The organism is Acinetobacter sp. yr461, assembly GCF_900110445.1.
GTDB classification, from domain to species: domain Bacteria; phylum Pseudomonadota; class Gammaproteobacteria; order Pseudomonadales; family Moraxellaceae; genus Acinetobacter; species Acinetobacter calcoaceticus.
In genome coordinates, this window is record NZ_FODU01000009.1 from 1 (window position 1) to 57671 (window position 57671).

Below are 57671 nucleotides of genomic sequence, written 5' to 3' on the forward strand. Positions count from 1 at the left end.
AGTGCAGCGGTAGTTCAGTTGGTTAGAATACCGGCCTGTCACGCCGGGGGTCGCGGGTTCGAGCCCCGTCCGCTGCGCCATTCTCTTGATTCCCTTGTCTAGAGAATGTAGAGTATAAAGATACATTCGTTATCTTTTCTCATTAAGGGCGCTTAGCTCAGTTGGTAGAGCGTCTGCCTTACAAGCAGAATGTCGGCGGTTCGATCCCGTCAGCGCCCACCATTATTTCATTCCGAAAGTTAAATTTTTCAAATATTTAAGTTGCTTATTTATTTGTAATTCTTAATCTATATTTGAATTCTTTATATAAGTCACTCTAAATTTAGTTGTTCTATTTTAAAGCTCAATGTTTATATCTCCAATTGACTGAAAATCATTAGTTAAGTTATTTCTTATTTGGATAAATGACTTTTGTGTTATTTAATTTGGGGCTATAGGTTTAAAACCTAACTGTGTTTAAAAGTGATTGCCTGAGTTATAGACTAAAAAATTATTTCACATAAAATTTTCTTAAAAAATTTATTTTATATTTTTATTGAATAGACTTCTCTTATATTAAATTTGCCATGTAATGACTCAAATAGAGCTTTATATATTTCATAAGTTTACTAGGTCTATTTCTAACGAATAACAATACTTTCTTGCGTAAAAAAACTGCTATTTTTTAATAGCAGTTTTGAAATAAGTCATTCTTAATATTCGTTAAAAAACCATCCACTTGCAAAAGCGAAATATTCTCGTAACCAAGAATTGTAGCGAGTAGCTAAAGGTGTTTCAGCAGCCACTGTATAAACTTGCGTATAACCTTGTTTTTTAGCAATAGCTGCTGCTCGTGGAGTGTGAAAATCGCTTGTGACAATAGCTATCGGTTGGTCGAGGGTAATGTGGTGCTGTGCTAATAGTGGTTTACTATTCATTAGATTAAGTTCAGTACTTGTACTTTTATCTTCAAGTATCATTCGTTCTTTTGCTAAATGATAATGTTGCTCTAGATAACGCGACATCACTAATGCTTCGCTTTCCTTTTCTGAAAAATCAAGACCTCCCGTTACAACAACTTTTGCTTGGAGCTGTTTTAGAGCAATAGGGGCAGCCGTATCTAAACGTTTTGCAAGAATTTTGGATGGTTGACCATTTTCAACGCCACTACCTAATACAATGATTGCATTTACTGGAGGCAGATTTTGACTTGTCTCTTTATTCTCTTTAATAAAATCAAAGAAATAGCCTAAGCTAATTAGCCATATCCAGAGGCATAACCATCCAAAACGCCAAAGTGTGTGTAAGCGATAGTGATAGAAGAAGAAACGCTCTAAATGATAATAAAATAAAGAATAGAGGTAGAAGAAAGCGCCCAAAATTAAAGGGATAATTGTGCCGACATTAATTTTATTGAGACAAATTAGAACCAATCCATCTAGAAATAAAATCGAACCAATGATTGCTAGGAAAATACGGATCCACTTACTGACTTGCATTGTGTTTACAGTTGCAATTTAAATTGCAGACAGTGTATGCAAAATCATTCTGAATGCAATAAAAAACCGAGTAAAGCATCTGTGCCATTACTCGGTTTTCTGATTTATAGGCCTTTAATAAACATCGCGGCGATAACGGCCTTGTTGTCTTAATTCATCTACCTGTTCATCACCTAGAATTTCAACCAGTGCTTGGTCGACTCCGCTTGCCATACCATCAATACTACCGCAAACATAGAGAACAGCGCCGCGCTCTATCCAGCTTACTAATTCTGCTGCATTCTGACGGATTACATCTTGAACATAAACGCGTTGTTCTTGATCTCGGGAAAATGCTAGATCTAGGCGTTTTAACATTCCTGTTGTTTGCCATGCTTCAATAGTTGATGCATAGAAGAAATCACATGCTCTTTGACGTTCACCAAAGATTAACCAGTTTTCAGTGTAGTCATGACGAGTACGTGTATGTAACAGGCTCATTAAACCTGCAATACCGGTTCCGTTACCAATACAAATAATAGGGCGGTTGTCATCAATAAGATGGAATGATTCATTGGTACGAATACGTAAAGCAACGTCATCATTGACTTGAGTATGTTGAGTCAGCCATCCAGAACCTAAACCTAAATTACCAGACTCATCATGCTGTTGACGAACAACTAAACGAAGCACTTGCTGAGAAGGAATACTCGCAATTGAATATTCGCGTGTTGGTAGAGTAGGGAGCTGTTCTAATAAATGATCTAGATTAGCAAATGGTTCAATTTCACCAGTTAAGTCTTTATTCCAAAGCGCTTTCTCAATTGAAATCTCTAATGAGTCAACTTTTGCATTTTTAAGAATATGATGCTTCTGCAAGAATGCGTGAATACGTTCAGGGCTATTACTAGGCTGAATTTCAGCAATATCACCAGCTTGCCATATTGCTTCATGCTTTGCGTTAAGCTCAATATTATAAGCAGGTTGCCCTAAGCTATTTGGATTGAGTAAGTCACGTTGTTGTAATGTCCATGTATCAAAAACTTTTTCTAAATTTACAGCATGCAAATCTAATTTAGTTGCTTTCGCAAGTGATTGATTCCAGTTTTGAATATCCGATAGGTTTACATTATCAACTTCAATTGTATTAAAGAGGGCATGAGCACCATTAGTTTTAAGCCAAGCATCTACTGCATGACCAAAACTACAATACGTATCAGGATATTCTTTAGAACCTAGCGCCAAAACAGCATAGTTCAAGTGCTTAAGATCCAGATTCACTTTTAAAAGCTTTTTAGCAAAGCTTGTCGCGAGGTCGGGAGCATCACCAGTACCATATGTACTGATTACAAATAAAACCTGCTCATGCTGCTCTAAATCAGATTGTGTTAGCTGCTGTACAGGTTTAACCAGAACTGGTTGATGAGCTTCTTGTAAACTTGTTGCTGTACTCCAAGCAAGTTGTTCTGCTACACCTGTTTGAGTTGCGTAGGTAATAAGCCAAGGCTTTGCATTTGGATCAATATATTGCCCTGCTAAAGACTGACGAGCCGCCTGTGTTAACTTTTTCTGTTTGCGGCGTTTAAGATAAAGCATCAACCCTGTAACAAAGAATAAAGGCATTGCCAATGAAGCAAGCATCGCAACGAATTGATAAATTGGTCCAAAGAAGCTACCACGGTGCACGGGTAACATACTGCTCATGATTTTTTGATTAAGCTTTTTATCTTCGTAAAGCTCCATCTTTTCGATAGTGCTAGTTTGATAATTATAGATGGCTTGGTTACGTGCACGTTCGTGTTGCGGGGTAGCATCGACAAAGCTTAACTCAATTTTTCCATCATCTTTTTTCGGTAAGTTCAATGTTAGCGTCGAATAATCACGTCCGACCTGACTATTGAATCCACTCCATGTTTGATTAAGTACTGTAATGAGCTGAGTATTATCTAACTGAGGCTCTGATTTTTTATCAGTATTATGCTCAGATCGTTTATTTTGTTGCATTCCTCGATTTTGAGGGGCAGGGCCATGACCTTGTGGCTTGGGTTGTTCAACGCCCATCACTTTGAACATGCCACTACGCCACCAGTCATAAGACCAATATAGACCTGTACATGCGAATAGTAGGTAAAAAACAATGACCCATGTGCCGACAACAGCATGTAGATCCCAAATAAAATTTCGGCCTTTCAATTTTGGTTTAACCGCGAGCCATTGACGGGCAGAATGTTTTTTAGGCCAGCGTAAATATAATCCACTCAGTACAAAGTAAATTAACATTAAGGCACAGGCACCAGTAATTTGCTTGCCAACTTCGCCTGCGGTTAAATTACGATGAATTTGTTGTATTAATAACAACAGTTTTCGGCCTTTAACATCGGGCAGAACCTGAGCGTTATAAGGATTCACCATCATATTATAGCCACGGCGTTCACCTTCTTTTTCAATATTGACAGTAGAAGAGGCGGTTGGATCCTTGGCAATCGTAATGCTATTAATTTTAATTTCAGGCTGAGTCGTATTGAAATATTGATATAGCTGAGCAGGGGTTAATTTTGGAGTGCTTTCAGCTTGAACAACATAACTATCAGAATTTACCCATTTTAAAATTTGTTGGTCATAAGAATAAATTGCACCTGTTACACCCATAATGGATAAGATTAGGCCAGCAGTAATACCCAGAAACCAATGAATTTGAAATAAAATTTTTTTAAACATGGTCGAAAATGTAAATATGATGGAGATCTTGTAACGAAGTATAGCCGAAGATTGAGTAGATAATATGGATTTTGGAGATAATATTAATTTTCATTATCATTTGTTTTTACTGTAATAAAAAACCTCCATAAGGAGGCTTTCTATAAAATCAAAACTTACAGAGTTTTCGGTTCACCTACAGCTTCTTTTAAATGCGTGCGAATCGTATTGAACGAGAAGTTTTTAGAATCCATGCGCTTAGGTAAAATATAAGCACCTTGTTGTTCTTGGCCTTTTGGATCTTTTACTTTGAAATTTACCAAGATGAAATCAGGTCCATTGTACCATTCGTAGATATTTTTCCATCCAATTGTACCAACGCCTTCTTGTTGGCCCATTTTTTGGCGCATCACAATACCATGAGGCTGCACGCCTAAACGAATACCTTTGATTTCCTGTACCGGAAATTCATTCATTTTGCGTTTAACGTACCATTCTAATCCGTATTTACGACCTAGGTAGTAAAGTACTACAGCGACAATAGCAACCCAGCAAAAAACAGTAGAGTAGTTCTTAATAAAAATAAGACCTAATATAGCTAGGGCTAAAACTACACCCATAATTGCCCAAATTTTTGTGCTGATTTTATTGGTGCTGCGCCAGATAAGAAGCTGAGCATTACGTTGTTCAGCTTCTGACACGTCATATGGAACAGGCTGAAGCGTATAAGCGTATAAAGTTTTCGCGGTCATAGTGCAAATAACAAATTGTAAACTGTTTTAAGTTTAGCACTAATTGGCATAAGTCAGGAAAGGATATTATGCCAATTTAATACTAAATTCCGAGGCAAATTTATAATGATGCAAGCTCACTGGCATCATTATCAAGATCATGACTTAGACGTTGTTTTAACATACTAAATCGGTTCAACACACCAAGCATGAGTGAGAGCTGTTGTAAAATAATGAGTGATTTTTGGTCATTTTCATCATTTTGGCTTAGACGCTGACGTATCGTTTGGAGCATATTTTGTGCTGTAAGATCAGGCATCTCATCTCTTAATAGAGCTCCTTGAATATCATCTAGCGCTTGGTCTAATAATTTAAGAACAGCTTGATCCTGAAGGCTTTCTCGATGTGCCCCAAGTGCCGCGATATAACTTAAAAAAGTATGGTTTAAACACAAAAATTCAAAAATATCGGATTTACGAGTTGGGTCAAAATCGGGTTCAGTCGCTAAAGTGGAAATAAGTGAAGCAACTTCAGCATCTGTATTGTGTGCAGCTCGACGTACAATTCGGTAATTGAGCGCATGATTGTGGCCTTCATGATATTGTTTGACGACTTCAGCTAAATAATTACATTGAGCTTGTAATGAACGTCTGATGTTGCGAGGCAAGCGTCGGAACTTCCAGTCGGGCCAAATAAATGTCACGCCAAACCAAGCTAGAGCACAACCAATTAAGGTATCTAAAAATCTTGGAATGGCTGCTGCCATTGCTGAACCGTCCAGATTAAAGTTAATTAGTGCCAAAATTGTAATAAAGGCAGTTGCTTGCGCATATTGTTTACTGCGTAACTCAAAAAACAGTACTCCACTTAATATCAACATAAATAGTTGCCCTTCAGTTGAAGGAATTAAGAAGATAATCGCAAGACCTACAATAATCCCAACTAACGTTCCAACAATTCGTAGACGTAAGCGGCGCTTGGTAGCGTTAAAATTAGGTTGGCTTACAAATAGAGCTGTAAGCATAATCCAATAACCATATTCAATATTGGTCATTTGGATGAGTACATATCCAATAAATAAAACAATCGATACACGAATCGCGTGGCGGAACAACACAGATTCGGGAGTTAAATTTTGTTTTATCCGGATGACAATATCATTCCAGCCTTGTAAATCATCATCTTTAAGCTGGTTTTCGGCTTGTTTTACTTTATCAGATTGAATGTGTTGTTCTGTTTCCAGATTGAGTAACTGGGAATCGATAGATTTTAAGTTTTGGTATAAAGCGAAAAGCGCATTTACCCATAAAAGGTCATAATGCTGATCACGACGTAACTTTTCTAATGAGAGGCGTAGGTTTTCAAAGCTTTGTTTAAACCTTTTATTATGGTTATAAGGTTTGCGTTGCAAAATACATTCATTTAACTCTTGGCAAGCTTTGCCTTGGATCGCCAAAATTCGCTGGAATCTAAATAAAATATCACTGTGCTGAAAAATTTTGGCTAACTTTTGATAATCGATATGAGCGGAGTCAGCACGTTCATGAATGTCTTGAGCGACAAAATAATAATGTAAGCTTCGGCGTGTATCTTTTTGCCCACGGTCGCCTTTTAAACGAGTTAATAAAGCTGTTTTTAAGTCGTTAAAAATCGTAATTAACTTACCGTTTTCTAATGACAGTTCGATCATACTTTGCTGATAGCTGGCAGGAGTCATATCTACATCAAACAAATTTGATTTTGCAAAGAGAAAATCGCCTAGGGATGCATAAGACGCGGCCAGTTTGTCTTGTAGTTGTCGAACTGGGAATAGTAAAAAACTAATAGTTGCAATTAAGCCATACCATGCAGCACCTGCAACTAAAAGGGCAGGTTGGATGTACCAGTGGTCAAAGAGGTGAACGCCCAACATGGTATATACTGAAACAACCAAACATCCATAAGAAATGGTTGCATAACGGCGCCCTAATGAACCCAGTAAAATCCAGCCAATACACGAAGCAATCAATCCCAAAGCAAAAGCCATTGGGTAGGGGAAAAGTAATTGTACGGAAGCTGCGGTAATGAAGAAACCAATATAAGTATAAATCAGGTTCATGATTCGTACTGAAAAGCGATCATCAATATCGCTTAAACCAGCTGCAACCACACCTAAAGTAAGTGGAATTGTTGCTAATTGATAGCCCAGAAAATAAGGCACGAAAGCAGTTCCTGAAAAGGCTATCAGCATTCGCACGTTATACATAAATGTTGTGTTATAAGTCGCTCTTTTTAGGCGTTTAAACCAAGATTTCAAAGGAAGTCCTTGCTGATCAACCTGAGGATAAAGGATTTGTGTATTTCTACACCAATGTTGCACAAATCATACGATAGACAGTGTAAGCTTGTCTGTATGCAAATGATTGAAAAATGAAATATCGTTATGTCTGAACAAACAGCCCAGCGTCAATACTCTATTGGCTGGATTATGTTGCTCGCTTTACTTACGGCTTTAGGGCCATTATCCATCGATATGTACTTACCTGCTTTGCCACAGATGGCGCATGATTTTGGGGTAAGTACACAAATGGTGGCCAATACACTACCAGCTTACTTTTTTGGTTTAGCTGTTGGGCAATTGGTTTATGGTCCTCTAAGCGACCGGATTGGTAGAAAAAAACCACTTTATTTTGGTCTCGCACTTTATGCAGTCGCAAGCTTATTTTGTGTATTGGCTACAAATGAATGGGGCTTGATTGCTGCTCGTATTTTGCAAGCTTTAGGTGGCTGTGTCGGCGTGGTTATGGCTCGTGCAGCAATACGCGATAGATTAGACGTTCAAGGCTCGGCACAAGCTTTTTCAAGCATGATGATTGTAATGGGGTTAGCACCTATTTTGGCGCCGATGATTGGAGCCTGGATTTTAATTTGGTTTCCGTGGCAAGCGATTTTTATTGCGCTTTCAATCGTGGGAGTCATATGTTGGTTGTGCGTACATTTCTTCTTTAAAGAGACCTTGGCAATCGATAAAAGACTCAAGTTGTCACCATATCAGGTAGTTACCCTCTATGGGGCTATTTTCAAAGATGCGAGTTTCCGCTTACCTATGTTTGCAGGCTGTTTAACAGGGGCGGCGCTATTTTGTTATATCAGCTCAGCACCAGCAGTTTTTATGGATCAATACGGACTGAATCAGCAAGAGTTTGCTTATGCCTTTGGACTAAATGCTTTTGGCATTATGTTGATGTCATCTTTAAATAAGCATTTAACATCACGTGTTGAGATCACTAAACGGTTAAAGGCAGGTTCACTTGTACAAGTGACTGGAGCCATTATTGTATTTATTGCGGGTTTAATTCCTGCTGCGCCTTTATGGCTTGTTATGTTAGGGCTATTTTTAGCTATTTCAGGCATTGGTTTAACAGGACCAAATGCAATGGCACTTGCAATGTCCAAACAAGGTGCCCGTGCAGGAACAGCCAGTGCAATTATGGGAAGTATGCAATTCGCTTGTGGCCTCTTGGGTGGCGTGCTGCTTAACTTCCTCATTTGGTCTGCATCGCTCAACATGGGCGTGATGATGGTGTTATTTACGCTGAGTGGGTTCGTTGTCGTTTTAAAAGCGGCGCAACAAGTAGAAACCAAGCCATTCTCATAGTTTTAAAAGAATGGCGACTTAGATTTTATTCGTCTAGAAAAACTGTGAAATTTTCGACAGGTTCTCTAGGTGTAATGAAGGTATTTACAATGTGATTAGGATCAGCATGACCTAACGCAATTGCACAAACTAGCTCTTCATCATCTGATGCACCCACCATATCTAAAACAATAGGGTGAAAATGGTTCCAAGCTGCTTGTGGGCATGTATCTAAACCACGTGCCTTGGCAGCAACCATCACGTTTTGGATCATCATTGCGATATCCATTTTAGACCCGATTCCCATGGTTTTATTTACTGTAAAGAAAAGGCCGGCTGGTGCATCAAACAGTTTAAAGTTACGTAACTGTTGTTCAGCCATTTTTTCTTTTTCGCCCTTTTTAATTTCGAGTAGACCATAGAGCCCCCAACCATTTTCGCGGCGGCGGTCAATAAAAGGGGATATCCATTTTTCAGGGTAATAGGCAAAAGTTTCTTTATATTGTTCTGCAAGTTCCGGGTTTTTTGAAACTTCGATTTGTGCTGCACAAACACGTTCAACCATTTCATTACGCTTGTTGCCTGTTACTACATAGACTTTCCACGGTTGAGTATTTGTTCCAGAAGGTGCTCGACTTGCGACTTGTAATATATCTTTAATAACTCCTGACTCAATTGGAGTATGTAAAAAAGCGCGGACAGAATGTCGAGAAGTGATAGCTTCATCAACGAGACGAACTTGTTCCAGATTCATGAGATACTCCTATATCATTTTCTTAAATATTTCATACTTTATTGAAGCTTAATTTCATGTTTTGAAAGTACTTCATTTATAAGCACAAAATATTAGAAAAGAGATATTCTTACAGGTATGATAATTTAATTAGTTTAGACATATTGTCTGATTAATCATAATTCGAATATGCCACTTTAGATTTAAATAGACAAAATAGTGTGATTTTGTCGGTTATAAAAATAAAAGCATAACAGTGAGTGGGTGAAAAATATTCAATTGAAAAAAAGGTATAATATGTTTAAAAACAGTACAAAACGGATAGTTTTATATAAAATATGACCATTTTTTATATAAAATTTTAATGAAAAATATACACAAAACTTTAAATTTCTGCATAATACCGACTTTTTTACGCAGGTATGATTTCTCCATACTCACGTTAGGAAATAGTGGCTGCAAACAAAATCCCTTTACAAAAAGGATTTAGTTGCAGAAATGGAGAAATACACGAGGTATAGGAGCTTTACATGAGTCTACCACTCATCAACAAGCAGTTCATGAAACAAGGATTGGCGATTACCATTGCAACCATGAAAATGAACGTAACTCACGCAGCTACTGAGCCACAAAAAATACAACAGCTTAGTACAGATCTAAACGCACTCTTCTTTGATCATGGAGAAAAGGGCGCAGATAGTCGCGTTATGGCGATCGCTTGTTACAGTCTTTGAAATTTATATCCAGTTTAGACATTTGCTCAAAAGTATATGTAAATATGCTTATTGGCTTAAATCCAGATTTTGTATAATTCGCTTAATTGATGGGAATCATTAGACGAGTTTATTTAGCGGTGGTCATTTGTTAGTTTCCAAGTTTATAGCTGAGTCGATGCATACTGTTTTTCCAAAAGCGGAAATTTTCAGTAGTGCAATGATATTATTTTGTCTGAAGGTCGCTTTCTCTCATGCAACCTTCAAAGGCTTAGTGTTGGGCATGATGTTGCTTAAACTTGTGACGATAATTGCTATTCAATTGACATTAAAAGTTTTTTCTTGAATTTACTGAAAAGTCCCGGTTTCTAGGGGCTTTTTTGTTTATTGCAGTATTTTGGCATGTGCTTTTAGCACATTAGCAAGGAACGTAAGCGGACCGAGTATGAATGAACAACTCAATGCCACACTGATGTCGTGGGTAAAATTTTTTAATGACCCTTTATGGGACTTTTTGGTTATTTTCTTGCTGGCTGTAGGTGTTTTTTATACGGTCTTAACAGGAGCAGTGCAAATTCGCATGTTCTTGCAAAGTATCCGAGTGATGAAAAGCAGTCGTACAGAAGGCGAAGATGAGCATGGTCTTACACCTTTTCAGGCGTTTGTAACAGGCCTTGCGAGCCGTGTTGGGGTAGGTAATATTGCTGGTGTAGCAATTGCCATCGCAATTGGTGGTCCTGGTGCAGTGTTCTGGATGTGGGTAACAGCTGTTCTTGGTATGAGCTCTGCTTTTATTGAGTCTACGCTTGCTCAACTATTTAAAGTTAGAGATAGTAAGACTAAACAGTTCCGCGGTGGACCAGCCTACTATATTACTCAAGGTTTACGTAGTAAAACCTTTGGTGTGGTCTTCGCACTTGCATTGATCTTTACCTACGGTTTCGTATTCAACTCAGTTCAAATCAATGCGATTGCTAATGCATCTTCACATGCTTGGGGTTGGGACAAAGCTAATATTATTGCTCATTTAGGTGGCGTTGATCTAGAAATTTCATGGGTTGGCCTTGCTCTTGTAGTTTTAGTGGCATTGGCAATTTTTGGTGGTATTAAGCGTATCGCTAAATTTGCAGAGATGTTTGTACCTTTAAAAGCAGGTCTTTATCTATCTGTTGCTCTATATATTGCAATCAGTAACTACGCAATTTTGCCTGATATTTTAAAGCTGATTGTAACTGAAGCTTTCAATTTTAATTCTGCAGCAGGTGGTTTCTTTGGTGCGGCAGTGTCAATGGCAATGATGCAAGGGATTAAGCGTGGTTTATTCTCTAACGAAGCTGGTATGGGTTCTGCACCAAACGCAGCGGCTGCATCTGATGTAAAACATCCTGTAAACCAAGGTTTGGTACAAATGCTCGGTGTATTTGTAGATACTTTTATTGTATGTACAAGTACTGCAATCATTATTTTGGTTTCTGGCGTTTACCAAGATGCAGGTTTTGTCGGTGTTGAATTAACACAGCGTGCCTTAGAAACTCAAGTTGGACATTGGGGCTCGGACTTCCTTGCAGTTCTATTATTCTTATTCTGTTATTCAGCTGTACTAGGTAACTATGCCTATGCAGAAGGTAATGTACAGTTTATTAATAACAATCCGAAAGTCATGTTCATCTTCCGTATTTTTGTATTGGTGATGGTGTACTTCGGTGCAATTGGTAGTGTTCCGCTCGTTTGGTCTATGGCTGACTTGTTTATGGGTATCATGGCAACCATTAACTTGATTGCAATCGTACTATTAACACCGATGGCGCGCACATTGTTGAAAGATTATCGTGAACAATTGAAAAAAGGCATTAAAGAGCCTGAGTTTAAAATTGATAAGTATCCGGAATTGAAGAAAAAAGTTGATTCAGATATCTGGTAAGTTAAAAAAGGCCTCTTATAAATAAGGGGCCTTTTTCACAGGGGGATAGATAAAATACTTGAGTCTAAATTTTAAACATGACAAATTAAATAAATTCGATACAGCTTTTCACAAGACTAGCAACTAAAATTGCAATCCGAACTTAAACCTCATAGTGCGAAGATAGGCCATGAAACAGCTTAAATTGTGGGTTCTCGGACTCTCTATGGTGTTGGCAGGATGCCAGACCACTACACACTTATCTGCTGCTCTAAAACCGCAAACAGCGGAGGCTTATGCTCGTTCTGTCGATCAGCCATTTGCACGAATTAAAAAACAGCAAAAACGTCCAGTTGTTGCGCTCGTATTGGGTAGCGGTGGAGCACGAGGTTACGCTCATATAGGCGTCATTGAGGTTTTGGAACAACATGGTATTCGACCAGATTTTATTGTAGGTACCAGTGCTGGTAGTATTGTTGGAGCACTTTATGCAAGTGGTAAAAGTCCTTCTGAATTACGTGATACTGCATTAAAAATGAAAGCTGGCGATGTGCGTGATATTAGTATCGGGCTAAAAGGTTTTTTTGATGGCAAAAAAGTAGAAAACTACGTTAACGAGCAAGTAAACAACATGCCACTCGAAAAAATGAAAATCCCAATGTATGTGGTTGCAACTGAATTAAAGCATGGCACTAAAACTGTGTTTAACTATGGTAATACTGGGCAAGCTGTAAGGGCTTCGGCTTCAATTCCAAGCATGTTTGTACCAACTAAAATAGGTAAATCTGAATATGTCGATGGCGGTTTAGTGAGCCCTGTACCTGTTGAAGTCGCTCGCGATTTAGGTGCTGATGTCATTATTGCTGTTGATATTTTAGCTCAGCCTATTTACACAGAAACCTCGAATGTCTGGGGACTGTTTAACCAGAATATTAATATTATGCAAGGTCGTCTAGCGGCAGAAGAATTACAATATGCAGATGTTGTTATTCAGCCCGATTTAAGAGAAAAAGCGCATATTTTTGATGTAAAAGGCCGTGAAGCTACTATGAAATCCGGCATAGATGCAGCTAATGCCAAACTTTCTGATATTCAATTTGCAATTGATGAGAAAATAGCTGAACAAAATTTATCTACGGATGGCTTGAGCGCACAAACCCAATAATTTAACGTTAATCTTTTGAAAATTAAATAAAAAGCCTGAGTAGGGCTTTTTTTATGTGAGTTTAAATCCTTAATTTTTGGAATAAAAATTTTTGTATATTAGGTACATGTTGGATATGCTGAAAACTCTGATGACCAATATAAAATATTGATGTCATTTTTAAAAAATAATTGATTTGTAATGTATTGAGGCTGACTAGATAAATGATACAGCAACAGGTTAAAAATGGGTTTCCAACATTAGATGATATTCATGCTGCCGCAGAGCGTTTGGAAGGTTTAGTCGTAAAAACTCCTTTTGTTTTCTCAGAAACCATTTCTAAAACCTTAGGGGCTGAAATGTGGCTGAAATTTGAAAACTTACAATTTACAGCTTCTTTTAAAGAGCGTGGGGCACTGAATAAACTGTTGTGTTTATCTGACCAAGAAAAACAACATGGTGTTATTGCAGCTTCGGCAGGCAATCATGCGCAAGGCGTAGCGTATCATGCTCAGCGCACAGGGGTAACTGCGACCATCGTGATGCCGAAATCTACGCCTAATGTAAAAGTACAGCGAGTGCGTGAATATGGGGCACGAGTGATTTTACATGGACAAGATTTTTCTGAAGCAGCTGCTGAAATGCACCGTGTTGCACAAGAAGAATCTTTAACGATTATCCATCCATTCGATGATGCAGAAATTATTGCAGGTCAAGGAACCATTGCGCTTGAAATGCTTGCAGCTGTACCTGATCTAGACATTTTAGTTGTGCCAATTGGAGGGGGCGGCCTAATTTCAGGTATTGCGATTGCTGCCAAAGCCATAAATCCAAAGATTAAAATTATTGGGGTGCAATCAGTTGTATACCCAAGTATGGCAAAACTACTGTGCAATTATCAGCATGCTGTTTCAATGGGTTCGACCGTTGCTGAAGGTATTGCGGTGAAAACTCCGGGTGAGCTTACAACTCAAGTTGCTAAAGAATATGTCGACGATATTGTGGTTGTCACGGAAGACATGATTGAAGAGGCAATTGCACTGTTACTCAATATTGAAAAAACGGTGTGTGAAGGGGCAGGTGCAACAGGTATTGCTGCAATTATGTCTCGTCCTGATCTATTTTTAGGCCATAAATTGGGTGTAGTGCTGTCTGGTGGCAATATTGATACACGCGTTATGGTCTCTGTATTGCAACGTCATTTAACGCGTACAGGCCGTATGGTCCGTATTCGTGTTGAATTACCAGATAATCCGGGTGCTTTAGCTCGTTTAACAGCAATTATTGCTGAGCAAGGCGGTAATATTTATGAACTTCGTCATGAGCGATTCGCGGCTACAAGTCGTGCAAAAGAAAGTGCCGTGAGTGTTGACGTTGAGCTTAAAAGCGCTTCAGACCTAGATTTGCTCATTCAGGCAATGCAGTTGGAAGGTTATATTGTTCGTAAAGAAGAGATTTAATCTCTGAATTGCTGTGTTATAAAAGCCGTATATGGCTCTATTGAGGGTCATATACAAGGCAATTTAAATGGATTAAATTGCTCAAAAGGGATGAATTTACAAAAAAACGATCAAATCCTTCAATGAAACGAGAAAAACTGACAATTCTCTAAACTTTACCCTTCACAATTTTAAGGTTTAGGTTTTAGTATTCTTCTCATTGTAAATTTGAAGAAATATAAGGATATCCGCGCTCAATGTTCAAATCATTTTTTCCATCACCACGGTATTTTTTTATATCTGCGGTTATTTGGCTCGCGTTAAATATGGTGCTCTGGTACACAGACGGAGATCACTGGGGTGAGTATCTAGGCTTTCCTCATGGTTATGCTGAAGCTGAATTACCAGTTGGTGTAAACCGTTTTTGGTCACCTGCTTTTTTATGGTTTTATCTTTGGTTTTTAGTTTCTACCGCTCTCTTTGCTGGCTTTTGGAAAATTATTTCCAATAATCCATGGCAGCGTTGGTCTATATGGGGCTCGGCATTTATTTTGTTTAATATCTGGTTTGCTGTTCAGGTCAGTGTTGCGATTAATGCATGGTATGTGCCATTTTGGGATTTAATTCAAAAAATGCTTTCGAATGGTGGGGGAAATCTTTCGGCACTTTATAGCGAAACCTTAGTGTTTCTTTATATTGCAATGGTGGCTGTAACTCTGGCCGTGATTAATGCTTTTTTCACAAGCCATTATGTATTTCGTTGGCGTTCGGCAATGAATGAATATTACACTGAGCACTGGGAGCAACTGCGCCATGTTGAAGGTGCCTCACAGCGTGTACAAGAAGACACGATGCGCTTTGCAACTATTTTGGAAGATTTGGGTGTTGAGCTGGTAAAGGCAATTATTACACTTATTGCTTTTTTACCTATTTTATTCCAACTGTCTAAACACGTTCCTACATTACCAATTATTGGAGAGTTAGATCATTCGTTAGTATGGGCGGCAATAGTCTGGTCAATTTTCGGTACCGTTCTGTTAATGGTAGTAGGTGTAAAATTACCAGGCCTTCAATTTAATAATCAAAAAGTAGAAGCGGCGTATCGTAAAGAACTCGTCTATGGCGAAGACCATGCAGACCGCGCAAAACCTGCTACCTTGCGTGAGTTATTCAGTAACGTACGTAAAAACTATTTCCGACTTTATTTCCACTATGCATATTTTAATATGACGGCGATTTGGTATGGACAACTTGATATTTTGTATAACTTGGTTGTCCTTTTCCCATCAATTGCTGCTGGTAAGCTCACATTAGGTTTAATTCAACAAATTGCAAATGTATTTGGACGTGTACGTGAATCTTTCCAATACTTAATTAGTTCATGGAAAACAATTATTGAATTACTTTCGATTTATAAGCGTTTAAAAGCCTTTGAATCGATATTACATAAGTAAAAAAAGCCCGCGAAAGCGGGTTTTTTTATGAGTTTTGTTTTAATGAGTTGCGTTATAAAAGTTGAGAATAGGGCCAACTAAAGACTGTTGCGATTTATCTAAGGTCACTTGAATCTCTTTATAGTTAAACGTGTCTTCGTCGTAATATTTAGCAATACCATGTGTTTTATTATTGATTTGGGGAATTTGATAACTAAAAAAAGCTATTTTCTTAGAGGGATGAACAGTATTGATCAGTTTTTTAGGGTCTTTATATCCACCAAACTCATTTTCAATACTTTCTTTTAACAGTTCTGGAAAATAGAGCGTTGCATTTGGCAATCCACATCCAACACAAAATGAAGAGTCATAAAGCTCTATCGCTTGTTTTTGATCTGGACTTATTATTAGAGCAAAACCACTACCGTTGGCACCTGCATTTGCTTGCACATCTTGCCAATTTCTAGGCACAAGCACTAACCCTGTTTCAGGTAATGCAAGAAGCTTAAGCTGCTTGGCATGTTGAGCATCAAGCTTAAAATTAAAGCGGCAATTTTTTAGTGTGCATTTTTCAAAATCTTTAAGCAAACCATCATCTGTTGGGCTCAGCGCAGTAACACCATAAAATGGCACGGTAATACCATTTAAAAATTTTGCTTCTCCGAGAGCGTAGAACTGATTATCTGCTTTTCGGGTTGCAGCAGAGCTATAAAACTTTGGGAAATGGGGAGTAAAGCTTTTTACTTCGGCATGTGTAATTGAAGCTGTACTCACTAACGCGACACATAGTAAAAAATATAGTTTTTTCATTTTTAAAAAGTAATCATTTAAATTTTCTATCAACCTAGCATATTCTTTTAAACTAGACGGTAACCCAAAATTTTATACTGTTTTTAACTTAATAATAAAAACAGATCTATAGAGACATGAAAAAATGAAAAAAATGCTTTCAATTTGCTGTTTATCAGCCATTAGTTCTTATAGTTTTGCTCAAGACATAAAAGGCATTTCATTTTCACATCAAGAGTGGGAAATCTCTTGCAGTAATACGGGAGCATGTAAGGCCGCAGGGTATCAAAGTGAAGAAAATGGTGATAATCCAGCGTCGCTGCTATTAGTGCGTAAAGCGGGTCCAAAGCAACCTGTACAGGCTGAATTTGCTTTATCAGACTATGAGCAAAGCTTGCCTGCAAGTCAGCTTAAAAATATCCACTTTTATATGAATGGCAAAGATTTAGGCACTGTCACTGTGGATGGTTTCGAGCTGCCATTAATGGGGAAACTAAATAACTCACAGGTCAACGCTTTACTCGAGCAGTCAAAGCAAAAAACTGCAATTATATTTAAAAATACGCAGCATGAATGGACGATTTCTGATGCAGGAATGACTGCTGTGTTGCTAAAAATGGATGATTTTCAGAAGCGTATCGGAACTGTTGGTGCTTTGGTCAAAAAAGGGTCTGCTAATGAATCAAAAGTGTTGGCAGCCCAATCCAAATTAATTGTAAAGCATGTTAAAACAGAGCCTAAGCCATATTTGACGTTGCAACCAAAAAGTAAGTCGTATCAATCTGTTCATCATAGTTTAATGTCAGCTCAATCGAACCCAAAAGAAGAAGGATTTTGTGAAGGAATTTATGGTAGTAGTGATGGAGCTGAACCGCAGGAAATTGAACTTTATAAACTGACCAATAAGAAAGTTCTGGCGACTACGCTATGTTGGAGAGGTGCCTATAACGAAGGGTATGGCGCTTGGGTACTTGATGAGTCTTTGACTGGTAAAGCAACATTTGTAACTGAGACAGCATCGGATTTTGATAGTGGCATTATTAGTAGTGCTCAAAAGGGAAGAGGTGTTGGAGATTGCTGGGCGAGTGAGGAATGGGTGTGGGACGGTCAAAAGTTTGTACATACGAAAGATATGTGGACAGGCATGTGCAAAGGTTTGGCAGCAGGGGGCGTGTGGGAGCTTGATAAAATTGAGTCTATTGTCAAATAGCTTAGTAGTCGACTAAAAATATTTTTAGGAAAAGAATAAATGATTAAAAGTAAAATAGAGATAGCTTTCTTGGTTGTAGCTGGAATCTTTACTTGTTTTGCCAATCCTGCTTTTGCTGCACCTTTAGATATTTTAGAGTTTAAAAAAATACAATTAAGCCAAAATGAGCAGGACCAAGTTTGTATACAAGTTAAAAATTTTTGTGAGCATCCTGATCAATGGCGGGTTTTAAAAACAGCAGATCAGAGGTTATGGCTTCTGTCAGGTGGCGATATTATTCAATTTAATCACTCTGCGGCGGGGCTCAAAGTATTGAGACAGTGGCATGTAGATCTTTCTAATCAAAAGGAGGGTACATCTGATGGGCAATTTATTTTTCCCAAGCTTTTTCCTATGACCCAAAACCGTTATGCCATTGCTGTAATCGACTCATTTTCTGAAATGTATTCAGGAGGCGGTGCAAATATTGAGCGTGCTAGTTTTTATGAGTTAACTGATTCTGGAAAGACACACCAGTTTATTGCGAACTATCCATTTAGTTTTAGTCGGATGATCAGAGCCTGTTTTTCTGAGCAAGACTATGAAAGTTCCAAAGGGAATTGTCATGATGAGGATTCTTTAAGTCTGGATATTCGTCCAATCAAACCGTTATTGTGGCAATTTCGCTATCGTTATAGTTTAGGCGTATCACCTGCATCAGATTCAGGTGAGAAATCATATAAGGGCAGTAGAAACTTAAATATTGACTTAAATAAAGCACCAGAACAACCGAGCATTCCTGAAACATGGAATTATGCTGGAATGGGTTAAGGATTAAATCAGTTGATAAATTTGAAGAAGTAGACGATTTACAGAGTCATAACAGGTAACTCCACTCGCTCTGTGATACAAAGAACAGATTGTTTATTGGAGCTAGACCTATGTCACGTCATGTTTATGCGATTGCCCGCCGTAAGTTTTCACATTTGAGCCGTTCAGTTTGTATGGCTGTTGCTGTACTGGGTACAACACAAATTGCGATGGCTGGCCCAACGGTCGATCAGTTGAGTGACTGTTTAGTTAAGGCCACAACCACTTCTGACAAGACTACTGTACTTCAATGGACATTTACGGCTTTAGCTGCCCATCCAGACTTAAAAGCATTTAGTAATGTAACACCCGAGCAAAAAGATCAGTTAGATCAAAAACTGGCACAGGTTTTACAGCGGGTGATTGTAGAGCAGTGTTCTGCCCAAACCAAAGCTGTGATTCAAGCGGAAGGTGTTAAGGCTGTTGGAGAGGCTTTTCAGCAGTTAGGTCAAAGTGCTGGCGAAGATATTGTTAAAGACCCAGCGGTTAAACAACAATTGCAGGGCACATTGCGTTATATCGACTTAAATAAATTGGTGACAACGTTTTTAACCCCAGAGATTTGGAATAAGTTGGGAATCACGAGATAGTAATTTAGTTTTCTGCTTCTTAAATAAATGAATGTAACCTGCTATTAGACGAAATGGGGTTCTAACTAACAGCAGGTTTTATTTTTAATGGCAAGACCTAATTAAATACTAATCGTCGCCCCTAAAACTTTCACAAATTGCGCTAACCAAGCTGGATGTGCAGGCCAAGCGGGAGCCGTCACTAAATGTCCATCCGTAACAGCTTCGGTCACAGCAATATCTGCGTATTGCCCACCAGCTAATTTTACTTCGGCAGCACATGCAGGGTAAGCAGAACACAAGCGGTCTTTTAGTACATCTGCCGCAGCAAGTAACTGAGCGCCGTGACATACCGCTGCAATTGGTTTTTTCACTCTATCAAACTCACGCACAATTTCGATAACACGTTCATTCATGCGTAAATATTCTGGTGCACGACCACCCGGAATGACTAGGCCTACATAGTCTTCGGTATTAACCGCCTCAAAATCATAGTTAATGGCAAAATTGTGACCGCGTTTTTCGCTATAGGTTTGGTCACCTTCAAAGTCATGAATAGCAGTAGCAATATGGTCGCCGTTTTTTTTATTTGGACAAATTGCATGCACGGTATAACCTAAACCAGTTAAGAACTGAAAGGGAACCATAGTTTCATAGTCTTCGGCATAGTCACCGACTAACATTAAAATCTTTTTAGACATGATTTTATCTCTCTTTTTTAAATATAGGTTATCTAAATTCTTAATTTAAATTAGCACAGTCACTGTGTCATTTTTTAGAAAAAAGCGCATTCTTTAGTCGAAGGGGCCTTACTTATAAGTAATAAAAAAAGCCCCGATAAATCGAGGCTGTTTAAAGTTCATTAGGTCTTTTCTTATAACTGGCAAGCTTTACCCTGATATTCATAACGGTTTACAACGTATTCTTGACCATTCCATCGATAAATAGCAAAACAAAACCCAGGGCCTCCATTGTCAATATCAGGCCAGCCATCTTTACCTTTGGTTTTCAAAAAGGTGGGTATGCCAGAGTTACTAAATAATTGTTTCCATTTCCCGTCTTTTTGCTGTGAAACAATATAGTAGCCAACTCCAGTATTGCCATAACACATGCTGCTACTATCTTGAATAACGGCATCTTTACGCCCATCACCATTCAAATCTTTATAGATGATAATTTCACCAATATCACAATTGCCTTCCCACACATGTTTAGTTTTTGCAAAGCCTGCTGCTTTAAAAATAGGTGCTACTTCGCTCTTTGGAACTTGAGCAGCTTGAGCAAAAATTGTCGAGTTTATTAACAATAAAGAAGTCGTAATAAGTAATCTATTTGTCATGGTTAACCTGTTGAGTATAGTTTTAGCTTAAAAATTTATTGTGGATTCATTAAGTTTATAAAATAGATAAAAACCCGCTCTAAAGCGGGTTTTCTTTTGAAGTGAGATCAGTTTAACCAATCAAATTTTTCATTAATTCATTGACTTGAGCAGGGTTAGCTTTACCCTTAGATGCTTTCATGACTTGACCTACAAGACCGTTAAAGGCTTTTTCTTTACCAGACTTGTACTCTTCAACCATTTTTTCATTGGCTGCAAGTACTTCTTTAATGATTGCTTCAATCGCACCAGTGTCAGTTTCTTGCTTTAAGCCTTTTTCCGCAATAATGTCATCGGCAGATTTACCTTCCGATTCCCACATAAAGCCAAAGACTTGTTTTGCAATCTTACCGCTGATGGTGTTATCAACAATACGTGCAATCATGCCACCAAGCTGTTCAGCAGAAACAGGAGAGTCAGCCAAATCTAGGTTTGCTTTGTTTAACGCGCCTGAGAATTCGCCCATCACCCAGTTTGCACATACTTTACCTTGTGCAGAACCGCCCGCAGCAGCTACAACAGCCTCATAGAAGTCCGCCATTTCGCGTGAGAGCGTAAGTACATGTGCATCGTACTCAGTTACACCAAAGTCTGCGATAAAGCGTGCACGGCGTGCAGCAGGTAGCTCTGGAAGCGCAGCACGAGCAGCTTCAATTTGCTCATCTGCAATAATCACTGGTAACAAGTCTGGATCTGGGAAGTAACGGTAGTCATTCGCTTCTTCTTTAGAGCGCATTGAACGCGTTTCCATTTTGTTTGGATCGAACAAACGAGTTTCTTGGTCGATGCTCCCACCGTATTCCAAAATTTCCATTTGGCGTTCAATTTCAACATTGATTGCTTGTTCAATGAAACGGAATGAGTTGAGGTTTTTCAGCTCACAACGCGTACCAAACGGTTGACCCGGACGACGTAAAGACACGTTACAGTCTGCACGGAATGAACCTTCAGCCATATTACCGTCAGAAATACCTAACCAACGCACAAGTGTGTGGATTGATTTGATATATGCCACTGCTTCTTCAACTGAACGCATGTCAGGTTCAGAAACGATTTCAAGTAAAGGTGTGCCAGCACGGTTTAAGTCAATGCCAGACATGCCTTCAAACTGGTCATGAATCGATTTACCCGCATCTTCTTCAAGGTGAGCACGAGTTACGCCAATACGTTTTGTTGTGCCATCTTCAAGTTGGATATCAATGTGGCCTAAGCCGACAATTGGATTATCCATCTGACTGATCTGGTAGCCTTTTGGCGAGTCAGGGTAGAAGTAGTTTTTACGAGCAAATACAGATGCTTGGTCAATGTAGGCATCGATCCCCAAACCAAAGCGAATCGCAAGATCAACCACTTTTTCATTGAGAACAGGTAAAACACCCGGCATTGCCAAGTCTACAAGGCTTGCTTGTGTGTTTGGGTCTTGACCAAATTCAGTCGATGAACCAGAGAAAATTTTAGAATGGGTTGCAAGCTGAGTGTGAATCTCGATACCAATAACGACTTCCCAACCGTCAATCAATTTCAACTTTTGAGCTTCAGCCATTATGCATTCTCCTCAGCAATTGCCGCACGTTTGGTATGCCAGTCAGTGTTTTGTTGGTATTGATGAACAATAGACAGCAATTGTGATTCTGACCAATAGTTACCAATTAACTGTAAGCCGACAGGCAAGCTATCTTTGTCAAAACCAACAGGAGCATTAATCGCTGGTAAGCCTGCTAAGTTCACTGCAAGTGTATAGATATCGCCTAAATACATTTCAGTTGGACTTAAGTTTGCACCAATTTTATAAGCAGTCGTTGGTGCAGAAGGTGCAGCAATCACGTCTACATTTTCAAATGCTTTTAAGAAGTCTTGTTGAATTAAACGACGAACTTTTTGTGCTTTCACATAGTAAGCATCGTAATAACCAGCAGAAAGAGCATAAGTACCAATTAAGATACGGCGTTGAACTTCTGGACCAAAACCTTCTGAACGTGAACGCTTGTAAAGATCCATTAAGTCAGCTGGGTTTTCACAGCGGTGGCCGTAACGAACACCGTCATAACGAGACAAATTAGAAGATGCCTCTGCTGGCGCGATGAGGTAATACGTTGGTACATAGGCTTCAGTCATATTGAGATCAATCTCAACAAGCGTTGCGCCCATTTCTTCAAGCTTTTTCAAAGACTCTTCAACGCGTGCTTTTACGTCAGCATCTAAACCAACAACGTTGAAGTACTGTTTAGGAATACCAATGCGTAAGCCTTTTACAGATGTATTGCTTAAGTTTGTCACGTAGTCATCGACTTCTTTTTTAACAGAAGTTGAGTCTTTCGCATCGTGACCTGCAATTACATTCATCAGGTAAGCACAGTCTTCAGCAGAGCGTGCCATTGGACCTGCTTGGTCTAAAGATGATGCGTAAGCAATGATACCGAAGCGAGATACACGACCATAGGTTGGTTTTAAGCCTGTTAAGCCACAAAAAGAAGCAGGTTGGCGAATTGAACCACCTGTATCAGTACCTGTAGCGAAAGGCGCTAAATCAGCCGCTACAGCCGCAGCAGAACCACCTGATGAACCACCAGGAACATGGTCAAGTGCCCATGGGTTACTGGTTGCGCCAACATACGAGCTTTCAGAAGTTGAGCCCATCGCAAACTCATCCATGTTCACTTTACCTAAAGTGACAAGACCAGCTGCTTTAGTTTTTTCCACAACAGTTGCATCGTAAGGAGAGATGAAGTTGTCGAGAATTTTTGAACCAGCAGTCGTTTTAATGCCTTTGGTACAAAAAATATCTTTGTGTGCCAGAGGAATACCCGTTAGAGCAGTTGCATTGCCTGCTTTTAATGCAGCATCGGCAGTATCAGCTTCTACAAGCGCTTGTTCAGGTGTAACCGTCACATAGCTTTTAACTTGTGAATCGAGTTTCGCAATACGTTTTAAATAGTGTTCAGTCAGTTCGCGAGATGAAAACTTCGCTTGGCTTAAGCCCTCAGCAAGTTCACGAATTGATAAGCGATGTAAATCAGTCATGAGTAAAATTTCTTTACATTCAAAATAGGGAAGATGGGTTAATTGAGTAAAAGTTATTCAATCACGCGAGGAACAAGATACAAACCATCTTGAGTTGCAGGTGCAACTGCTTGGTATTCATCTCGATGATTGCTTTCCGTTACCACATCAGCACGTAAAGGTTGAGGATTGTCAAAAGGACTTTTCAAAGGTTCTACGCCTTCCGTATCAATGCCTTTTAAGGTTTCCATCATGCCTAAAATTTTATTTAGACTTTGAGCATATTCAGCAGATTGCGTATCATTGAGCGACAATCGAGCAAGATTGGCGATTGCTGAAACTGTTTGTGCATTTAAATCTGCTGAATGCTGTGCATCCGATGTAGACATAACATCACCTAATCAGTATTAAAAATTTTCAAAATATCGTGCGTTATAATAAGCGATTGACTTGTTCAAATCATCACATTTAGTTTAAAGTTGCCACCTTGCATCCACATGAAAGTTTAACTGAGAACGAACCGTGATTCTAAAACGACTAATTGGCTTGTTTTCGCCGGATCTAGCCATTGATTTAGGTACAGCAAATACACTTATTTATGCACCAGGCCGCGGCATTATATTAAATGAACCAACAGTTGTGGCAATTCGTCACAGTGGTTCACAAAAAATTGTTGCTGCTGTAGGTCTAGATGCGAAGCAAATGCTGGGCCGTACGCCTGCGAATATTTCTGCAATTCGTCCAATGAAAGACGGTGTAATTGCGGATTTTGAAGTGACTGAAACCATGTTGAATCAGTTTATTGGTAAAGTTCACGAAAAACGTTTGTTCCCACCTGCACCTCGTGTGGTTGTATGTGTACCATGTAAATCAACTTTGGTCGAGCGTCGTGCTATTCGTGAAGCAGTATTTAATGCTGGTGCACGTGATGTTCGTCTTATTGAAGAGCCTATGGCTGCTGCAATTGGCGCAGGTATGCCAGTTGAACAGGCGTGTGGTTCTATGGTTGTGGATGTTGGTGGTGGTACAACAGAAATTGCAATTATTTCATTGCAAGGTTGTGTCTATGCTGACTCTTTACGCATCGGTGGTGATGTTTTTGATGAGCAAATCATCAATTATGTTCGTAAAGCTCATGGTTGCGTGATTGGTGAAACCACAGCAGAAATTATTAAAAAAGAAGTAGGTATGGCTGTTTCTGATGGCACAACATTAGAAATCGAAGTACGTGGCCGTAACCTTGCAGAAGGCGTACCTCGTGCGATTACTGTAACTTCTGACGAAATTACTCAAGCAATCTCTGATCCGTTACAAAACATTGTAAGCGCAGTAAAATCAGCACTTGAACAAACTCCTCCAGAGCTTTCTTCTGATATTGCTGAGCGTGGTATTGTGTTGACAGGTGGTGGTGCGTTACTTCGTAACCTCGATAAATTGTTAGCTCAAGAAACTGGTTTACCAGTTGTGGTTGCTGAAGATCCTCTTACTTGTGTTACCCGTGGTGGTGGTAAAGTATTGGAGTTCTTTGACAATCCGAACCATGACATGCTTTTTGTTGGTTAAGTTTAAGGATTAGGCGGTGCAACCGAATATTTTTTCAAGACAGCCGCCATCTTTCCGCTCGTTTATTATTGCGGTCATTACATGCTTGGTTGTGCTATTTTTTGATTGGCGCATGCCGTATGTGATTCAGCCAGCAAGGGATGTCTTGTACGCTGCATATAACCCAATTTATGCATTGGCTAGTTATCCAGTACTGTCGAGAGAATGGCTGAATCAACAAACAAAATCTGAAGCACAACTGCGTCGTGAAAATACTGCGATGCAGGCTGAGCTTTTACAGGCTCAAGTCCGCTTACAGAAACTTTCTGAACTATCTGCTGAAAACACCCGTTTGCGAGGTCTCCTTGATACACCATTAATTATTGATGGACGTATGGAAATTGCCGAAGTGATCGGGACAGATGCAGACCCATTACGTCATATCATCATTATTAACCGTGGCTCTATGGACCATTTAAAGGTCGGTCAAACGGTTCTGGATGATAAGGGGATTATGGGGCAGATCATTAACGTATATCCTCATAGCTCACGTGTGATGTTGTTATCAGATAAAGAACATTCACTTTCGGTACGTCTTGAACGCACTGGAATGAGGGCAATTGTTTCTGGTACAGGTGATTTGGGCCGTTTGAAAATGGAATATGTGCCGACTAGTGCAAATATTCAAGTGGGCGATAAAGTGTTTAGCTCAGGTTTGGGTGAACATTTCCCAGCAGGTTATGCAGTAGGTACGGTTGCCAAAATCAAACGTCATAACTCAGGTGAGTTTGCGGAAATTGATGTAACACCAGCAGCGCAATTAGCAACAGGACACCATGTAGTTGTACTTTTTTCGGATTCATTAGCAAAGGAGCAGCCATATGCCAATCGCTAAACTGAAACGAGAAAAGCGCAAAGATCCATTATGGGGGATTATTATCTCCGTTATCGTGGGTTCTGTGCTCATGGTTTACCCGCTGTCCTACGATATTTCAGGTTGGCGCCCATTATTCATGTTGATGATTATGCTGTTTTGGGTGGTATGTCAGCCAACGTGGTGTGGGGTCTGGTTTGCATTTGGAATGGGGATTTTTACAGACTTATTGCTTGATGCACCTTTAGGTCTCAATGCCTTAAGCTTTGTAATTATGACTTTTCTTACCCGTTTTTTAATTCGTGAACGCCGTATCTTAACCTTTGGTAATTTATGGACGATTGCAACTCTGGTCATTATTGCTCATTTAGCGTTTATGTGGGTAACCCAGACTATGGGTGGAATTCATTTTTCGATTGCTAGACACTGGCAACCATTAATGACAAGTATCATCACTTGGCCAATCGTCTATTATTGTTTGGCAAAATGGCGAATATAGTTTTAGCATCTAGCTCTCCTCGTCGGAAGGAGTTGTTGCAACAACTGGGTTTGGATTTTGAAATCTATAGCCCTGATATTGACGAATCTGTTCATGAGAATGAACTCGTTCATCAGTATGTTGAACGTTTAGCTAGAGAAAAAGCGCAAGCTGTATTAAAACTTTTTCCAGAAGCAATTGTTATTGCTGCCGATACAAGTCTAGGGCTGGATGGCCAAATAATTGGTAAGCCTGAATCGAAAAGCCATGCTTTTGAAATATGGAAACAATTATCTGGGCGTTGGCATGACGTGTTTTCTGGAATATGTGTTGCTACTCAACAACAAATGTTGAGTCAGGTTGTACAGACACAAGTTGAGTTCCAACATCTGACTACGCAAGATATGGAAGATTATTGGACCACAGGAGAGCCTGTTGGGAAGGCCGGTGGATATGCAATTCAAGGGATTGCTTCTCAATATATTCCCCAAATTCAAGGAAGTTATAGTAATGTGGTAGGACTTCCTTTATACGAATTTGCACAGTTATTAAAAAGAGTAAAGACATAAGGTGTTGTTATCATTCTTAATTGAATAGCATTGTCGATGAACACTAGACAAAGTTAAAGTTAACAGCTTCTCTGACTCTTTAATAAAAATTTTATAATGCTTTGAGTTTATGTATGTCAGAAGAATTACTTATTAATGTCACGCCTATGGAGTGTCGGGTGGCATTAATCGAAAATGGAACTGTTAATGAGCTGTATGTCGAGCGTACAGTCAAGCGCGGTCTAGTCGGCAATATTTACAAGGGTAAAGTCGTGCGAGTGCTTCCGGGCATGCAAGCTGCTTTTGTTGATATCGGTTTATCCCGAACAGCCTTCTTACATATCAATGATATGGTTTGGCCTCGTTCACAGCCCACCCCAAACGTTTTTGAACTCTTACATCCCGGTCAAACCCTGACCGTTCAAGTCATGAAAGATATGTTAGGAACGAAAGGGGCACGTCTGAGTACAGATCTCTCAATTCCTTCTCGCTATCTGGTTCTCATGCCATATGGTAACCATATTGGCGTATCGCAGCGTATTGAGTCTGAAGAAGAGCGTGAGCGACTACGCAATATTATCGAAAGTATTCAATCTGAACATAATCTGCCGGGTAGTGTGATTGTACGTACAGCTGCCGAAGGTGTGGATGAGGCAGAAATTGCACGGGATATGTGCTATCTGAGTAAATTATGGGAATACATCCAACGTAAGCAGATTGATGTTGCAGTTCCTTCCTTAATTTTTGAAGAGCTTCCATTACCTCAGCGTATTATTCGAGATTTAGCAAGCGAAGAGACTGCAAAGATTTATGTCGATTCGAGAGAAATTCATGCCAAGCTTCTTGAGTTTGTTGAAGAATTTGTTCCGAATATGCAAAGTCGACTCATTCATTATCCGGGTGAGCGACCGCTATTTGATCTCTATAACGTCGAAGAAGATATCCAGAAAGCCCTTCAAACACGCGTTGCTTTGAAATCGGGTGGTTATCTGATGATTGACCAGACTGAAGCTATGACGACAATTGACGTTAATACTGGCTCATATGTTGGCGGTCGTAGTCTTGAAGACACCGTTTTTAAAACCAATATGGAAGCGACTCAAGTCATTGCACGTCAACTTAGACTGCGTAATTTGGGTGGTATTCTCATTATTGATTTTATTGACATGCAAGAGGCAACTCACCGTGAAGAGGTGATGCGTCAGTTTGAAAAAATGCTTGAACGCGATCACGCCAAGACCAAAATCACTCAGGTATCAGAACTTGGTCTGGTCGAAATGACTCGCAAACGAACACGGGAATCGTTAGAACATTTGCTGTGCGAGTCGTGTCCAACGTGCCAAGGACGTGGTTTTGTCAAAACAGCAGAGACAGTGTGTTACGAAATATTTCGTGAGATATTACGATATACCCGCGCATTTGAGTCAACGAGTGGCTTTACTGTTGTTGCTCACCCTTCAGTGATTGACCGATTATTAACAGCAGAAGCGCCCGCAGTGGCTGATTTAGAGCATTTTATTAACCGTGTGATTAAATTTCAGGTCGAAAATTTATATACGCAAGAGCAATACGATATCATTTTAAGTTAAAGTTGTAACAAGATATCGCTTAATCCTTGTTACAACTGAAATTTTACTTTCATTCATGAATTTTAAATACTACTTACATACAGTAGCCCTAGACGTTCTCCCTATTTAACGTCTTAGCAAACAATAAGAGGTATAACCCATGAATGTAAGTGAAAACTTAATTAGCAACGGTCTTAAACATGTTTTAGAAAGCACACCAGTAAATAGCTGCTATATGTTGAATGACCAAGGTAAAGAAGTACCGATCACAACCGCAATGATTCGTTCAGTATGTCATCAGTTGCTTAACCAGTGCCGCACAATCAAAAAATAAGGGGCCAATTCAAAGCCCCTTAGTTTTCTAACTTGCTGAATGATGTTTCAGTTGCTTCTCTGCAATAATTTCTTCAAACCGTTGAATCTCATCTTCTAAATGAGTCAAAAGGTTTTGCATTTTTGGCAAAGCATTTCGACAAGCCGTTAATCCAACTTCAAGCTTATCTAAATAACTGGTCATGGTAATATTTAAAGCTTGTCCATCCATGACAATCGAAGCAGGATAGAGAGCGTCTAATTTCGCGCCATTCCAATAAAGTGGCTCACGTGGCCCTGGTACATTGGAAATCACTAAATTGAACGCCTGACGCTTAGGAAGCATTCCTGACATGATGTTTAATCCTGCTGGACCATAAACAACCGCGCTATAGTTTAAAATTTCATTAGCAGTCATACGGCTAAAGCGTTGCTTTGAATTTTGCATGCTGCGACGAATAATTTCTAGACGTTCTAACGGTTGGTCTTTATGAGTCCCTAAATTTGCCAGAATCATAGTAATCCGGTTACTCATATCAGAATCATCTGTGCGCAATGAAGCTGGAACCATGGCAATAAGTGGCTTTTTAGGTAAGCTATTTTGACTAATTAAATATTCACGTAAAGCACCAGAACATACTGCTAGTACAACATCGTTAATCGTTACGCCTAATGCTTTTGAAATTTTTCTAAGGCGGCTCAATTCAAAGGATTGGGCAGCAAAACGACGTGAAGCACTTACTCTTTGGTTCAAAATCGAAACTGGTGCCTGAAAGGTAGAGACATAATCAGGATTTTTGCCCATTTCTTTAAATATAGTCTGAGATAACTCTTGCATTACTTTAGGAGCTATATCGAGTTGAGACTTAATGCCTCCTAAAATACTCTTAATTTTACTTGTACTTGGAGTAGGCACTTTTAGACGTTTAGTTCTTTTGCTCTCAACACACCATAAAGGGACCACATGTTTCTCTTCAGGTGTCTTTGAAAGTGATTTCTCGATCAAACGCATACCGGCAACGCCATCAACCATTGCATGATGGATTTTAAAATACATGGCGAAACGGTTGCCTTCGATTCCTTCAATAATGTCACAGGTCCACAGCGGCTTGGCGCGGTCAATTAATGAGCTGTGTTGTTGCGAGATATAAACCAGAAGTTCACGTATGCGCCCAGGATGAGGCAAAGCAATGTGGCGAAAGTGATGATCGATATCGAACTCTTCATCCTCATCCCAAAATAGACCATTTAAACGGTTATTGAAGGGAGGAATAGGAATGCTTTTTGAGCGTTTAATATCTTCTACTAAATCATGTACAAAGGTTTCAGGTGCATTTTCAGGAATTTCAAATAAAAATAATCCACCGACATGCATGGGTTGCTGTCTTTTTTCAAGTGACAGAAAAATGAAATCAATTGGGTGTAATGGACGCATAAATCATTGTGCCTCATGCATTTTTCTAAGAAGCCCTTATCTGAGCTCTTATTAGAATTATAGAACCGTAAAATTAAGTATATAGCGTTTAGAGTAGAGAAAATATGACTTTGTGTACGTAACATGACATAAAAAAAACCACTGATTTGCCAGTGGTTTTTTGATATCAAACTACTTTTTCATGTTACCTGCATGTAATCCGCACTCTTTTTGAGTCGCTTCTTCCCACCACCAGCGTCCTTCACGTTCATGCTGGTTCGGTAATACAGCTCGTGTACATGGTTCACAGCCAATAGAAACAAAACCACGTTCGTGGAGAGGATTATATGGAATTTCCATCATACGGATGTAGCTCCATACTTCGGCACTTGTCCAATTCGCTAGAGGGTTATATTTAATAAGTTGCTTATCTGGTCCAGAAAAACCAGCATCAGCTTGTACCACTGGAATTTCTGTGCGTGTACCAGGACTTTGGTCTTTACGTTGACCAGTAATCCAGCCATCTAAAGTTGCAAGTTTTTTACGTAAAGGCTGAACTTTTCGAATACCACAACATTCCTGATGGCCATCTGTAAAAAAGCTGAATAAACCTTTTTCGTTTACCATGTTTTGAACAGCTACAGATTCAGGGAAACAAATTTCGATATTAATATTGTAGTGTTTACGGACAGTTTCAATAAATTGATAAGTTTCAGCATGGAGTCGGCCAGTGTCGAGACTAAAGACACGGAAAGGCTTGCCTAAACGTGAAGCAATATCAATTAAGACAACATCTTCTGCTCCCGAAAAAGAAATTGCGATTTCACCTTGTTGGCTTAAAGCAAGTTCTAAAATTTCCCGAGGGCTTTTGGTTGCATATTCAGCAGCAAGAGCATCTACGATATCAATAGTCGGAATAACGGTCATGTGTGTTCCTGGCAAAAGGCTTGGGCGCATTGAGTTATGAAAAATATTCTAAAGGATAGTTGATAAGCTGCTTAGCACTTTAATTTCGATCCTTATGAATAAAATTGATTTGATCAATAACAACGCAAAACTGAAAATCTTAATGGTATGATACAGCAATTTTTAACTAACGTTGGAAGCATTCATGGAAATCGTATGCCTAGATCTTGAAGGGGTTTTAGTTCCTGAAATCTGGATCAATTTCGCTAAAAAAACAGGGATTAAAGAACTCGAGGCTACAACTCGTGATATTCCGGATTATGATGTTTTAATGACTCAGCGTCTTAATATTTTAAAACAACACGGTCTAGGCTTAAATGACATTCAAGAAGTCATTGCTGAGATGGGGCCTTTACCTGGTGCAAAAGAATTTGTTGAATGGGTGAGCACTCATTTCCAACTAGTGATCTTGTCAGATACTTTTTATGAGTTTGCGCATCCTTTAATGAAGCAATTGGGTTGGCCAACAATTTTCTGTCATAAGTTAGAGACAGATGAAGAAGGAATGATTACAGCTTATAAGCTACGTCAACCAGATCAAAAACGTGAGTCTGTTAAGGCACTACATGGCTTAAATTTCCGTGTAATTGCTGCGGGTGATTCTTATAATGATACAACCATGCTGGGTGAAGCTGACCATGGTTTTTTGTTTGATGCACCTGCAAACGTAATTGCGGAGTTCCCGCAGTTTCCAGCTATCCAGGGCTATGATGCATTAAAAGAAGCAATCCGTTCAGTTTCAAAGCGTAGCATTCCAGCATAAGAATAAAATAATAAAAAAGGCGCTTTAAGCGCCTTTTTTATTATTTAGTTTTGAGACTTAGAATTTATAACCAAGTTTTAAACCATAAGCGATTGCATTATTGTCAGAAAACTCTGCAACATATTCATCACCGCCAGCTTGTGCACCAGTTTGAGCTTTAGCATCCCCTAACCAGAAGTATTTTACGCCGCCAGCAATAAACGTTTGAGGAGTCGGACTATATTGAAGACCTAAACCTACGTTCCAGTAACCTTCCGTTGGACCTAAAGTTGTGATTGGGTCACCTGCACCAGAGTCCCAACCTACAGAAACGTTACCTGCCCACTTGTCGGTAAGTTTACGGCCTACCCCAGTGTTCACAGACCATTGGTCATCTGCATAACTAACTAAATCGAAACCATTTGGACGGTTGACAATAGGGCCTACAACTTTTGATAGTTGTCCAAATTTGTATGGTTGAACAGAGAAATCTTTCCAGTTCACCCAACGTACGTTGGCAAAGGCAACAGTGTCAGCCATGATTCCCGTTTGGAAATCAAAGTTAACTGATTGAGGCGTGGTAATTGTGGTATCTGCTGAGCTATTTTTAATTGCCTCACCAGCAGCAGCTTGCCCTAACAGTGAAAGAGCAGGAAGTGTAGGCAAGTTTTCACGAATATTAACGTCATGGTCAATTTCAGAGCGATACGTTAAAGATGCTTTTAATGCAATTTCAGGAATTTGATAAGCGAAACCTGCTAACCAACCTGCACCACCTGTTTCTTTAATATCTGCGTCATAGCCATTGTAGATACTGTAAGCTTGACCACGGAGATTGATATTTCCTTTAATGGTTTGATATACGCCGCCTGCATAGAAGTTCCAGTTTTGATTCGGTTGGAAACCAAAAACCATTGCAAGGTTCTGAGTATCAACTTTAACCTTGGTGGCACCTTTACCAAGCAAACCATTGACTTGAGCTAAACCAGCGTCAACCTTTGCAGCAACGCCTTGTTTTACACCTGCATCGATAACAGCTTTAGTAGTTGCATCATTATTATAAGCATTTAAAGTGGCAGCAAATTGTGCTTGTCCAGCAGGAGAGGATAAGTCAACTCCTTGGGCTTGCAGCGCGGCACCCACACGTTGATTAGCAGTTAATCCATTAAATGTTGTATCAATAGTGCTTGTACGAATAGCATCTAATCTTTCAGGAGCTAAAATTGTATTGGTGCTATCTGATACAAATACATTTTTTCCAGAATATTCAGCATCTGCGCCGAATGGTTGATCGTATAGTATACCAAATGAGAATTTATCATTAAGTTGCAGTTTTAATGCAGCATTTGGGAAATAATAATCATTACCCATATCGCCAATATCACGGCGCGTTGCACTTGAGCCTGCTTCTTTACCCGCTACATCTGGGTCTAAAACAGAAATACCAGCTTCAAAGTAATTATTAGGCTGCAAAAATGCAGACATTGATTGTCCAGAGCGATCCAATGCTGCTGCAAAAACCCCAGTTGCAGGCAGCGTTGCTAAAATCATTGCAGTGCTCAGATGTTTTAATTTCATTTTAATCTTTCCTTGAACTTCAAGACATTTTTTTAAAAGTAACAGAGTTAAACCGTTTAAACTGTGTTGCCTTCAAAGCTTCTACTTACAACTTATAAAAGCTTTGATAACTCCATGTAACAAAAATAGCATAATTACAATAAGAGTAAATCTGTTATATGAACTGAGCAGTACTCATTTTTTATACAAATAAGGTCAATAATGGATGAAATATGAAGGAATATTTTCTTTGATAAATTATTTTAATTAATTGATATTTATATTTTTAATCTATTAATAAAGTAGTTTGTTTTAGTGACATTTCTGTCACAAATCCAAGAAAAATGGTCAAAGATTTTTTTGTAAAAATATGAATTAATTGATTATGAAATGAGTATTAGTTGTCATTTTTACTTGATAAGTCTAGTTTCTCTACATCTGTATATTATTGATTCAGTTTTATATTCTTAATTTTATAAAAAAGTTCCTCCTTATTTTTTTACCATTTGATCTATTTTTTGAGTAAATTTAGAGTTTCTATTTGAGAGGTTAAGCAAGAAAATAACCGAAAATAATAAGCTAGATTCGATTATTCATTTTTTAGAGCTAAAACACAGCGTTAGAGTGGGTATAAGTTTTCATCAAATTGTTCAAGCTTAGGAAATTTTAGTGGTTCAAGTTGGTCTAGATGCGTTAGATAAGTTACATAGTCTTCTAGGAGATTTTCTCTGGCTTCTTGGCTAATATAAGGTACATGGTAGGCAGTGAATGGCGGTAGAACTTCAAAACCAGCATATGCCAAAGTACCACGCTGAATCGGAGATAGATAATGTTCGATTGGGCCATGAATAGCCTTTTCTCCAAACATATGTGTTCTGCCGCCAAGTGTTAAACACAGCATGGCTTTTTTACCAGTCATTCCGCCGTGGTTATAAAAGCGTTTACCACCGTAAAAGAGCCCTGAAACAAATACACGATCAATCCAGCCTTTTAAAATTGCTGGTACAGAGGTCCAGTAAAGTGGGAAATTTAAAATGACTAAATCAGCTTTTTTTACCTTTTCAATTTCTGCCTGAATATCCGGAGCTAGAAGTTGATTTTTACTGGCATTTCTTTGTTCTAGAGCATAGTTAAAATAGTCAGGCTGATTGAGCTCTAAAAAATCCTCTTTGGTTGCAATAGGGTTAAATTGCATGGCATATAAATCTGAAACCTCTACGCGATGTCCCAATTTTTCTAAGGTTTGCTTTGCTGTACTTTTTAGAGCAGTAGTAAAAGATTGTGGTTCTGGGTGGGCATGGACAATCAGGATATTCATAGGGGCACCTGTGTTTTTCAGAAATTGTGCTGTCTAGTGCAATTAAGCGGATTTTGTTTTGAATCACTATGCATCAATTTAAAAGCATGGCATAGTTCATGAACTGACAGTTTTTACCATTTCGCGCCATTTATTTTGCTCAATGGGATACTCATGAATCCAGAATTACCCGGAACTTATATTAACTTAATCGTCGAGACTGTTAAGCGGTGGGGTGTCTCTTGCAAGCAGCTTTTAGATGGAAGCGGCATAACAGTAGATCAATTAAAAAAACCATATTGGTATGTTGAGTTTAATGCCTTAAATCAGCTCATTGAGCGGGCCATCGAGTTGTGCAAAGAGCCTGCATTAGCGGGGTATTTGGCTTTAGAAATGACTGCTTCATGTTATGGTTCAGTCGGAATGGCTGCCATGGTTTCTCCAAATTTAGGAGAAGCCTTAAAAATTCTTGAACAGTTCATTGGGTCACGTTGCGAGGTTTTTAAACCAGAATTAAAACAAGAAAATAATTATGCATATTGGTTCATTCATCAGCCTGTAAAGGAATTTCAGTTGAGTCCAAATGCCAACATTTTTTTATTGGTAGGCTTTGTTCAAATTGCAAAAAATTTAACAGGCTTATCCAATTTAGGGAAAGTTGAATTACAAATGCCAGAACCGACAGGTTTTGCCCAAATAAGTAGTCAACTGGCAGTCACTTGTTTATTTAATCAAAAACGCAACAACTGGATATTTCCAAAAGAATATTTAACACAGCCTGTATTAACGGCAGACCCAATGTTGGCGCCTTTAGTAAATGCACAATGCAAGCGAGATATAGAAAAATTAAAGTTACACAGTGGCTGGAAATGGCAAGTCAAACAAGTTGCTGAAAAATTACTTGTAAATGGCGAGATTGAGACATTAAAGGTAGGGCAAGTGGCTCAAGTCATGAATATTTCAGAGCGAACTTTGCAACGATATTTAGCCATTGAAAATACAAGTTTTACCATCTTAGTTGACTCACTTAAAAAGCAACATGCCCAGAAACTTTTAGCTCAAAATAACATGTCGATTGAAAAAGTAGCTTTAACTTTAGGTTATGCCGAGACTTCTCATTTTACCCGTGCATTTAAGCGTTGGATGGGAGTCACACCCAAATATTTTCAGACCCACAGCAAAATGGATGAATTGAGTTCACATTTGGGTTAGAGAGGTCACTGATTTAATTGCATAACCTCTAAATCTGATTCGAGAGCTTTAAGCCGTTCGTTCTGGCTTAGATGAAAGCAACTGAATCACTTCAAAATAGCTAAGTGGTGTCGGGACATGTCCGCGGTCTCTCAATAGACGATGCATGCGTGGCAGTTTGAAGTAGGGTACCGAAGCCATTAAATGGTGTTCCATGTGGTAATTAACATGAATAGGGGCCACAAAGCTTCTAGCAATCCAACCTGCACGTGTTGTACGCGTATTTGTTAAGGCTGTCAGGCTCGTTTGCATACCTGCATGCTCCGCCATTGAGCGAATTCTTAAAAATAATGGAAATGGGGTCAAATAAGCTAAAGGCCATAACCAATAAAAACGTTGCTGACCAAATGCCTTTAAAACACCATAAAGAGCTGCGTTGGTTGCAATGGCTCCACTACTGTTTTTTACAAGACTTTTGGCATAATCAACAAGATGTTTATTGCTGCGGTCTAACCAAACCTGATCATTTGCAACGGTCCACTTCATTAAATCAAGATCCATTAGCACTCGACCAAAGCTAAATTTTAATCCCGTCATCCCCGTTAAGTCGCGTAAGAATTTACGAGTAACAGATTTTTTGCTTACAGGAAAATCCGACACCAAAGAAAGGTCGGGATCATCTGGAGTAGAGGTTTTTGCATGATGGCGAACGTGATGTTGACGGTACTTGTGTAGATCATTCCAGATTGGACGGGCGCATAACCATTCGCCTACAAAGTCATTTATTTTCTTATTTTTGAATAAGCTTTTATGGGATGCATCATGCATCAGAATTGCTAGGCATAACTGCCGACCCGCCAATATAGCCAAGGCAAGCATACAAGCAAGTAATTTGCCCCAACTAGGTAAGTAATCCCACATCATAATTAAGCTAGCAAATGTTCCCCCAATAACCGCCCATGTACTTGCAACAGCCCAAGCGCCGTAAGCATCTGAAGGCTCCGTGAGTTCTTGTATTTCTTCTCTGCTAAATAGATCGGTAACACTAACCTGTGTATTCATTTTTATTCTCCCAAATCAGATTTTGGTATTCATATTTTATATTACCAATATAATCATAAAATTTTAAAAGTTGTAATATTTGTTTGTAAAAAAATAAATCGTTCTTTAATGTGTTAATTCATTTTCATAAAGTTTTTGCCACAGCTTTTGTCCAATCGAGTCTAGCTGTTGTACATTCTGAGCAAATTGATTGCGGGCATGTTCATTAACAAAGGGAGAGGGTAGTAAAGGATCATTCATTAATAAAGTAATGGTTTCTCGCCCTAGTAACAATGCTTGAGCAGCAGCGTCATTGAGCGATAATTTTTCATATTTTAAAAGCCACTGCTGAATATCTTGGCTATAGTTTTTGTAGTTTAATTCGAGTTGTTGGGTATCCCATAAAGACGCAATCAACTGAAGGCTTTTTGAATCAAATTTTTGAATAATAGAAATTTTGGCTTCACTTTCAAGGCCTGCTAAAACAAGTTCTTCACATGTTTTTTCGAAACTATAGGCCAAATTGTCAGGTCGAATATAAATACCGGTTTCGAGTTCTTTAAAGCCAAATTGACGTAATGCTCGTTCTCTCTTTTTTAAAGCGGTGCGATCTATGCGACCTAACGTACCTGTAAATACTGCAAGATAATGTTGTTGCCATTCTTTGGTTTGTTTAATGCCATTTTTGCGGTTCAAAATGATTTTTGCCCATTCTTTGGTTGATGGCGAAAGTTGATAAATACCGCGATCGACACTTTCTATCATGCCTTCATTTAATAACCGAGTTGTAGCAACACGAATTCCATTTTCACTCATATTAAAGAGTTTGGCGGCAATTAATATTTGTTTGATGGTGAGTTGAGGATAGGCTGAGGAAAGAAACAAATCGATAATAAGATGGCGTGCATTAATTTTAGTATTTTTCATTCAGATAGAATTTTTGATATGAGCTGCATTTAATCACAATAATATCATGTTTTTTTAAGGACTTTTTAAGATCATTTTGTAGAGTAAGAGGCGGCAAAAAAGCTTTATCTATAACAAGAGAAATTTTGGCAGTTCTTTACCAAGTTTTATCTTTTTACGATAGTTAACCCAAGTTTGTCATCATGATGTGATACATTATCGCACTTTAAATAAACTGCCTTTAACTAGGGGCAATAACCACAAACGTTAGAAATGATCTGATATTGAACATGTGTTAAGTCAAATTTGAGGCTTACCAATTGCGATAAAACAAATTTTAGATCGTTCTAGTGATTAACTTTCTTTGAGCAAGTTATGGAAAATTTTGAAGTTATAAAAGCACTGTTTCTAGGCTTTGTTGAAGGCTTAACTGAGTTTTTACCCATCTCGAGTACAGGCCATCTGATTCTATTTGGTCATATTATCGATTTCCATTCAGACGGTGGACGTGTATTTGAGGTCGTAATCCAGTTAGGTGCTATTTTGGCAGTGTGCTGGTTATACCGACAAAAAATTATTAATTTGATTAAAGGTTTTTTTAGTGGAGATGTCGAGTCTCGTCATTTCGCCATCAGTGTACTTATTGCATTTTTCCCTGCAGTCATTATTGGTGTTTTGGCCGTCGACTTTATTAAAAGTGTTTTGTTCAGCCCAATTGTCGTTGCTATTGCATTGATTGTTGGTGCTCTCATTATTTTCTGGGTTGAATCTAAGCAGTTTGAACATAAGACGGACGATGCGACCAAAATTACTTTTAAACAAGCACTTTTAGTCGGGCTTGCTCAATGTGTTGCCATGATTCCGGGGACTTCACGTTCAGGTGCAACAATTGTAGGCGGAATGTTTGCGGGCTTATCACGTAAAGCTGCTACAGAATTTTCTTTCTTCCTTGCAATGCCAACCATGTTGGGCGCAGCAACTTTTGACTTGATCAAAAATGCAGACGTACTTACCGCTGATAATATGATTAATATTGGAGTGGGCTTCGTTGCAGCCTTTATTGCCGCTTTATTTGTTGTAAAAGCATTAGTGCTATTTGTAGAGCGCCATACGTTACGTGTATTTGCATGGTATCGAATCGTATTGGGTGTAATTATTCTGATTGCAGCAATGTTCTTTAATTTATCGGCTTAAAATCTGATGAAATGAAAGGGCCTAGACTATTCTAGGCTTTTTTATGCCTAAAAATTGATTTGAATTGCCTATTTATACAAAGTAAACCTAAGACACATGTTTTCATTTTAGGTTCATTGTTATATTCATTTAGACAAGATATGGAGCAGATTAATGACCCTTCCAACAACCATGAAAATTATTGAAATTACCGCTCCAGGTGGACCTGAGGTTCTAAAAGTTCAAGAGGCTAATATTCCAGCACCTCAAGCAGATGAAGTCTTAATTGAGGTAAAGGCTGCTGGAATTAACCGCCCTGACGTGTTACAGCGTATGGGCCTATATCCAATGCCTAAAGGCGTTACTCAAATACCGGGATTAGAAGTTGCTGGCGTGGTGGTTGCGGTAGGTGACCAAGTGCAGCAGTTCAAAGTTGGAGATAAAGTTTGTGCTTTAACAAACGGTGGTGGCTATGCAGAGTACTGTGCAGTTGCTGCCACACAAGTACTACCAATACCTGAAAATTTATCGTTTACTCAAGCCGCTGCTATTCCAGAAACGTTCTTCACAGTTTGGGCCAATCTTTTTGATATTGGTCGTTTAAAGGCAAATGAAACAGCATTGATTCACGGAGGGGCCAGTGGCATTGGTACCACTGCTTTAGCCATCTGTCATGCTTTAGGGATTAAAACTTTTGCTACGGTTGGAAGCGAAGATAAAGTTGAGGCACTCTTTGATTTGACCACGGCAATTAACTATAAAACCCAAGATTTTGAGCAAGAAATTTTGAAACACACCCAAGACCAAGGTGTTGATGTCATTCTGGATATTGTGGGTGGCTCTTATTTCCAGAAAAATTTAAATCTATTAAAACGTGATGGTCGACTTGTCATTATTGGTTTTATGGGTGGTCGAATCGCAAAAGAATTTGATTTACAAAAATTGATTTTAAAGCGCGCCACGATTACGGGTTCAACGATGCGAGCGCGTACTAGCGAAGAAAAAGCACAAATTGCCCAATCTTTGCATGAGTATCTGTGGCCCTTATTGGCACAAGGTAAGTGTTTACCTCAAATCTATAAAACGTATGATTTTTCAGATGTACAAAGTGCTCATGAATGTATGGAGCAGGGTGATCACATCGGAAAGATCGTTTTAGAAATGAACGCATAAAGCTGTAGTCACTAAAGTTTAGGTGAACGACAGGTTCGCCTAAACTGAATTTTATAATTCTAAATTCTGCCTATTTCTCTATAAAATTGCCAAATTCTATTGGCAGATTGCACCACTTCTATGACTTCACCTATACATTGAGTAAGAAATAAGAATTGGCTCTTAATTTATTATTTCTTTCCATACTGATGAAAAAGGATAGTAACAATGAATACCTCAAATATTGATGATAAAAATCCTACTCCAGATTTGGCTGAAGATAATGCCTTTTTCCCATCACCTTATTCACTGAGTCAATATACTGCTCCAAAAACAGATTACGATGGCACGACTTATTCAACGCCGTATACGGGCAGTAAAAAAATCTTAGTGATTGCAACCGATGAGCGTTATATTCAAATGCAAAACGGCAAGTTTTTTTCTACCGGAAATCATCCTGTTGAAATGCTTTTACCGATGTTTCATTTAGATAATGCTGGCTTTGAAATTGATGTTGCGACACTTTCAGGTAATCCTGCCAAACTTGAAATGTGGGCGATGCCAAAGCAAGAACAAGTTGTATTAGAGACCTTTCAGAAATATGCAGACAAGTTAAAGAATCCTCTAAAGCTCGGAGATATTTTAGAAAAAGTAGTAGGGGAAAACTCACCTTATGCGGCTGTCTTTATTCCGGGTGGGCATGGTGTATTAGCTAAGATTCCACATAGCCTTGAAGTAAAAAAAGTCCTTAAATGGGCAGTTGAACAAGATAAATTTATTATTACCTTATGTCATGGACCTGCTGCGTTATTGGCTGCGGCTGTAGACGAAGCGCCTGAAAACTATATTTTCAAAGGTTATCAAATTTGTGTATTCCCTGATGCTTTAGATGCAGGCGCGAATATCGATATTGGCTATATGCCGGGTGCGTTACCTTGGTTAGTTGGTGAAAACCTTGAAAAACTCGGTGTGGAAATTTTAAATAAGGGTATTACCGGACAATGTCATAGAGACCGTAAATTGTTAACAGGTGATAGCCCACTTGCTTCTAATAATTTAGGCAAACTTGCAGCTGAAACATTGTTGGCTGAAGTGAAGAATTAAGTACACTGCTTTGTTGAAAATATGTGCGCCCTGCGGGACTCGAACCCACGTCGGTCGCTTAGGAGGCAACTGCTCTATCCAGTTAAGCTAAGGGCGCATAATTTTATGATTATAAACGAAAAAGCTATTGCTAAGGCAATGGCTTTTTCATGTTTTAAGTATTAAAACTTTAGCCATAGTGGGTAATAAAGATAAAGTTGAACCACTCAACAGTTTCATAACTACTTATGCCTTGTAGAAAAAATAGTTTATAACGCTAAAAAATCACAAAAAATTCATGCTTATCTTTCTATGATCTGAAGCAAAAGATGAAAAGATTCAAGCAAGCAATCGGGTGGATAGCATTATTACCAGAGAGTTGTTTGTTAAAAATCAGATTTGGCTATCGTATAATTCAAAAGGGCATAACATGAAAAAAATTGATGAACAGGACTTATCTAGAATTATTGAAATGGCATGGGAAGATCGGACTCCATTTGAAGCAATTGAGCGAGAGTATGGCTTAAGTGAAAGTGAAGTTATTCGTTTGATGAGATACAACCTGAAAACCAATAGTTTTAAACTCTGGCGCAAACGTATGGCAGGGCGTAAAACTAAACATCAGCAATTACGTTCACCAGAAATTGAACGAGCTTACTGTTCGCGTCAGTATAAATATGCATAACTTCTAATTTTATTGTCGATGAAATTTTAATTTTTACAGTGCATAATTTTCTGATTATGAATAAAAAAGCCCCTGTCGAAACAGAGGCTTTTTTGTATTTAAGTATGAAATATAGAATTATTGTTTTTTAGAATTCAATAATTTAAATAGTACAAACATGAGAACGATCCAGATTGGAATCATCATCACTGACTCTTTGAAACCTTGGCTCCACATGATGTAGAGAACAACTGCAATAAAGCCTAAAACCAAATAGTTACTAAATGGTGCCCAAAGTGCAGGGAAGTGAGTTTTTTCACCTTTTGCTTTCATTGCTGATCTAAATTTGAGGTGAGTCAAACTAATCATTGCCCAGTTCAATACTAATGCACCAACGACGATATACATTAAGTGACTTAATGCATTTTCGGGTACAAAGTAGTTCAACAGTACACAACCAAAAATTAACAATGCAGAAAGTAATACGGCTGGAACAGGTACGCCTTGTTTGTTTACTTTTTTGAAAACTTTTGGAGCGTTACCTTGTTGAGCTAGACCGTATAACATACGGCTGTTTGCGAACATACCACTGTTATAAACAGATAAAGCAGCAGTTAAAATAATAAAGTTAAGAAGATGTGCAGCCCAACCAATTCCCATTTGGCTAAAAATCATGACGAATGGGCTTTTGTCGAGACCACCAAGATCTAATTGGTTCCATGGCACTAATGAAAGCAAAATTGTTAGTGAACCGATATAGAAAATTAAGATACGGAAAACGACTTGGTTAATTGCTTTTGGAATGGTTTTTTTCGGATCTTTTGCTTCAGCCGCTGCCATACCAATTAGCTCAATACCACCAAAGGCGAACATTAAGAAAGCTAACATATAGAACAGGCCACTAAAGCCATTTGGAAAAAAGCCACCATGTGTCCAAAGGTTGCTAAATGAAATGCTTGAATCTACATCTGCTGTAAATAGCAAATAAAGGCCAAATACAATCATCGAGATAACCGCAGTTACTTTAATAATGGCGAGCCAGAATTCAGATTCACCATAAAATTTAACGTTGGTTAAGTTAACTGCCGTGATTACGACAAAGAAAAATAAGACAGAAGTCCATGCTGGGATATGGGGCCACCAATAATTAATATATTTGGCCACAGCGGTGAGTTCACTCATCGCAACCAGAACATAGAGTATCCAATAATTCCATCCAGCTAAAAATCCAGGAAATTTCCCCCAATATTTATAAGCAAAATGGCTGAACGATCCTGCAACAGGTTCTTCAACAATCATTTCTCCCAAGTGGCGCATAATCAAAAACGCGATTAAGCCGCCAATGGCATATCCTAAAATAATGGATGGTCCCGCAGATTGAATCACTTGCGCCGAGCCTAAAAATAATCCGGTACCAATTGCTCCACCCATAGCAATTAATTGGATGTGTCGATTTTTTAGTCCTCGTTGCAGTGTAGAAGATTCGTTGGTCAAAGGTCTTCACTCACAATGAATAAGTAAATTATTCTAATAGATGGAGTTATTTTAGCCTAGCCTACAAATTAATAACGAGTGACTGAAAAGTACTCTTAAAAAATATTTAAAATCAATCATTTGTATTTAATATTTCAATATCGAGTGAAAAGTGTTCTAAAAAATATAATTTCATATAGACTTTTTTTCTTAGATTTTGCTTAGATTAAGTCATTGCAAGCATATTGCTAAATTCCCAAAATATGCCCGCGTCAATACGATTGATGTATAAAGCAGAGTGCTATCTCTTGACCTTAAAACAATTTAAGATGAAGAGAAGGGTAAACAAGAATGCTTGTTTTGATATAGAAGAACATAATAGTAAGGATAACAGTTGATATGAGCTCAGTACCGCAAATTAAAATTCCAGCAACTTATATGCGTGGTGGAACCAGTAAAGGTGTATTTTTTAAGCTTGATGATTTGCCGGAAAAAGCCCAAATTGCAGGACAAGCACGAGATCAACTCTTACTCCGTGTAATTGGTAGTCCAGACCCTTATGGAAAACAAATTGATGGGATGGGGGGAGCCACTTCTAGTACTAGCAAAACTGTTATTCTCGCTAAAAGTACTCAGCCAGAGCATGATGTAGATTATTTATTTGGTCAGGTTTCAATAGATCAGCCTTTTGTAGACTGGAGTGGTAACTGCGGAAACTTAACTGCTGCGGTTGGCTCTTTTGCTATTTCAAATGGTTTGGTCGATGCAGACCGTATTCCTGAAAATGGCCTATGTACTGTTCGAATTTGGCAAAAGAATATTCAAAAAACCATTATTGCCCATGTGCCTATCACCAATGGTCAAGTTCAAGAAACTGGTGATTTTGAACTTGATGGTGTGACGTTTCCTGCCGCTGAAGTTCAAATTGAGTTTTTAGATCCAGCCGATGATGGCGAAGAAGGCGGCGATATGTTCCCGACAGGAAACGTGGTTGACGAATTAGACGTTCCTGATATTGGTCGTTTCCAAGCGACATTTATTAATGCAGGTATTCCAACCATTTTCTTAAATGCAGAAGATTTGGGTTACCAAGGCACTGAATTACAAGATCATATTAATAGCGATGCGGCAGCACTGGCACGTTTTGAAAAAATTCGTGCATATGGTGCGGTGCAGATGGGTTTAATTAAAGATATTTCAGAAGCAGCTGCACGTCAGCACACACCAAAAATTGCTTTTGTTTCTAAACCAAAAAACTATACAGCTTCGAGTGGTAAGCCAGTTTCAGAGAGTGATGTTGATTTACTTGTTCGTGCTTTGTCGATGGGTAAATTGCACCATGCCATGATGGGAACAGCAGCAGTTGCGATTGGCACTGCTGCTGCCATTCCAGGTACATTGGTGAATTTAGCGGCTGGTGGTGGCGAACGTGAAGCGGTACGTTTTGGGCATCCATCTGGAACATTACGTGTTGGTGCTCAAGCTGAACTTGTTAATGATCAATGGGCAGTTAAAAAAGCCATTATGAGTCGTAGTGCACGTGTGTTAATGGAAGGTTGGGTGCGTGTTCCGGGTGACAGTTTCTAAACCTCATCTAAATAAAAAGCCTCTCAATATGTAGAGGCTTTTTTACGTCTGCCTTTAAAAACTCAGCACCCACTTTTCACAGTGAATCGTGTATGATGTAGCGCATGAATGCTTCATTACATTCAATAAAATTTCTCTACTGATTTTATCGAGGCGACTGTGTCATCACTCTCTCAAGTTAATGCGGATGTTTTAAAACAAGCTCAACAACGTATTCAACAAGATTTATTGACGACATTGGCCGCGTTCTCAATTCCAGAGCCTTTAAAAAGTGCAGTACACCATGCAGTTATGCTTGGTGGAAAACGTGTGCGTCCAGCTTTATGTTATGCCACTGCTTCTTTACAGCCAAATCCAAATTTTGCTGCGGCTCGTCGTGCGGCGGTTGCTGTAGAGTTAATTCATTGTTATTCACTGGCTCATGATGATTTGCCTTGTATGGACAATGATTTACTGCGTCGTGGTCAGCCGACTTGTCATGTTGCGTTTGGTGAAGATACTGCTTTGCTTGCAGGCGATATTTTACAATCAATGGCTTTTGAAGTTTTAGGTAGCCGTTTGTTCGATGAACAAGGGCAGGGTACTGATGCTGCGATTGTATTAAAACAAATGCAGATTTTAGCAACTGCCAGCTCTAAAATGGTCTCTGGACAGGTGTTAGACTTACAAGCTGAAGGCAAGCAAATTGCTCAAGACGAACTAGAAAATATCCATCGCAATAAAACTGGTGCACTCATTCAGGCTGCAATTATGATGGGTGCAGTCACCATCTTTTCTGGAACAGATCAAGCAATTCCAAAATTGCGCCAATATGGGCAGACGATTGGATTAGCTTTTCAAGTGTTAGACGATATTCTCGATATTACGTCGAGTACTGAAGCTTTGGGTAAAACTGCTGGTAAGGATGAGCAAGTGCAAAAATCGACATACCCAGCGTTAATGGGTCTTGAACAAGCACAGATCTATGCAAAAGAATTGCACGATCAAGCTTTTGAAGCCTTAGCTCATTTTGGTGATAATGCAAAAGAATTAGTTGATATCTCACAATTTCTTTTAGCGCGTACGAACTAATAATATTAAATCAATATTCATAACTTCTATTCATGCGAAATGAATAAAGGAGAAAAAGAATGAATGGTGAACAACTCCATCAAAAAGCAATTGAAATTGCGCGTAATCTTCCCTTTAGTCAACAGACTCATCCTTTTGGTCCAGACTATGAGGTTTTTAAAATTTTAGAGAAAATGTTCATGCTGACGACAGAAGTTGCAAGCGTCAAAATGATTAATGTGAAGTGTGATCCGTATAAAAGTCAGGAATATCAGGAGCTTTATTCATTCATTATTCCGGGTTATCACATGAATAAAAAACACTGGATTTCAATTACACCGCATAAGAGTTTAACTAGCGATTTACTGCAAGATTTAATTCATGATTCTTATGATTTAGTCGTAAAGAAATTACCTTTGAAAGATCAGAAAAGATTAAAAAACCAATAATATAAAAAACGGCGACATGATCGTCACCGTTTTGATTTCAATTACTTAATTGAAGTAATTGAATTAATTATGCTTTCCCATAATACCGCGAATTGTATTTAAAACATCCGCAGGTAAAACCACAGTTTTAGCATTATTAGATTTCGCCATATCCTGCATTGCTTTTACATATTGCTCACCCAACAGATATGCCACAGGAATCTCTTTATCGCCAACTGCAATGGTCACCATTTCAATTGCACGTTGAGAAGCTTCAGCTAACACGACTTGTGCTTCTGCATCACGGCGAGAAGCTTCTAAACGACCTTCTGCACTTAAAATAGCAGCCTGTTTTTCACCATCGGCTTTAGTAACAGCAGCACGACGTTGACGTTCTGCAGCAGCTTGCTCTTCCATGGCGGCTTGCATGGTATGAGACGGTTGAATGTCCTGAATCTCAACAGTTTTTAAGGTAATGCCCCAATCTGAAATATCGTCAGAAATAGCAGCTTTTAACTTCGCCTTAATGTGATCTCGTGAAGACAATGCATCATCTAGATCCATTTCACCGACAATAGAACGTAATGAGGTTTGTACAAGGTTTTGAATCGCCCATGTATAGTTTTCAATACCGTAAACTGCTTTTTCTGGTGTGGTTAAATTAATATAGGCCACAGCATTCATGAGCAATACGGCATTGTCACGTGTAATTACTTCTTGCGACGGAATATCTAGCACAATATCTTTCGTGGTAATTTTATAAGCCACTTCATCGATATAGGGAATCACAAAGTTAAGTCCTGGATTAAGGGTAGTGTGATATTTACCTAAACGTTGGACAATCCACTTGTAGCCCTGAGGAACAATACGAACCCCTTTAAAAATGGTAACACCTACAAAAGCCAAAAAGGCTAAAACAATAATAGTACCGACTGGCATGAAAATACCCTCTCTTTATCTTTAATGTTTATGAAGTACTGTGGGTTTGAACAATTAAGTCATTACCCGAAATGTCAATAACTCTGACACGATCGCCTACTTTAACAGGAGTGGTGCTCCGACAATTCCACTCATCGGCCCCTAAAATAGGCATTGGAAAGCGAACAATAATTTGATCATGGTCTAGACCAGTTTGAATAACCATTCCAATTTGACCAATCGTTGCTTCACGGGGGAGACCCGCTTTCGTTTTATCAATTGATAAGGGTTTAATAAACTTGAACCAAAGAATGGTGCATAGCACTGATAATACAATCCACAATACAATTTGCGTTGTGAGGCTAATATCTGGAAATAACCAATAGAGAATGCACACCATAATGGCGGCAATACCAAACCAGAGTGCGGCGAAGGCAGGTAGAATCAGTTCAGAAAGAATAAGTAAGATACCCAATACAAACCAGTGCCAAGGTTGTACAACAAACTCCATAGATCTGCTCTTTTATATATATTTATGTGAGTAAAAGTGACTCAATATCACTTTTACCACTGTAGCAGATGATAGGAAGTGTGGATAGAAAAAAACCACTTCAATTAGAATTTAGAGCGTGGTGCGGGCTTAAATGCTGCTGGAGATTTTTTGAAGTTTGCAATTGCACCTTCAATTTGACGCATTTGAGCTTGAGCAGCTTTTTCACCTTCCAAAATTGCTTCATTACTGGATTTCAAGTCTAGTGTACCTAAATGACCAACTTTAGGTTTAATTACCACATTTGCTTGCTTGAGTTCTTCATTAATACTTTGTTGGCCCATGATATTAATCGTCTGATCAAGTAATCCCCACATATTGGCTGGGCGGTTACCTGCCGGACGCGCGGAGATATCAACTGCAATCACAATATCTGCACCCATATCACGAGCTGTTTTTACAGGAATTGGGCTGACTAGGCCGCCATCTACGTATTTTTGATTGCCGATTGTCGCAGGCACGAACACATTTGGAATGCTGCAAGAGGCACGTACTGCTTGGCCTGCATTACCTTTAATAAAGTCTGCTTTTTGACCATTATCAAGACGCGTTGCCACAGCCGCAAAGCGGATTGGGAACTTCTCAATCGGTTTATTGCCAACATTACGGTTCACGTAGTCTTGTAACTTTTGTCCGAGAATAATGCCCTGACGATTAAGGGTTAAATCACGGATATCAGACTCTTGTAATTTCAGGGCCAGACTTTGCAATTGATAAGGTGTTTGCCCACTCGCGTAGATACTTCCAACAAAGCTACCAGCGCTGGTACCCGTTACAATTTTAGGTTTAATTCCATGAGACTCTAAAACCTTGATCACACCAATATGTGAAAATCCTTTTGCTCCACCGCCACCTAAAGCAAGCGCAATGACAGGTTCACGGGCTTTAATTGAGGTCGTCGGTGTTGGTGTTTTGCTAAATTTATCACAGCCAAAGAGTGCTAGAGAGATAAATCCAATACTGGCAAATTGAGCAATTTTCATCTTTAAAAATAATCTATGTCGAGATAAATTAAGAAGGGCCATAAGACCAGATTCGCTCAATTTTTGCTAGGTTTTTTTCACTAGATTTTGTAAAGGTTCGGCAAGCCAATTACGATTTTTGGGTGAAATTTTTCCTTCATAGCGGTCAAAAATCTTTTGTAGATCTTCATCATAGTTTCCACTTGGGTCTAAGTGACCTAAGCAGTGAATCGTTTTATGGTCATAATCAAAAGAAAACATCACAATTGGAATATTAGCTTTTGCGGCAATATGGTAAAAACCACTTTTCATTTTTTTTGCTTTTTTACGTGTGCCTTCGGGCGCCATCCCAATCCAGATCTTGTCATATTTTTGAATCGTGGCGACGACTTGTTCAGTTAGTCCATTGGCTGTGTCACGTTTAACTGGAATAACACCCGCCCAATCTAACGCCCGTTTAAAAGGTGGTTTAAAAAGAGCATCTTTACCCAAAACAGTAATCTGGATACCTAATCCGAAAATAGCAAGAAAACCATACCACCCATCAATGTTAGACGTATGTGGTGAAATAATTGCAACTGCTTTTGGATAATTAGGAATTTCGCCTTCAATTGTCCAACCTTGCGCTAAAAAAAGTTTTTTAAATAGTGCTCGGCTTAACGCAGTGCCGCGTTGAGGTACCAAATGAGGTAAATTAGGGAAATGTTGATCCATATTTTTTTAAATTTTAACTTGTCCTTGTTTAATCTTAATCTTTTGAAATATATGCTTCATTGGCAAAATGTAAGAACAACATGACATTTGATGTTATTCCTCATTAAAGAAATAAAAAGTAGGTATCTATGTGGCGGCAGCAAAACCTGTATCTTCTGCTATTTTCCTTATATTGGGCACAAGGGTTGCCTGTGGGGTTTATGACCCATACCTTACCCGTTATTTTAAGGGCGCAAGGTGTGTCACTCGCCCATATTGGTGGTTTTGGCTTACTCATGTTGCCTTGGTCAATCAAGATATTTTGGGCGCCGTGGGTTGATCGACATGCGCTTTCACGTTTAGGGCACTACCGCAGCTGGATTTTACCTACTCAGTTTTTGACTGTGGGTGTACTTTGCATTTTGTCTTTTTTCCCCATTCAAGCTTTAGACCAGCCTATTTATCTATTTGCCTTTTTTATTTCGCTTCTTTTAATGAACTTAACAGGAGTAACACAAGATATTGCAACCGATGCTTTGGCGGTTAATTTGTTGAAACATGACCAGCAACATTGGGGAAATACATTTCAGGTGATTGGTTCCCGACTAGGTTTTATTGTTGGGGGAGGCGCCGTACTTTGGTGTTTAGACTGGTTGACATGGCAACCCACTTTTTTGCTATTAGCGGCTTTGGTATTTTTAAACACTTTACCTGTTTTATTATTTAAAGAACCTAAACACAATTCTCATTCAAATAATGAACCTCAACTTAATCAACAAAACTTAATCATAAAGATTAAGGCCTACTTGAGTTATTTCTCTCAAAATAAAGAGCTTCGTTCTTGGTTGGTTGTACTTATTAGTTTTAAAGTAGCAGATGGTTTAGCCGGACCACTACTTAAACCTTTAATGGTTGATATGGGGCTAAGTTTTACTCAAATTGGCGTTTATATCACGATGCTCGGTGCTGTAGCGGCACTGGCAGGGGCGGCAATTGCAGGTTGGCTGCTTAAATACTTCTCTAGACCTACGGCCTTAATTGTTTTTTCAGTATTTAAAATCATGAGTTTAGCTGCCTATGCCTATTTAGCTTATGCTTACGAACAAAAAATTCAACTGAATGTTTGGGCTATCTATACAGTCAATGCTTTAGAGGATGCATTCTCGGCAATGTTATTGGTGGTTATGTTGACCTTAGTCATGCACTACAGTCGAAAAGAATATGCAGGGACAGATTTTACCTTTCAGGTTTCAGTCATGGCGACTGTGAGTGGAGGGCTTTATAGCTTGAGTGGTGTGTTTGGAGATGCACTTGGTTATTTCCATTATTTGATAGCTATTGTCATTATTGGCACTGTTACTTTGCTCCCTATTTCCCTCTGGAAACATGCAAAACTACAAGAAAAATAATGTTAACTAAATGAAATAAAGAAATTTAATATCGATTAAGGAGTGATCTAGTCATTATCTACTACCTTTGTCTATGTTTTTAAAAATGTATGTTTTTAGCTATTTAAATGCTCTATTAATTGTGCCATCTTGTTTGAGTAGCAAATGGAAGCTAACTGGAGTAAAAATGGATTTCGTTAACAAGAAAAATCATGTGAATCAATTAAAATGGGTAGAAAAATGTTCAAGTAGATTGGATATTAGCCTAAAGTCTAAAAAAGAATAATGAAATAACGATTTAATCATTCTATAAGATAAGAGAGTTGTGTAGGATTCGTTACAACATGAAGTTAAGGTAAAAATCTGTAAGTCAAAGTATGTTTTTTATGTCTTTGGTTATTGGTTTTGGTCTTGCATAACGTTGAAATTGGTTTTGGTTGCGGTAATAAAATTAATGTAACCAAAGTGGAGGAGAGTTGATTTTTTAGCCCCTTAATTTAATGGCGTAAATCAACTTGGCATGGATAGGCAACATAAAATATATTTTTGGAGTTTTTGATGGATCTATTCCTTAATCGTAAATCTTTCGTTGTTAAAAGTTTAGCTCTTACAGTTACAGCTTTAATGATGAGTGGGGCACATGCTGCGACTTCCGACAAAGCGGAAATTCAACAGCTTCGTAAAGAAGTTGAAGCTTTAAAAGCTTTAATTCAACAACAAAGCCAAGTGCAGCAACAACAGCAGCAAGTACAGCAACAACAGCAAGTACAGTTAGCTGAAGTTAAGGCACAACCAGTTGCTGCACCAGTTTCGCCGTTAGCAGGTTTTAAATCTAAAGCTGGTGCTGATGTGAACCTATATGGTTTTGTTCGTGGTGACGCTAACTATATTATTGAAGGTGCGGATAACGACTTCGGTGATGTAAGTAAGTCAGATGGTAAAACACACGATAAATTACGTGCGACAGGTAAAACAACACGCCTTGGTTTAGATTTTACTGCTCCAGTAAATGATGCCAAAGTTGGTGGTAAAATCGAAGTCGATTTTGCTGGCTCAACAACAGATTCAAATGGCTCATTGCGTATTCGTCATGCTTATTTAACATATAACAACTGGTTGTTTGGTCAAACAACTTCGAACTTCTTGTCTAATCATGCACCAGAAATGATCGACTTCTCGACCAACATTGGTGGTGGTACTAAGCGTCTACCTCAGGTACGTTATAACTACAAGTTAGGTCCAACTACACAATTATTTGTTTCTGCTGAAAAAGGTGATAGTACTACTTCGGTAACAGGCGATAGTATTAAGTATAGCCTACCTGCATTAACTGCTAAAATCACTCAAGGTTATGCAGAAGGCAGAGGTTCTGCTTCAGCTCGTGTTCTAGTAGAAAATTATAAATCACAGCTTGCTGATGATGATAAAATTGGTTGGGGCGTAGCTGTCGGTACTGACTTTAAAGTGTCTGATCCTTTAAAACTCTTTGCTGACGCATCATATGTTGTTGGTGATAATAGTTACTTATATGGCAGTAACACTCCTTACGCAGTAGAAGGCAATTCTATTGAGCAAAATGAATTTGTAGCAGTACAAGTGGGTGGAACTTATAAGATTTTACCTAACTTACGTTCTACTCTAGCGTATGGTGCACAATTCGCTGATGACGGTACTGATTTTGCAAGATTAAATGCATCTGCGAATGAAAAAGTTCAACAAGCATGGCTTAACGTGATTTATACGCCAGTTAAACCAATTGATTTGGGTCTAGAGTATGTAAATGGTAAGCGTGATACCTTTGATGGTAAGTCTTACAAAGATAACCGTGTTGGTTTAATGGCTAAATATAGTTTCTAAGAACAATATTTAGTTAAAAATTAAAAAAGACGAGGTTAAATCTAACCTCGTCTTTTTGTTAGAAAAATTTTTAAAATAAGTGTTTTTTTAAAGTATCTGTCTTAGATCATTTTTTATTTAAGTCATTTTTAAGTTTCAATTTCTACAGTAAAGCATCATAAAAAGATTGTAGTTCCCCAAGATGCTGAATTTTTTTTCTATATTAAAAAATAAACAGATTTCACTGTTTATGTTTAATTTCATTATAGCCATTTGGTTAGGTGCAATTCTAAATATTGGTTTTTATAATAAAGTACATCTTTTAACTCCATATTTTGGAGTAAAGGCTATTCTATTTTTAGCTGCTACAGTGGTTATTGTTGTTGCTGCTTATTATGCGCTCTTACAAATTTTAAATTGGAAATGGACTGCCAAATTTTTTGCAATTTTGTTGGTCTTCATTGGTGGTTTTAGCTCTTATTTTGTTAATACGTTAGGTGTAATCATCTCGCCTGATCAGATTCAAAATATGATACAAACAGATGTATCTGAAGTTTCTGATTTAGTTTCATTACGGTTTGGACTTTGGACAGTTTTCTTTGTAGTTTTACCTATTATTTTAATTACTCAAGTATCGCTTAAAAAAGAAAAATTCTCTCATTTATTGTTGAAAAAAGTCGGCTCAATTGTCGCTTCTTTTGCAATTGTCGGTATTTTGCTATTTACTTATTATGTCGATTTTGCTGCGATTTTTCGTGAACATCGTGATTTAAAAGGCATGATTTCTCCTCAAAATAGTATTTCTTCATTAATGTCTTATTATCATAAGAAGGCACCCAAGAAGAACTTACCATTAATACATTATGGTGAAGATGCTCATCAAGTTCAGGCAGTACAAAAGAACCTGCCTAAATTAATGGTACTGGTTGTCGGAGAGACAGCTCGTGCGGAAAGTTTTTCACTGAATGGTTATGCCAAAAATACAAATCCAGAGCTTTCTAAACAAGATATTTTGAATTTTTCTCAAGTTAGCTCATGTGGTACAGCAACTGCTGTTTCAGTTCCATGCATGTTCTCTGGCATGCCACGTGTTGACTATGATGAGCAATTAGCAAGTCATCGTGAAGGTCTATTGGACATTGCAAAGCGTGCGGGTTACCAAGTGACTTGGATTGATAATAATTCTGGTTGTAAAGGTGCTTGTGATCGTGTTGAGCAATATCAAATATCAGAAAAGTTAAAGCAAAAATGGTGTAAAGATGGCGAATGCTTCGATGATATTTTAATTGATAGCTTAAATGAGTATTTAGCCACTATTCCTAAAGAAGATACGCGTCCACGACTCATTGTTTTACATCAAGTCGGAAGTCATGGTCCAGCTTATTACAAGCGTGCACCTGCGTCATATCAACCGTTTAAACCGACTTGTGATACTAATGCGATACAGGGCTGCTCTCGAACAGAGTTATTAAATAGTTATGATGACACGATTGTGTATACAGATCATGTGTTAAGTCAGATGATTAATAAACTAAAAGAATTATCGAAATATCAAACAGGTTTATGGTATTTATCTGATCATGGTGAATCAACTGGTGAACATGGTTTATATTTACATGGTTCACCGTATGCAATCGCACCGAGCCAACAAACACATGTACCAATGATTATGTGGTTTTCCGATAGCTGGAAACAACACAATCTTGCACAAGTGAGTTGTTTAGGCCAACAAACTAAAGAAAAGTTAAGTCAGGATAATTTATTCCCAAGCTTATTAAGTTTGTTAGATGTAAAAACTCAGGTCATCAACCCTCAACTGGATATGCTGCACTCTTGTGCCCATGTGAATTAAAGCGAGCCTAGAACATGACAAAAATCTTGATGATTGAAGATGATTTTATGATTGCAGAGTCAACAATAACGTTGCTGCAATATCATCAATTTGAGGTGGAGTGGGTCAATAATGGCTTAGATGGTCTGGCTCAGTTGGCTAAAAATAAATTCGATTTAATTCTTTTAGACTTAGGGCTGCCTATGATGGATGGCATGCAGGTCTTAAAGCAAATTCGCCAAAGGGCAGCAACTCCAGTTTTAATCATTTCTGCACGAGACCAGTTACAAAACCGCGTAGATGGATTAAACCACGGTGCAGATGATTACTTGATCAAACCATACGAATTTGATGAGTTACTTGCTCGTATTCACGCGCTATTACGCCGTAGTGGGGTGGAGGCTCAGCTTGCGAACCATGAGCAACTATTACAAAGTGGCGATCTGGTTTTAAACGTTGAACAACATATTGCAACCTTTAAAGGGCAACGGATCGATTTGTCGAATCGTGAATGGGCGATTCTTATTCCTTTAATGAGCCACCCAAATAAAATCTTTTCTAAAGCAAATCTTGAAGATAAGTTATATGATTTCGATAGTGATGTGACCAGTAATACAATTGAAGTATATGTGCATCACTTGAGGGCTAAACTTGGGAAAGACTTTATTCGAACTATTCGAGGGTTGGGTTACCGTTTAGGGCAATCGTAACTTAAATTTTGGAACTTCATAATAGTGCATTACTCATTAAAAAAACGACTGATTTGGGGCACCTCAATTTTCAGTGTCATCTTAGGTTGTATATTAATTTTTAGTGCCTATAAGGTTGCACTTCAAGAAGTTGATGAAATTTTAGATACTCAAATGCAGTATTTAGCAGAGCGAACAGCTGAATATCCATTGAAAACAGTAAGTAGTAAGTTCGATTTACACAAAACTTATCATGAAGAAGATCTATTTGTAGACATTTGGGCTTATAAAGATCAGGCCCATTTATCTCATCATTTACATCTGTTGGTTCCACCTGTCTCACAAGCTGGTTTTTACTCGCATAAAACTAGCCAAGGCGTAGTGAGAACTTACGTTTTGCCTTTAAAAGATTATCAGATTCAGGTAAGTCAACAAGAGCGAGTTCGTGAAGCTTTTGCTTGGGAACTTGCAGGAAGTATGTTTATTCCCTATCTAATTATTTTGCCATTTGCGATTTTTGCTTTAGCCGCGATTATTCGCCGAGGTCTAAAGCCGATAGATGACTTTAAAAATGAACTGACTCATCGTGATTCGGAAGAATTAACGCCAATTGAAGCTTTAGACTATCCTCAAGAATTATTGCCTACTATTGATGAAATGAACCGTCTGTTTGAACGTATATCTAAGGCTCAAATGGAACAAAAACAGTTTATTGCAGATGCTGCTCATGAATTACGAACTCCTGTCACAGCCTTAAATTTACAAACTAAAATTCTAATTAGTCAGCTTCCTGAGCACGAGTCTTTGCAAAATCTGAGTAAAGGATTAGCACGTATTCAGCATTTGGTCACACAGCTTTTGGCTTTGGCTAAGCAAGATGTTTCTTTAAGTGTGATTGAACCGACCAAAACTTTTCAACTCAATGATGTCGCTTTAAATTGTGTTGAACAGCTGGTTAATTTAGCTATGCAAAAAGACATTGACCTAGGGTTTGTCCGTAACGAACTGATTGAAATGCATAGTATTGAGCCAACAGTACACTCAATTATTTTTAACTTAATTGATAATGCGATCAAATATACGCCTCATGAAGGAATGATAAATATTTCAGTTTTTACTGCTACAGATGGCGATGCATGTATACAAATTGAAGATAGCGGTGCAGGTATTGACCCTGAACATTATGATAAAGTTTTAAAACGTTTTTATCGTGTACACCACCACCTTGAAGTGGGTAGTGGCTTAGGTTTATCAATTGTTGACCGAGCGACTCAGCGTTTAGGTGGAACTTTGACGCTAGATCGAAGCTTAGAGCTTGGCGGGCTTTCAGTCTTGGTTAAACTGCCTAAAACTCTACATAGTCATGAAACAAGAGCTTGATTTATACAAGTTCTTGTTTGATTCGTTTTTCAAATTCAAAGCGGTGAATACAAATCCTGTAAAATAAGATATTTACTGCCCAAACGATCCAGCCTGTCCATAAATTGTGGCTCAGGAAATGGGCACCACGCATCATTTGCCCCCAACCCATCATAAAGCCTAAGATGATGCCAGCGATAAGATAAAAATAGGCACGTTTAGGTTGCTCAAGACGATAAACAAAATAGCCTGTCATTAAAATAAAGCCTGCGCTTGCATGACCACCTGGAAAGCAATGACCATGTGTAGAGGTAAAGTCCCACACATAACTTAAAGCAGTCGGATGAACCATATTCCAAGGGCAAGCGTGAGCAGATTGTGATTTTAATAAGCCAACTATACCGCTACCAATCATGCTCACAAAAAACATATAGCCATATTGCCAGCGATAAAGCTTCAATTTTTCTACTTTGAATGACGCAATCCACAGACCTAAAAAGATGACATAAACGGTAGTGATGATTTGCTTTACGATTTCATGGTTAACCCTTACAAGGTACCAATTGTCCCGATTAAAAAAATGACCTGTTGAGTCCATCCAAGGGTGGATGAAATACATATCAATTTTCCCACCCACCGGAAATATAAATAAAAGTATAAAAAAACTAATGGCAAGAAAAATAAGCTGAAGTTGAAAAAAATGTTTTTGTTGGTTCATTGCCATGCAACATCAAAAGGATT

Annotated in this window: 54 protein-coding genes and 3 tRNA genes; 33 read left to right on the forward strand and 24 right to left on the reverse strand. The window is 38.6% G+C overall.

Going from position 1 to position 57671, the window contains the following annotated elements:
* Positions 1-3 precede the first annotated feature (3 nt).
* Both BMW38_RS13145 and BMW38_RS13150 read left to right on the forward strand, forming a co-directional pair.
* Positions 4-80 (forward strand) — tRNA-Asp (locus BMW38_RS13145).
* A 66-nt stretch (positions 81-146) separates the two neighbouring features.
* Positions 147-222: transfer RNA gene (locus BMW38_RS13150), tRNA-Val, on the forward strand.
* Positions 223-692: 470 nt separating this feature from the next.
* On the opposite strand, the gene BMW38_RS13155 is transcribed toward BMW38_RS13150, so the two are convergent.
* The 4 genes from BMW38_RS13155 to yccS all read right to left on the reverse strand — a co-directional run bounded on the left by BMW38_RS13155 (position 693) and on the right by yccS (position 7181).
* Complete coding sequence (locus BMW38_RS13155) at positions 693-1478, reverse strand: YdcF family protein (protein ID WP_092708814.1); 786 nt, start codon at positions 1476-1478, stop codon at positions 693-695.
* Between the two features lie 114 nt (positions 1479-1592).
* Complete coding sequence (locus BMW38_RS13160; protein ID WP_092708818.1) at positions 1593-4175, reverse strand: PepSY domain-containing protein; 2583 nt, start codon at positions 4173-4175, stop codon at positions 1593-1595.
* Positions 4176-4330: 155 nt separating this feature from the next.
* A complete protein-coding gene (locus BMW38_RS13165) occupies positions 4331-4906 on the reverse strand; it encodes an SdpI family protein (protein ID WP_005036343.1) in 576 nt (191 codons plus the stop codon).
* Positions 4907-5006: 100 nt separating this feature from the next.
* Positions 5007-7181 carry a YccS family putative transporter gene (yccS, locus tag BMW38_RS13170; protein ID WP_092708992.1) on the reverse strand — a complete coding sequence of 725 codons (2175 nt, stop codon included), beginning with the start codon at positions 7179-7181 and terminating at the stop codon, positions 5007-5009.
* 126 nt (positions 7182-7307) lie between these two features.
* Here yccS and BMW38_RS13175 point away from each other — a divergent pair, with 126 nt between their 5' ends.
* Positions 7308-8522, forward strand: coding sequence for a multidrug effflux MFS transporter (locus tag BMW38_RS13175; protein ID WP_092708821.1), 1215 nt, complete (start codon positions 7308-7310; stop codon positions 8520-8522).
* A gap of 25 nt (positions 8523-8547) precedes the next feature.
* On the opposite strand, the gene BMW38_RS13180 is transcribed toward BMW38_RS13175, so the two are convergent.
* Positions 8548-9255, reverse strand: a complete 708-nt coding sequence (locus BMW38_RS13180; RefSeq protein WP_092708824.1) for a nitroreductase — start codon at positions 9253-9255, stop codon at positions 8548-8550.
* A 509-nt stretch (positions 9256-9764) separates the two neighbouring features.
* Between BMW38_RS13180 and BMW38_RS13190 the strand changes: the two genes are divergently transcribed.
* From BMW38_RS13190 to sbmA, 6 genes are all read left to right on the forward strand, one after another.
* Positions 9765-9968, forward strand: a complete 204-nt coding sequence (locus tag BMW38_RS13190; RefSeq protein ID WP_005036353.1) for a hypothetical protein — start codon at positions 9765-9767, stop codon at positions 9966-9968.
* 184 nt (positions 9969-10152) lie between these two features.
* Positions 10153-10293 carry a hypothetical protein gene (locus BMW38_RS19360; protein ID WP_132071758.1) on the forward strand — a complete coding sequence of 47 codons (141 nt, stop codon included), beginning with the start codon at positions 10153-10155 and terminating at the stop codon, positions 10291-10293.
* A 99-nt stretch (positions 10294-10392) separates the two neighbouring features.
* Entirely contained in the window at positions 10393-11868 is a 1476-nt protein-coding gene (locus BMW38_RS13195; protein WP_092708827.1) for an alanine/glycine:cation symporter family protein, read from the forward strand.
* A gap of 169 nt (positions 11869-12037) precedes the next feature.
* Complete coding sequence (locus BMW38_RS13200; RefSeq protein ID WP_003655311.1) at positions 12038-13012, forward strand: patatin-like phospholipase family protein; 975 nt, start codon at positions 12038-12040, stop codon at positions 13010-13012.
* A 203-nt stretch (positions 13013-13215) separates the two neighbouring features.
* Positions 13216-14451, forward strand: a complete 1236-nt coding sequence (locus BMW38_RS13205; RefSeq protein WP_092708830.1) for a threonine ammonia-lyase — start codon at positions 13216-13218, stop codon at positions 14449-14451.
* A gap of 236 nt (positions 14452-14687) precedes the next feature.
* Positions 14688-15884 (forward strand): peptide antibiotic transporter SbmA, encoded by a 1197-nt coding sequence (gene sbmA / locus BMW38_RS13210; RefSeq protein ID WP_092708833.1) that lies wholly within the window; start codon positions 14688-14690, stop codon positions 15882-15884.
* Positions 15885-15923: 39 nt separating this feature from the next.
* On the opposite strand, the gene BMW38_RS13215 is transcribed toward sbmA, so the two are convergent.
* Positions 15924-16673: a DUF4850 domain-containing protein gene (locus tag BMW38_RS13215; RefSeq protein ID WP_092708836.1), complete on the reverse strand. Its 750-nt coding sequence runs from the start codon at positions 16671-16673 to the stop codon at positions 15924-15926.
* A gap of 124 nt (positions 16674-16797) precedes the next feature.
* On the opposite strand from BMW38_RS13215, the gene BMW38_RS13220 reads away from it, so the two are divergent.
* From BMW38_RS13220 to BMW38_RS13230, 3 genes are all read left to right on the forward strand, one after another.
* Positions 16798-17862 carry a DUF1176 domain-containing protein gene (locus BMW38_RS13220; RefSeq protein ID WP_092708839.1) on the forward strand — a complete coding sequence of 355 codons (1065 nt, stop codon included), beginning with the start codon at positions 16798-16800 and terminating at the stop codon, positions 17860-17862.
* 39 nt (positions 17863-17901) lie between these two features.
* Positions 17902-18672, forward strand: coding sequence for a hypothetical protein (locus tag BMW38_RS13225; RefSeq protein WP_092708842.1), 771 nt, complete (start codon positions 17902-17904; stop codon positions 18670-18672).
* 110 nt (positions 18673-18782) lie between these two features.
* The gene (locus tag BMW38_RS13230; protein WP_003655319.1) at positions 18783-19301 is read left to right on the forward strand and encodes a hypothetical protein; all 519 of its coding nucleotides are present in this window, start codon (positions 18783-18785) and stop codon (positions 19299-19301) included.
* Between the two features lie 101 nt (positions 19302-19402).
* On the opposite strand, the gene BMW38_RS13235 is transcribed toward BMW38_RS13230, so the two are convergent.
* The 5 genes from BMW38_RS13235 to gatC form a co-directional block, all read right to left on the reverse strand.
* Complete coding sequence (locus tag BMW38_RS13235) at positions 19403-19981, reverse strand: DJ-1/PfpI family protein (RefSeq protein WP_213031162.1); 579 nt, start codon at positions 19979-19981, stop codon at positions 19403-19405.
* A gap of 173 nt (positions 19982-20154) precedes the next feature.
* On the reverse strand, positions 20155-20619 hold the full coding sequence (locus BMW38_RS13240; protein WP_092708845.1) for a hypothetical protein: 465 nt from the start codon (positions 20617-20619) through the stop codon (positions 20155-20157).
* 112 nt (positions 20620-20731) lie between these two features.
* Positions 20732-22201, reverse strand: coding sequence for an Asp-tRNA(Asn)/Glu-tRNA(Gln) amidotransferase subunit GatB (gatB, locus tag BMW38_RS13245; RefSeq protein ID WP_092708848.1), 1470 nt, complete (start codon positions 22199-22201; stop codon positions 20732-20734).
* Positions 22201-23679, reverse strand: a complete 1479-nt coding sequence (gene gatA / locus BMW38_RS13250) for an Asp-tRNA(Asn)/Glu-tRNA(Gln) amidotransferase subunit GatA (RefSeq protein ID WP_092708851.1) — start codon at positions 23677-23679, stop codon at positions 22201-22203. Before gatA ends, gatB begins: the two co-directional genes overlap by 1 nt.
* A 53-nt stretch (positions 23680-23732) precedes the next feature.
* A complete protein-coding gene (gene gatC / locus BMW38_RS13255; RefSeq protein WP_000107699.1) occupies positions 23733-24047 on the reverse strand; it encodes an Asp-tRNA(Asn)/Glu-tRNA(Gln) amidotransferase subunit GatC in 315 nt (104 codons plus the stop codon).
* 133 nt (positions 24048-24180) lie between these two features.
* On the opposite strand from gatC, the gene BMW38_RS13260 reads away from it, so the two are divergent.
* The 6 genes from BMW38_RS13260 to BMW38_RS13285 all read left to right on the forward strand — a co-directional run bounded on the left by BMW38_RS13260 (position 24181) and on the right by BMW38_RS13285 (position 29002).
* Entirely contained in the window at positions 24181-25221 is a 1041-nt protein-coding gene (locus BMW38_RS13260) for a rod shape-determining protein (protein ID WP_004789315.1), read from the forward strand.
* A 16-nt stretch (positions 25222-25237) separates the two neighbouring features.
* Positions 25238-26095 carry a rod shape-determining protein MreC gene (gene mreC / locus BMW38_RS13265; RefSeq protein ID WP_092708854.1) on the forward strand — a complete coding sequence of 286 codons (858 nt, stop codon included), beginning with the start codon at positions 25238-25240 and terminating at the stop codon, positions 26093-26095.
* Positions 26082-26573 carry a rod shape-determining protein MreD gene (mreD, locus tag BMW38_RS13270; RefSeq protein ID WP_003655328.1) on the forward strand — a complete coding sequence of 164 codons (492 nt, stop codon included), beginning with the start codon at positions 26082-26084 and terminating at the stop codon, positions 26571-26573. The genes mreC and mreD overlap by 14 nt, the downstream gene beginning before the upstream one ends.
* Positions 26561-27121, forward strand: a complete 561-nt coding sequence (locus BMW38_RS13275) for a Maf-like protein (protein ID WP_005049963.1) — start codon at positions 26561-26563, stop codon at positions 27119-27121. Before mreD ends, BMW38_RS13275 begins: the two co-directional genes overlap by 13 nt.
* A gap of 113 nt (positions 27122-27234) precedes the next feature.
* Complete coding sequence (rng, locus tag BMW38_RS13280; protein WP_005036381.1) at positions 27235-28689, forward strand: ribonuclease G; 1455 nt, start codon at positions 27235-27237, stop codon at positions 28687-28689.
* Positions 28690-28828: 139 nt separating this feature from the next.
* The gene (locus BMW38_RS13285; protein WP_002116397.1) at positions 28829-29002 is read left to right on the forward strand and encodes a PA1571 family protein; all 174 of its coding nucleotides are present in this window, start codon (positions 28829-28831) and stop codon (positions 29000-29002) included.
* Positions 29003-29029: 27 nt separating this feature from the next.
* Here the strand turns inward: BMW38_RS13285 and BMW38_RS13290 are convergent, their stop codons facing one another.
* Both BMW38_RS13290 and BMW38_RS13295 read right to left on the reverse strand, forming a co-directional pair.
* Positions 29030-30415: a WS/DGAT/MGAT family O-acyltransferase gene (locus BMW38_RS13290; RefSeq protein ID WP_042897680.1), complete on the reverse strand. Its 1386-nt coding sequence runs from the start codon at positions 30413-30415 to the stop codon at positions 29030-29032.
* 171 nt (positions 30416-30586) lie between these two features.
* The gene (locus BMW38_RS13295) at positions 30587-31321 is read right to left on the reverse strand and encodes a phosphoadenylyl-sulfate reductase (RefSeq protein ID WP_213031163.1); all 735 of its coding nucleotides are present in this window, start codon (positions 31319-31321) and stop codon (positions 30587-30589) included.
* 184 nt (positions 31322-31505) lie between these two features.
* Here BMW38_RS13295 and thrH point away from each other — a divergent pair, with 184 nt between their 5' ends.
* A complete protein-coding gene (gene thrH / locus BMW38_RS13300; RefSeq protein WP_092708860.1) occupies positions 31506-32123 on the forward strand; it encodes a bifunctional phosphoserine phosphatase/homoserine phosphotransferase ThrH in 618 nt (205 codons plus the stop codon).
* 57 nt (positions 32124-32180) lie between these two features.
* Here thrH and BMW38_RS13305 read toward each other — a convergent pair whose 3' ends face one another.
* Positions 32181-33680: an outer membrane protein transport protein gene (locus BMW38_RS13305; RefSeq protein WP_092708863.1), complete on the reverse strand. Its 1500-nt coding sequence runs from the start codon at positions 33678-33680 to the stop codon at positions 32181-32183.
* Positions 33681-34278: 598 nt separating this feature from the next.
* Positions 34279-34977, reverse strand: a complete 699-nt coding sequence (locus tag BMW38_RS13310) for an NAD(P)H-dependent oxidoreductase (RefSeq protein WP_092708866.1) — start codon at positions 34975-34977, stop codon at positions 34279-34281.
* A gap of 153 nt (positions 34978-35130) precedes the next feature.
* On the opposite strand from BMW38_RS13310, the gene BMW38_RS13315 reads away from it, so the two are divergent.
* Entirely contained in the window at positions 35131-36168 is a 1038-nt protein-coding gene (locus BMW38_RS13315) for an AraC family transcriptional regulator (RefSeq protein WP_092708869.1), read from the forward strand.
* Between the two features lie 48 nt (positions 36169-36216).
* Here the strand turns inward: BMW38_RS13315 and BMW38_RS13320 are convergent, their stop codons facing one another.
* Together BMW38_RS13320 and BMW38_RS13325 are read right to left on the reverse strand one after the other, a co-directional pair.
* Positions 36217-37209 (reverse strand): fatty acid desaturase family protein, encoded by a 993-nt coding sequence (locus BMW38_RS13320; protein WP_092708873.1) that lies wholly within the window; start codon positions 37207-37209, stop codon positions 36217-36219.
* A gap of 105 nt (positions 37210-37314) precedes the next feature.
* Positions 37315-38115, reverse strand: a complete 801-nt coding sequence (locus BMW38_RS13325; protein ID WP_092708876.1) for a PaaX family transcriptional regulator C-terminal domain-containing protein — start codon at positions 38113-38115, stop codon at positions 37315-37317.
* A 354-nt stretch (positions 38116-38469) separates the two neighbouring features.
* On the opposite strand from BMW38_RS13325, the gene BMW38_RS13330 reads away from it, so the two are divergent.
* From BMW38_RS13330 to hchA, 3 genes are all read left to right on the forward strand, one after another.
* Positions 38470-39288 carry an undecaprenyl-diphosphate phosphatase gene (locus BMW38_RS13330; RefSeq protein ID WP_005036395.1) on the forward strand — a complete coding sequence of 273 codons (819 nt, stop codon included), beginning with the start codon at positions 38470-38472 and terminating at the stop codon, positions 39286-39288.
* A gap of 153 nt (positions 39289-39441) precedes the next feature.
* Complete coding sequence (locus BMW38_RS13335) at positions 39442-40440, forward strand: NAD(P)H-quinone oxidoreductase (RefSeq protein ID WP_092708879.1); 999 nt, start codon at positions 39442-39444, stop codon at positions 40438-40440.
* 207 nt (positions 40441-40647) lie between these two features.
* A complete protein-coding gene (gene hchA, locus BMW38_RS13340; protein WP_092708883.1) occupies positions 40648-41523 on the forward strand; it encodes a glyoxalase III HchA in 876 nt (291 codons plus the stop codon).
* Between the two features lie 24 nt (positions 41524-41547).
* Here hchA and BMW38_RS13345 read toward each other — a convergent pair.
* Positions 41548-41620, reverse strand: a tRNA-Arg gene (locus tag BMW38_RS13345).
* A 312-nt stretch (positions 41621-41932) separates the two neighbouring features.
* Between BMW38_RS13345 and BMW38_RS13350 the strand changes: the two genes are divergently transcribed.
* Positions 41933-42187 carry a TIGR03643 family protein gene (locus BMW38_RS13350; protein WP_003655360.1) on the forward strand — a complete coding sequence of 85 codons (255 nt, stop codon included), beginning with the start codon at positions 41933-41935 and terminating at the stop codon, positions 42185-42187.
* Between the two features lie 117 nt (positions 42188-42304).
* Here the strand turns inward: BMW38_RS13350 and BMW38_RS13355 are convergent, their stop codons facing one another.
* Entirely contained in the window at positions 42305-43660 is a 1356-nt protein-coding gene (locus BMW38_RS13355) for an amino acid permease (protein WP_092708886.1), read from the reverse strand.
* Between the two features lie 378 nt (positions 43661-44038).
* Between BMW38_RS13355 and prpF the strand changes: the two genes are divergently transcribed.
* The 3 genes from prpF to BMW38_RS13370 all read left to right on the forward strand — a co-directional run bounded on the left by prpF (position 44039) and on the right by BMW38_RS13370 (position 46725).
* Positions 44039-45226: a 2-methylaconitate cis-trans isomerase PrpF gene (prpF, locus tag BMW38_RS13360; protein ID WP_092708889.1), complete on the forward strand. Its 1188-nt coding sequence runs from the start codon at positions 44039-44041 to the stop codon at positions 45224-45226.
* 159 nt (positions 45227-45385) lie between these two features.
* Entirely contained in the window at positions 45386-46297 is a 912-nt protein-coding gene (locus tag BMW38_RS13365; RefSeq protein ID WP_005036411.1) for a polyprenyl synthetase family protein, read from the forward strand.
* Between the two features lie 59 nt (positions 46298-46356).
* Entirely contained in the window at positions 46357-46725 is a 369-nt protein-coding gene (locus tag BMW38_RS13370; protein ID WP_092708892.1) for an MmcQ/YjbR family DNA-binding protein, read from the forward strand.
* A gap of 63 nt (positions 46726-46788) precedes the next feature.
* On the opposite strand, the gene BMW38_RS13375 is transcribed toward BMW38_RS13370, so the two are convergent.
* The 4 genes from BMW38_RS13375 to BMW38_RS13390 all read right to left on the reverse strand — a co-directional run bounded on the left by BMW38_RS13375 (position 46789) and on the right by BMW38_RS13390 (position 49848).
* Positions 46789-47643: an SPFH domain-containing protein gene (locus tag BMW38_RS13375; RefSeq protein WP_092708895.1), complete on the reverse strand. Its 855-nt coding sequence runs from the start codon at positions 47641-47643 to the stop codon at positions 46789-46791.
* Between the two features lie 28 nt (positions 47644-47671).
* Positions 47672-48133 carry an NfeD family protein gene (locus BMW38_RS13380; protein WP_092708898.1) on the reverse strand — a complete coding sequence of 154 codons (462 nt, stop codon included), beginning with the start codon at positions 48131-48133 and terminating at the stop codon, positions 47672-47674.
* 104 nt (positions 48134-48237) lie between these two features.
* The gene (locus BMW38_RS13385) at positions 48238-49155 is read right to left on the reverse strand and encodes a patatin-like phospholipase family protein (RefSeq protein WP_017392534.1); all 918 of its coding nucleotides are present in this window, start codon (positions 49153-49155) and stop codon (positions 48238-48240) included.
* A 66-nt stretch (positions 49156-49221) separates the two neighbouring features.
* The gene (locus tag BMW38_RS13390; RefSeq protein ID WP_005049928.1) at positions 49222-49848 is read right to left on the reverse strand and encodes a lysophospholipid acyltransferase family protein; all 627 of its coding nucleotides are present in this window, start codon (positions 49846-49848) and stop codon (positions 49222-49224) included.
* A gap of 128 nt (positions 49849-49976) precedes the next feature.
* On the opposite strand from BMW38_RS13390, the gene BMW38_RS13395 reads away from it, so the two are divergent.
* From BMW38_RS13395 to BMW38_RS13420, 6 genes are all read left to right on the forward strand, one after another.
* Entirely contained in the window at positions 49977-51236 is a 1260-nt protein-coding gene (locus BMW38_RS13395) for an MFS transporter (RefSeq protein WP_213031164.1), read from the forward strand.
* A gap of 73 nt (positions 51237-51309) precedes the next feature.
* A complete protein-coding gene (locus BMW38_RS13400) occupies positions 51310-51501 on the forward strand; it encodes a hypothetical protein (RefSeq protein ID WP_092708901.1) in 192 nt (63 codons plus the stop codon).
* A gap of 272 nt (positions 51502-51773) precedes the next feature.
* On the forward strand, positions 51774-53072 hold the full coding sequence (locus BMW38_RS13405; RefSeq protein WP_092708904.1) for a DcaP family trimeric outer membrane transporter: 1299 nt from the start codon (positions 51774-51776) through the stop codon (positions 53070-53072).
* A gap of 181 nt (positions 53073-53253) precedes the next feature.
* Positions 53254-54903 (forward strand): phosphoethanolamine transferase, encoded by a 1650-nt coding sequence (locus BMW38_RS13410; RefSeq protein ID WP_092708907.1) that lies wholly within the window; start codon positions 53254-53256, stop codon positions 54901-54903.
* A 14-nt stretch (positions 54904-54917) separates the two neighbouring features.
* Positions 54918-55592 carry a DNA-binding response regulator PmrA gene (locus tag BMW38_RS13415; protein WP_002116411.1) on the forward strand — a complete coding sequence of 225 codons (675 nt, stop codon included), beginning with the start codon at positions 54918-54920 and terminating at the stop codon, positions 55590-55592.
* Between the two features lie 24 nt (positions 55593-55616).
* On the forward strand, positions 55617-56951 hold the full coding sequence (locus BMW38_RS13420) for an ATP-binding protein (RefSeq protein WP_092708911.1): 1335 nt from the start codon (positions 55617-55619) through the stop codon (positions 56949-56951).
* 1 nt (position 56952) lies between these two features.
* On the opposite strand, the gene BMW38_RS13425 is transcribed toward BMW38_RS13420, so the two are convergent.
* Positions 56953-57648 carry a phosphatase PAP2 family protein gene (locus BMW38_RS13425; RefSeq protein ID WP_092709001.1) on the reverse strand — a complete coding sequence of 232 codons (696 nt, stop codon included), beginning with the start codon at positions 57646-57648 and terminating at the stop codon, positions 56953-56955.
* Between the last annotated feature and the right edge of the window lie 23 nt (positions 57649-57671).

What these genes read in the sequence shown, in the direction of transcription:
- BMW38_RS13155 (WP_092708814.1), bottom strand. Translation starts at nt 1,478, where the DNA reads ATGCAAGTCAGTAAGTGGATCCGTATTTTCCTAGCAATCATTGGTTCG.
- BMW38_RS13160 (WP_092708818.1), bottom strand. Translation starts at nt 4,175, where the DNA reads ATGTTTAAAAAAATTTTATTTCAAATTCATTGGTTTCTGGGTATTACT.
- BMW38_RS13165 (WP_005036343.1), bottom strand. Translation starts at nt 4,906, where the DNA reads ATGACCGCGAAAACTTTATACGCTTATACGCTTCAGCCTGTTCCATAT.
- BMW38_RS13175 (WP_092708821.1), top strand. Translation starts at nt 7,308, where the DNA reads ATGTCTGAACAAACAGCCCAGCGTCAATACTCTATTGGCTGGATTATG.
- BMW38_RS13180 (WP_092708824.1), bottom strand. Translation starts at nt 9,255, where the DNA reads ATGAATCTGGAACAAGTTCGTCTCGTTGATGAAGCTATCACTTCTCGA.
- BMW38_RS13190 (WP_005036353.1), top strand. Translation starts at nt 9,765, where the DNA reads ATGAGTCTACCACTCATCAACAAGCAGTTCATGAAACAAGGATTGGCG.
- BMW38_RS13195 (WP_092708827.1), top strand. Translation starts at nt 10,393, where the DNA reads ATGAATGAACAACTCAATGCCACACTGATGTCGTGGGTAAAATTTTTT.
- BMW38_RS13200 (WP_003655311.1), top strand. Translation starts at nt 12,038, where the DNA reads ATGAAACAGCTTAAATTGTGGGTTCTCGGACTCTCTATGGTGTTGGCA.
- BMW38_RS13205 (WP_092708830.1), top strand. Translation starts at nt 13,216, where the DNA reads ATGATACAGCAACAGGTTAAAAATGGGTTTCCAACATTAGATGATATT.
- sbmA (WP_092708833.1), top strand. Translation starts at nt 14,688, where the DNA reads ATGTTCAAATCATTTTTTCCATCACCACGGTATTTTTTTATATCTGCG.
- BMW38_RS13215 (WP_092708836.1), bottom strand. Translation starts at nt 16,673, where the DNA reads ATGAAAAAACTATATTTTTTACTATGTGTCGCGTTAGTGAGTACAGCT.
- BMW38_RS13220 (WP_092708839.1), top strand. Translation starts at nt 16,798, where the DNA reads ATGAAAAAAATGCTTTCAATTTGCTGTTTATCAGCCATTAGTTCTTAT.
- BMW38_RS13225 (WP_092708842.1), top strand. Translation starts at nt 17,902, where the DNA reads ATGATTAAAAGTAAAATAGAGATAGCTTTCTTGGTTGTAGCTGGAATC.
- BMW38_RS13230 (WP_003655319.1), top strand. Translation starts at nt 18,783, where the DNA reads ATGTCACGTCATGTTTATGCGATTGCCCGCCGTAAGTTTTCACATTTG.
- BMW38_RS13235 (WP_213031162.1), bottom strand. Translation starts at nt 19,981, where the DNA reads ATGTCTAAAAAGATTTTAATGTTAGTCGGTGACTATGCCGAAGACTAT.
- BMW38_RS13240 (WP_092708845.1), bottom strand. Translation starts at nt 20,619, where the DNA reads ATGACAAATAGATTACTTATTACGACTTCTTTATTGTTAATAAACTCG.
- gatB (WP_092708848.1), bottom strand. Translation starts at nt 22,201, where the DNA reads ATGGCTGAAGCTCAAAAGTTGAAATTGATTGACGGTTGGGAAGTCGTT.
- gatA (WP_092708851.1), bottom strand. Translation starts at nt 23,679, where the DNA reads ATGACTGATTTACATCGCTTATCAATTCGTGAACTTGCTGAGGGCTTA.
- gatC (WP_000107699.1), bottom strand. Translation starts at nt 24,047, where the DNA reads ATGTCTACATCGGATGCACAGCATTCAGCAGATTTAAATGCACAAACA.
- mreD (WP_003655328.1), top strand. Translation starts at nt 26,082, where the DNA reads ATGCCAATCGCTAAACTGAAACGAGAAAAGCGCAAAGATCCATTATGG.
- BMW38_RS13275 (WP_005049963.1), top strand. Translation starts at nt 26,561, where the DNA reads ATGGCGAATATAGTTTTAGCATCTAGCTCTCCTCGTCGGAAGGAGTTG.
- rng (WP_005036381.1), top strand. Translation starts at nt 27,235, where the DNA reads ATGTCAGAAGAATTACTTATTAATGTCACGCCTATGGAGTGTCGGGTG.
- BMW38_RS13285 (WP_002116397.1), top strand. Translation starts at nt 28,829, where the DNA reads ATGAATGTAAGTGAAAACTTAATTAGCAACGGTCTTAAACATGTTTTA.
- BMW38_RS13290 (WP_042897680.1), bottom strand. Translation starts at nt 30,415, where the DNA reads ATGCGTCCATTACACCCAATTGATTTCATTTTTCTGTCACTTGAAAAA.
- BMW38_RS13295 (WP_213031163.1), bottom strand. Translation starts at nt 31,321, where the DNA reads ATGACCGTTATTCCGACTATTGATATCGTAGATGCTCTTGCTGCTGAA.
- thrH (WP_092708860.1), top strand. Translation starts at nt 31,506, where the DNA reads ATGGAAATCGTATGCCTAGATCTTGAAGGGGTTTTAGTTCCTGAAATC.
- BMW38_RS13305 (WP_092708863.1), bottom strand. Translation starts at nt 33,680, where the DNA reads ATGAAATTAAAACATCTGAGCACTGCAATGATTTTAGCAACGCTGCCT.
- BMW38_RS13310 (WP_092708866.1), bottom strand. Translation starts at nt 34,977, where the DNA reads ATGAATATCCTGATTGTCCATGCCCACCCAGAACCACAATCTTTTACT.
- BMW38_RS13315 (WP_092708869.1), top strand. Translation starts at nt 35,131, where the DNA reads ATGAATCCAGAATTACCCGGAACTTATATTAACTTAATCGTCGAGACT.
- BMW38_RS13320 (WP_092708873.1), bottom strand. Translation starts at nt 37,209, where the DNA reads ATGAATACACAGGTTAGTGTTACCGATCTATTTAGCAGAGAAGAAATA.
- BMW38_RS13325 (WP_092708876.1), bottom strand. Translation starts at nt 38,115, where the DNA reads ATGAAAAATACTAAAATTAATGCACGCCATCTTATTATCGATTTGTTT.
- BMW38_RS13330 (WP_005036395.1), top strand. Translation starts at nt 38,470, where the DNA reads ATGGAAAATTTTGAAGTTATAAAAGCACTGTTTCTAGGCTTTGTTGAA.
- BMW38_RS13335 (WP_092708879.1), top strand. Translation starts at nt 39,442, where the DNA reads ATGACCCTTCCAACAACCATGAAAATTATTGAAATTACCGCTCCAGGT.
- hchA (WP_092708883.1), top strand. Translation starts at nt 40,648, where the DNA reads ATGAATACCTCAAATATTGATGATAAAAATCCTACTCCAGATTTGGCT.
- BMW38_RS13350 (WP_003655360.1), top strand. Translation starts at nt 41,933, where the DNA reads ATGAAAAAAATTGATGAACAGGACTTATCTAGAATTATTGAAATGGCA.
- prpF (WP_092708889.1), top strand. Translation starts at nt 44,039, where the DNA reads ATGAGCTCAGTACCGCAAATTAAAATTCCAGCAACTTATATGCGTGGT.
- BMW38_RS13370 (WP_092708892.1), top strand. Translation starts at nt 46,357, where the DNA reads ATGAATGGTGAACAACTCCATCAAAAAGCAATTGAAATTGCGCGTAAT.
- BMW38_RS13375 (WP_092708895.1), bottom strand. Translation starts at nt 47,643, where the DNA reads ATGCCAGTCGGTACTATTATTGTTTTAGCCTTTTTGGCTTTTGTAGGT.
- BMW38_RS13380 (WP_092708898.1), bottom strand. Translation starts at nt 48,133, where the DNA reads ATGGAGTTTGTTGTACAACCTTGGCACTGGTTTGTATTGGGTATCTTA.
- BMW38_RS13385 (WP_017392534.1), bottom strand. Translation starts at nt 49,155, where the DNA reads ATGAAAATTGCTCAATTTGCCAGTATTGGATTTATCTCTCTAGCACTC.
- BMW38_RS13390 (WP_005049928.1), bottom strand. Translation starts at nt 49,848, where the DNA reads ATGGATCAACATTTCCCTAATTTACCTCATTTGGTACCTCAACGCGGC.
- BMW38_RS13395 (WP_213031164.1), top strand. Translation starts at nt 49,977, where the DNA reads ATGTGGCGGCAGCAAAACCTGTATCTTCTGCTATTTTCCTTATATTGG.
- BMW38_RS13400 (WP_092708901.1), top strand. Translation starts at nt 51,310, where the DNA reads ATGTTTTTAAAAATGTATGTTTTTAGCTATTTAAATGCTCTATTAATT.
- BMW38_RS13405 (WP_092708904.1), top strand. Translation starts at nt 51,774, where the DNA reads ATGGATCTATTCCTTAATCGTAAATCTTTCGTTGTTAAAAGTTTAGCT.
- BMW38_RS13410 (WP_092708907.1), top strand. Translation starts at nt 53,254, where the DNA reads ATGCTGAATTTTTTTTCTATATTAAAAAATAAACAGATTTCACTGTTT.
- BMW38_RS13415 (WP_002116411.1), top strand. Translation starts at nt 54,918, where the DNA reads ATGACAAAAATCTTGATGATTGAAGATGATTTTATGATTGCAGAGTCA.
- BMW38_RS13425 (WP_092709001.1), bottom strand. Translation starts at nt 57,648, where the DNA reads ATGAACCAACAAAAACATTTTTTTCAACTTCAGCTTATTTTTCTTGCC.